A 41525-nucleotide genomic window follows, 5' to 3' on the forward strand; every position below is an offset into this window, starting at 1 on the left:
GTCCGAATCGTACAATCCGGATCGGGCATCGCTCGGTAAAGGGAACGGCCCAAAAACTTGGTTTGGATCAGCCATGCCAGCACCTTGGTCAGTGAAATTGATGAGCGTCTTCTAAAATTCGCCTTTTTTGTCAGCTTGCTCAAGCCCACGAGTGACGAAAAACGAAGAATGATGTTCTTAAGTCCCAATTCAGTCCGTGTATGTTCTATAATATTCATGGCGCGGCTCTCCTCTGTATCAGATTTTTGGTCGAATCAAGTATACAACGCAGGAGAGTCTGCGCTTATTTTTTTGCCAAAAAAGCCAGGAACCACGCATGTTTAACGTGATTTCCAGCTTTCAAGTTTCAGTGATCAGATTGTTGCAACCGCTGCTGATACAAGTCAGACAATAATCGACAATCTAGATAAGGCCGAAAAAATTGTCGCAACAACACAAGATCAGTTGGCTGGTTTTGACGCGGCAGGTGCCGATGCGGCAAGTGGTGCACCAGAGAAAACCGATACTGAACTGGCAGACAAGACGCAAGCATACAGAGATGTGTACCATGATGCCTTTAAGCTTGCAGCTAAGCTTATTGAAGCAGATAAGACTAAGAACAGTGCCGATGCCGGGGCGGCGGCAGGTGCGCAAGATGCGCAAGATGGCAAGGCAATGACTGATCTGACAGATAATGGCCCAGATTATCAGACCGCATACAAGCAAGCATATTATGCGTATCAAAAGACCAATGGCACCTATGAGCAGGGCTATGCCGCCGGCCAAGCGGACGCTGCAAAAGGTAGCCAGGAACAAACCGGTGATACTTTTGGTTCCAAGAGTAATGCGTATCGGACTGGATATCATGCTGGTTTTGCTGATACTCGCGGCAATATTCTAGATACCAATGATGCGCGGATACGTTTGCAAACTGCCATTCGCAATGGTCAGGCATTAATCGCCAATCACGCCAGCGAGTATACACCCGCGAATATTCGTATTTTCCAACAGGCCCTTGATGCGGCAACCGGATTATTGAATAAAGATAACGCAACAATCGAACAGTTAGCCCAGGCGGTGACTGATTTGAGTACAGTGGCAGCAACACTGACCAAGCCAACGCAACCAGTAACGCCAACCTATCCCAGCACTACACCGGCGCAAACAGTCGAAATGTTGACTGAATCGCCGGCTTCCGGCATTGCTTACGTCACAGCTCAAGCTGGTATTCCACTATATTCCGACAAGGAAACCATAAACCAAATCGGCCGAACACTGGCCGCCAATTCGTCCTGGAAAATTTTTGGTCAGGTCACCAATAGTGCTGGCACAATCGTGGCATACAATCTCGGTGGCAAGCAGTACGTCAAGGCTAGTGATGTCACACTGACCAATCCGGTGACAAAAGGGACCTTCACCGTGCACTATAGTGACCATCCGACGTGGGGTATCGCGGTTTACAATGGCGCATTGAAGGTGCAAAAAATTATTCCCGCTGGTTCTCGGTGGGTGACTTACGGAAAGAAGACGATCAACGGTCAGGATTATTATAATCTTGGCGGTGATCAATTTGCCCGAGCAGACTATGGTAGCTGGATCGCGGACTAGGGGACTAGGATACGGAACAACAAAACGGCAGTTATTTATTGGCCGCCCATTGACACCGTTTTCATCAGGATGATATACTTTTTTCGAGATGAAGCGTGTCACTGAACTGAGATTCAGGCATTAGCCCACATAGCGTATTTTTGGCGTACCGCGTTGGTATGCCAAAATCCGCCATGTGGGTTTTGTTTTCGGAAGGATGTGACGGCCGTGCTGTTTATCAAGAGCCTCAGCAACAATGTGGCTTTGGTCAAAGATGCCCGCGATCGGGAGTTTGTGGTGATCGGTCGCGGGGTGGGGTTTGGGAAGAAACGGGGCGACGATATTCCGCCGGACATGGTTCAGCGCCGCTTTATCTCGGATGCGCAAAACAATGCGGAATGGCATGAGCTGCAGCATTTTGATCCCCGGGCGGTGACGCTCACGGAAATGATCGTCCGGGCGGCGGAACGGGAGTTGACGGTCCAGTTCAGCCGACACCAGTATTTGGCCTTGGCGGATCACTTGGATCTGGTACTCAAACGGATGCAGCAGTGTCTGGTTTTGACGGATAACGCTATGTCTTGGCAGCTGCGGCGGCTCTATCCCCGGGAGTATGCTCTGGCGAAGCGGCTGGTCCGGCACATTACCAGTTTGGAGAAATATGGGTCATTCACCATAGCCGAGGTACCAGCCTTGGTGCTGCATTTGGTCAATGCGGCCAACAAGCAGGAGCAGGTGCAGGATACGATGGCGATGACCCGGTTGATCGGCGCCGTCATCCAGATTGTGGAACGGGATCAGGGGATGACTCTGGACACGGAGTCGTTCAGTTACAGCCGCTTCTTGGTTCACTTGGAGGCTTTTTTCCGCCATGCGGCTAATCCGGCGGCTGGCGAGGAGGGCGAACCGGTGCGGTTGGATGATGACCTGCTGCAGCTGCTCCAAGAAAAGTATCCCCGCGTCTACCAGACGGTGGGCCGCATCAAACAGTTTTTATACCAGCAGCATCACTGGGTCCTCTCGGAAAACGAGCAGGTCTATCTGACGATTCATATTTGGCGGGTGACCCATGTCCGTCAGGCTTAACAACTGATTATTGGCGTGTTATTGGGCAATGGCCCAAGCATCAGCCAAGACCCGCATCCCGGCGCTGCTGCCAGCAGTTGGTTCGGGCGGTGCAGTCTTGGCTATTTTTATTCTCTTTTTCAAGTAAAGGAGCATTCGATTATGGATTATACCAATCTTTCCCAAGCAATCATTCGCGGCGTCGGCGGCAAGGATAACGTCCGCTCGGTCGTGCACTGCGCCACCCGCCTGCGTTTCAAGTTACGGGACACGAAGCAGGCCCAGACGAAAGTATTAGAACACACCGACGGGGTGATCACCGTGGTCCAGTCCGGCGGTCAGTACCAAGTGGTCATTGGCAATAACGTCGCCGATGTCTACGACAATCTGATCAGTGTCGGCGGCTTTGCCAACGACGGCGCTGTGCCGGACGACGAGGAAGAGGAACATATGCGGTTCATGGACCGGGCCATCGACCTGGTTTCCAGCATTTTCTCCCCCTTGCTCGGTGTGCTGAGTGCGACGGGGATGATCAAGGGATTTGTCGCTATGGCAGTGGCTTTCAAATGGCTGTCCCCGGAGAGCGGAACGTATCAGATCCTCAACGCCATCGGAGATGAATTTTTCTACTTTCTGCCCATCATTCTCGGCTATACTGCGGCGAAGAAATTCAAGCTGGACCATTTTGTCGGCCTGGCCATTGGCGCGACGCTGTGCTATCCGGCTATCGTGGCGATGAATTCCAGCAAGGACACGCTGTTCACCCTATTTTCCGGGACGATTTTCGAATCCTCGATCCACACTACGTTCTTCGGGATTCCCGTGGTGATGATGAACTACACGTCCTCCGTCATTCCGGTGCTGCTGGCCGTTTGGTTTGCGTCGAAGATTCAGAAAGCAGCCCGCAAGATCATCCCGGATGCGGTAAAGACGTTCCTGGTGCCGTTCACGGTATTGCTGATCACGCTGCCGCTGACCCTATTGGTGATCGGTCCGGTGGCGACCTGGACCAGTGTCATCATTTCCCATGTGTGTTTGACCGTGTATAACTTCAGCCCGGTCGTGGCTGGGCTGCTTATGGGCGGTCTATGGCAGATTTTCGTCATGTTCGGGATGCATTGGGGCTTCATTCCAGTGGCGATGACCAATATTGCCACCCAGGGCTTCGATCCGATTTTGGCCCTGACTTTCGCGGCGTCCTTCGCCCAAACCGGGGTGGTGCTGGCGATCACGATGCAGACGAAGAACAAAAAGACTCGCAGTATCGGTATTCCTGCGGTGATTTCTGGTATTTTTGGGATCACCGAACCGGCGATTTACGGGCTGTCTCTGCCGCGCAAACGGCCGTTTACCTTGAGCTGTATCGCAGCGGCAATTGGCGGCGGCGTGCTCGGTTTAGTCGGCAGTGCCAGTTACATGATGGGCGGTCTAGGCATCTTCGGGATTCCCAATAAGCTGAACCCGAAGACCGGCCTGGGCTGGGATTTCTACGGGATGCTCCTGGCCATCGTGGGCGCGTTGATCCTGGGCTTTGTCCTGCAATATCTCTTTGGTCGGAAGTATGTGGATAATGATTTAGAAGAAGGTACCGCAGAGGCGGCGGTCACCCCGGCCGCGCCGGAAGCGGTCGGCAACGTGGCCCTGGCTGTTGCAGGGACAGACGCAGCCCCAGTAGGCGCGGCCTCGGAACAGCCGGCTCATGTCCGGTACAACCAGGCGACTTCCTTAAACAGTCCCTTGAATGGTCAAGTATTGCCCCTGAGTGCAGTGCCGGATACGGTTTTTGCTTCAGAAGCCATGGGGCGGGGTGCCGCTATTGAGCCCACGGCCGGTATCCTGCGCGCCCCTGCCGATGGCACCGTGGCCCTGGTCTTTCCCGGCGGTCACGCCGTGGGCTTGAATACGACGGATGGGGTGGAACTGCTGATGCATATCGGTATGGACACCGTCAATCTGCAGGGCAAGGGCTTCCGCGTGCTGGTCAAAAAGGACGAGGCCGTCACGGTGGGCCAGCCGCTGGTTGAATTTGATATTGAGGCGATCCATGCGGCCGGCTTTTCTGTCACGACGCCGGTGATCGTGACGAACAGTGCGCACTACCACCAAGTGACGGTCACCGATGCGGCGACTGTCACCACGGCTGATACACTGCTCACGCTGGTTTAGGAGAGGACGATACGATGTATAAAACCGATATACCAACAACATTTCCCAAGGATTTTCTGTGGGGCGGCGCGACGGCGGCGAACCAAGTCGAAGGCGGCTGGAATCTGGACGGCAAGGGTTTGACCACGGCTGAAGTGGTGCAAAAGGCGACGGACCGGCTGCATTTTCGCCGCACCCCGGTGACTGCTGACAGTATTGCGGTGGCGGTGGCCGACAAAACGGATACGCTGTATCCCAAACGGCGGGGAATCGATTTCTATCACCACTATCAAGAGGATATTGCGCTGTTCGCCGAAATGGGCTTCAAAGCTTTTCGCCTATCGATCTCCTGGGCGCGGATCTTTCCCAAGGGGGACGACGCTGAACCCAACGAAGCCGGGTTGCGTTTCTATGATGCGGTGTTTGCCGAATGCCGCCGACACGGCATCGAACCAGTGGTCACAATCTCCCATTTTGAGACGCCTTTGGGGCTGACCCTGAAACAGAACGGCTGGGCCAGCCGGGCGACGATCGAGGCCTTTCTGCGGTACACGGCCGTCCTGTTTAACCGGTATAAGGGGATCGTGAAATACTGGCTGACGTTTAACGAGATTAATGCGATTCAAAATGGTACGACCGGGACCGGGGCGGTGGATGCGGACTTGCCCTTGGCAGAGAAAGCGCAGTTGCGCTTCCAAGCGCTGCATCATCAATTTGTGGCCAGCGCTCGGGCCGTCCAACAGGCCCACGCCATCGATCCGGCGGCCAAGGTCGGCTGCATGCTGGCTCGGATGCAGACGTATCCTAAAACCGCCGATCCAGAGGATGTCCGGGCGGCTCAGTTCGCGGACCAGCTGAATTTGTTTTATACCGATGTGCAGGCCCGGGGTGAGTATCCAGAATACATGAATCGCTTTTTCAGCGAAAACAGGGTACAGCTGGTGCTGGCGCCCGATGATGAAGAAATCTTGCGGCAGGGCACCGTGGATTTTATTTCGTTCAGTTACTACATGTCGATGGTTGCCTCACCGGCCCTCAACGTGACCCAATTCCAGGAGGGCTTTGCCCTGGGCGAGAAGAATCCGTATCTGCCAGCCAGCGCGTGGGGGTGGCAGATCGATCCGGTGGGATTGCGGATCTCGCTGAACGAAATGTGGGACCGCTACCGGCTGCCGCTGTTCGTGGTGGAAAACGGACTTGGTGCGGAAGACGAAGTGACCACTGACGGTAAGATCCATGATGACTATCGCATCGACTATCTGCGCGGGCATATTGCTCAGATGAAGGAAGCCATCCGGGACGGAGTCCAGCTGATGGGTTACACGACGTGGGGTCCGATCGACCTGATCAGTGCATCCACGTCGGAAATGTCCAAACGGTACGGCTTTATCTATGTGGATCAAGACGATGATGGCAATGGCACCTTGGCCCGGCTGCGTAAGGATTCGTTTTATTGGTATCAGCAAGTCATTCAGAGCAATGGCGAAAATTTAGCCTAGCAGCACAAAAAAATCGCCGACAAGCATCAGCTTGTCAGCGATTTTTTGATTGACCTAACTGCCAGCGAGGAGGTTCTGGCAGTTACCGGTCGTGATTATTGTTCGTCGTTCGCTGTGGCGCTGGAGTAAATAGCGTCAGTGGTTTCCTTATCGAAGAAGTGGGCCTTGTTGAGGTCGAAGGCCATTTCAACGGTATCGCCAGGCTTGTGGTAATCCCGGGCGTCAACCCGCGCAACGAATTCAGTTTGGTCAACCCGAGCATACAGCATGGATTCGGCACCAAGCAGCTCAGATACGACAACGGTCGTCTTGGCGGTGGCATTCGGGAAGGTCTCGATGAAGGCTTCTTCAGCATGAATATCTTCAGGCCGAACACCCAATACCAGGTCTTTATCGTTATACCCTTGGTCTTCCAAAATCTTCAAACGGCCTTCGGGTACTTCGAGGTCCAGGCCCTTGCCGTCAGCAATATGACCATCCTTCAGATGAACGTTGAAGAAGTTCATGGCAGGGGAACCAATGAATCCGGCAACGAATTCGTTCTTCGGCCGATCATAAACTTCAGCCGGTGTACCAATTTGCTGAACTTTACCCATGGACATAACAACGATCCGGTCCGCCATGGTCATGGCTTCAGTCTGGTCGTGGGTTACATAGATGGTGGTGGTCTTTAACCGTTGATGCAATTTGGCAATTTCTGCCCGCATCGTTACCCGCAGTTTGGCATCCAAGTTAGACAACGGTTCGTCCATCAGGAAGATCGGTGCGTCCCGGACGATGGCCCGGCCCAACGCAACACGCTGCCGTTGACCACCAGACAGAGCCGCTGGCTTACGATCCAAGTAATCCGTCAAGCCCAAGATTTGCGCGGCATCGTCAACCCGCTTCTTGATGTCGGCCTTTTCATATTTCCGCAGCTTCAAGCCGAAGGCCATGTTATCAAACACGGTCATATGCGGATACAAGGCGTAGTTCTGGAAGACCATGGCGATGTCCCGGTCCTTAGGGGCCACATCGTTCATGATTTGGCCACCAATTTTCAGGTCGCCCTTAGAAATATCTTCCAACCCGGCAATCATCCGCAGGGTGGTTGACTTACCACACCCGGACGGGCCTACGAAAACGATGAATTCTCGGTCTTCAATGTGCAGATCAAAGTCAGCAACGGCGTAGACGCCTTCCTCGGCATCTGGGTATTCCTTATAAATGTGGTCCAAATCAACTTTTACCATAATTTGTGTCTCCTTTACTTGTTTACGTTTACATCATAATTGAAACCGATTGCAGTGACAATGACCAACCCGCTCAAAGATACCCTAGGGTTTTGTGCAATGTGACCAAGAGAGAGGGCGAAGGCGACCGCTCAGAAGCGTAGGGATAAGGACGGCAAGGCACAAACCCTGGTTTTGGGTTTTTGCCTTGCCGTCCTTATCCCCCAGCTTCTGGTCGCCTGAGCCCGTTTAGGCGAAGGCTGTTGCTAAGCTGCTGTCGGCCGGAGCCCGTTTAGGGGAGGCAGCCAGCCTTTCCTTTTCCCTCAATTTGTCTTCTAATAGATATAGCAGACAGAAAGGGTGGTATCTCATGGCAAAATATCGTTACACACTCGCACTGATTACCGACGGTCGGCAGGTCCTCATGTTGAATCGCTTCAAATCCCCGTATCCCGGTCTATGGAACGGCATCGGCGGTAAAGTTGAAGCCGGTGAAACACCGGTGGCTGCGGCAACTCGGGAGATTCTGGAAGAAACAACGATTGCAACGGCCGACTACGACATCAGCCAATTGGGCCTGATGGATTGGTACGTTGATGGGACGTTCCGCGACGGCATCTACCTATTCAAGGCACAATTGCAGGAACCCATCGTGAAATCCCGTTATCCCCAGTGGATGCGTGAGGGTATTTTACAACCCTTCAGTCCCGAATGGCTGACTCGGGCGGATAACACCGGCGTCGTGGCCGATGTCCAGCGGCTGATTCCCCAGATGATGGATGCTGACGCAATTTATGTCCACACGGATTTTGTGGATGAACGTTTGACGGATTTCACCCTATTGGATCCAGCCAGTGTGGCCCGAGATAATGAAGGGAATTTGGTGTAAATGGCAATTACAATTGGTTTGACCACGTGGACGGAACATCCCAGTCTGCTTGGCGGCACGAAAAAACTCACCTTGAGCGAATATGCCGGATTCTTTCCCGTCGTGGAAGTCGACACGGCATTCTATGCGATTCCTAAGCCTCTCGTCGTCCATAACTGGCGCTTGCAAGTGCCAGCGTCTTTTCAATTCATTGTGAAAGCCAACGGAATCATTACCAAGCACGAACGGGTGACGGAATTTGACTTGCCGGCGACGGTCAACGCCTTTCGCGCGGCCTTCCAGGAATTGCATGACCATGGGCAATTGCAGGCCGTCTTGCTGCAATTCCCGCCTTTCTTCACGGTCAGTCGAGAAAATATTTTGTATCTTCGCCAGCTGCGCGATTTATTCGGCGATTGGCCGCTGACGGTGGAGTGGCGGAACAATACGTGGTATAAACCCGCGCTCGTCAAAGAAAGTATGTTGCTGTTGCAAGAACTGCATATGAGCCTGACCATCGCCGATGAACCGGCGACCCAGGGCAACAGCGTGCCGTTTTATCCCGCGGTGACAGACCAGCAGCAGGCCTTTTTCCGTCTCCACGGCCGTAATTTAGCCGGTTGGCAAAATCCCGGCGCCGGCTGGCGGCGTAAGCGGACGCTGTACCGCTACAACGACCAAGAACTCCACGAAATCGCTGCCGCAGTCCAAAAGGTCGCTGCCCAAGCCCAGACCACGACAATTATCTTCAACAACAATGCCGGCGGCGACGCGGCGGATAACGCGCTGATGCTGCAAAAGATTCTCGGGTTATCATTCACTGACCTGAATCCGCGCCAATTGGGATTCGATATATAACCAACGTTCTATAGTAGCGGCTTTCTATCTAAGCAGTTAGCTGCCGCCTAGGACGTGCTATACTATTCCCATGTGTCAAACCAAGTATCACTTATAAAGGCAGACCGGGCGGGGCTCATTTCCCCGTTGGCGGCAACCGTCTATGGAGGCTCTATTTTAATGTCTGAAGCAAAACCCACTTTCTATATCACGACGCCCATCTACTACCCGTCTGGGCAATTACACATTGGCAATTCCTACACCACCATCGCTGCCGATACGCTGGCGCGCTATAAACGGATGCGCGGTTACGACGTTTTCTTCCTCACCGGCACCGACGAACATGGCCTGAAGATCGAACAGAAGGCCGAAGCACTGCATATGTCGCCCCAGGAATATGTGGACGGCATGGCGGCCGATATCAAGAAGCTGTGGCGGATGCTGGACATCTCCAACGACAAGTTCATTCGGACCACAGATGATTACCACGTCAAAGCGGTCCAAAAAATCGTTGAGCAGCTGATCAAGCAAGGCGACGTCTATCTGGGCGAGTATGTCGGCTGGTATTCCGTGGACGACGAGGAATACTTCACCGAGACCCAATTGGCCGAAGTTTACCGGGACAAGGATGGCAAGGTCATCGGCGGCAAGGCCCCCTCTGGTCACGACGTCCAGCTGGTCAAGGAAGAATCTTATTTCTTCAAGATGAGCAAATATGCCGATTGGCTGCTGCAATACTACAAGGATCATCCCCACTTCATTCAACCCGAGTCCCGCAAGAATGAGATGATCAATAACTTCATCAAGCCCGGCTTGGAAGACCTAGCCATGTCCCGGACCAGCTTCAATTGGGGGGTGCCGATTCCCAGCAACCCGAAGCACGTGGTGTACGTCTGGGTTGACGCGCTGCTCAACTATATTACCGCGCTGGGTTACGGCAGCGATGATGATTCCTTATTTAAGAAATACTGGCCGGCAGATGTTCAATTCGTGGGGAAAGAAATTGTCCGCTTCCACACGATTTATTGGCCGATCATTCTCCATGCGCTGGGGTTGCCATTGCCCAAGCAGGTATACGGCCATGGCTGGCTGTTGATGAAAGACGGCAAGATGTCCAAGTCTAAGGGCAACGTCGTTTATCCGGAAATGCTGGTCAAGCGTTACGGTTTGGATGCCCTGCGCTATTACTTAATGCGCGCTTTCCCGTTCGGCAGCGACGGTGTCTTCACCCCGGAGGACTTCATCGACCGGATCAATTATGACCTGGCTAACGATTTGGGCAACCTGCTCAATCGGACGATCGCGATGATCAACAAATATCGTGATGGCCATGTGCCGACGGATCTGTCCAGTCAAACCGAGGTCGATGATGATCTGGTTGCCACAGCCAGCGATGTCTTGGTGGCTTACGACGACGACATGAACCACTTCCGCTTCCCCAATGCGTTGGATGAAGTCTGGCGCCTGATCAACCGGGCCAACAAGTACATTGACGAAACTGAACCGTGGAAGCTCGCCAAGAGCGATAAGACCGCCAAGGCCCTGGACAGTGTCCTGGCCCATTTGGCGGAATCCCTGCGGCTCGTCGCCGTGCTGGTGGCGCCAGTGATGACCCATACGCCGAAAGAAATGTTTGCCCAGCTGGGTCTGGCCGACGCCGATCCGGCCGTCGCGGACAAGCCGGAGTGGGGCGCATTTCCGGCCGGCATCACGGTGACCGATCACGCCGAACCGATTTTCCCGCGGCTGGATGCCGATGTCGAGGTCAACTACATCAAGCAGCAGATGCGCGCTGAACAGAAGGATTCTAGTGCTGTGGTTGAGGATTTGAATGAACAGAAATCCGGCAAGTTCGACGTTTTGGCCACAGATTTGCATAATATGAAGGACCAGATCGATTTCGATACGTTCGACAAGACCGAGATTCGGGTGGCCCAAATCATCAACGTGGCCAAAGTGGCCCACGCTGATAAGCTGCTGAAGTTCGAATTGGACGCTGGCGATCCTACCCATCGGCAAATCATTTCCGGCATCGCCGCGTATTATCCGGACTTCCAATCCTTAGTCGGGAAGAAAGTTCTGGCAGTCGTTAACTTGGCCCCCCGCAAGCTGCGGGGCGAGCTTAGCCAGGGCATGCTGCTGTCTGCGGAGCATGACGGTAAGATCCAGTTGTTGACGGTTCCGGACAGCTTGACTAACGGCTCGTTAGTCGGGTAATGCAGAAAGTAGGAAATCACGATCGTTTCTTTATTTGATTCCCATACCCATTTGAATGATTCCGCGTTTGCGGGGCACGAGGCCGACTATGTCGCCCGGGCTGCTGAGCGCGGAGTGACCCATATGGCGATCGTGGGCAGTGACGCCGAGCTAAACCAGGGAGCCCTGGATTTGGCTCGGCGTTTTGCCCATCTTTACGCCGTTGTGGGCTGGCATCCGGAGAGTGCCCGGCTGTATACGCCGGCCGCTGAAAAGGTGCTGCGCAGCCAGCTGGCCCAACCGAAGACCGTGGCCATCGGCGAAATCGGGCTGGACTATCACTGGGACTCCAGCCCGCACCCGGTCCAGCGCCAAGTCTTTGCCCGCCAGCTGGCGTTGGCTGCCGAATTGCACCAACCCGTGGTGATCCATACCCGGGAGGCGATGCAGGACACGTACGATATTTTACGCCGCAGTGCCGTGACAGAATTTGGCGGCATCATGCACAGCTTCAACGGCGGTCCAGAGTGGGCGGAGAAGTTTCTGGCGCTGGGCATGTACGTTTCTTTCAGCGGTGTGGTGACGTATAAAAATGCCCAGGACGTTCAAGCCAGTGCTCAGTTGGTGCCGGCGGACCGGTTGCTGGTGGAGACTGACGCACCGTATTTAGCCCCGCTGCCCCATCGCGGCGAACGCAACGAACCAGCGTTTACCGCGGATACAGCCGCCTTTTTGGCCCAGCTGCGGGATGTCCCCGCGGATACGCTGGCGGCCCAGACCTTTGCCAATACCGAACGGATTTTTCGGATCACGGAGGTACCAGCATGATCAAAGAAGTGATCATCGTGGAAGGGCGTGACGACACCAAACGGCTCCAGGAAGCCCTGGGGCCGGTGGATACCATTGAGACCCACGGCTTTGCCCTGCCGCCGGATACACTGGCGGCGATCAAAGAAGCCCAGGCCAAGCGGGGGATCATTATCTTCACGGATCCTGATCATCCCGGGGAGAAGATCCGCCGCCAGATCCTGGCTGCCGTCCCCGATGCCAAACAAGCTTTTTTGCCCCGCCAGGCCGGGATCCCGGTGAAGCAGGGGACCATCGGCGTTGAGCACGCCAGCAATGCGACAATTCGCGCTGCTTTGGCTCAGGTGTACACGCCGGTGAGCCAGCCGAATACCGCCGATCCAGTCACCGAGGAGGACCTGCTCCACCTTGGGCTGACTGGCACGCCCAATGCTGCGGCGTTGCGCAATTACGTGGCTGACACCCTGCACCTGGGCCACGTGAACGGCAAACAACTATTGAAACGGCTCCACGCTTTCGCCATTACCCCGGCCCAGTTGGGGGCGACAGTGCGCGCGTGGCCTGGAACAGACAGAAAGGATACTATCCATGACTGACGATTTGCGGATTTCTGATCCGGCCCGGACGCGGGAGATTATGGCCCAGTATCACCTGCGGCCGAAGAAGAGCCTCGGCCAGAACTTCTTGACGAACGGGCGGGTGCTGCAAGATATTGTTGATGCTGCCGAGCTGACCAAGCAGGATGCAGTGATTGAGATCGGCCCAGGGATCGGCGCGTTGACCGAATACCTCGCCCAGGCAGCGGGGCACGTCACAGCCTTCGAGCTGGACCAGCGTTTGCTGCCGGTGTTGGCAGACACCCTGCATGACTATACGAATATTGACATCGTCCACCAGGATATCCTGGCTGCTACCCCGGCTCAGTTATCGGCCCTGGCCCCCGAATTGAACATTGTCGCTAATCTGCCGTACTATGTGACGACGCCGATCTTGATGCATTTCCTAGAAAGCGGCCTGCCGATTCGGCGGATGGTGATGATGATGCAAAAGGAAGTGGCCGATCGAATCACCGCGGCACCAGGGGGCAAAGAATACGGCTCACTGAGTATTGCTGTGCAGATTCGGACTAAGGCCCGGATCGCCATGACCGTTTCCCACACGGCATTCAATCCGCCGCCCAAAGTGGATTCCGCCGTCGTAGTCTTTGACTTCCTGACCGAACCGCTCGTCCCGGCAGCGGATCAGGCGTACTTCAATCAAGTTGTGACCGCCAGCTTTGCTCAGCGGCGAAAAACGATCATGAACAATCTGCTGAATTGGTACGGCAAGACGCCGGCACATCGCGCCATATTGACTGCTGCATTTTCTCAGGCAGGCGTTGCGCCAACCGCTCGGGCTGAAACTGTTTCCATTGCGGAATTTATAGTGTTGAGTAAAAAGTTATCCGAACAAAAATGAGATACTGCTTAAAATAAATCGCGATTTCGCCTCATTATTTTTTGAATTTATTGACTTTATTTCATTGAACAGGTATAATGAAGGTCATTGAGGGGTGAGTCGATGCCAATTACAATCGCGAATATCAAACATCGTTTGGATGAGCGTTTGGGCGACAATTTAACCGTTGTGGCTCAGGCAGGACGGAAAAAGATCACGCGACGCCACGGGATTTTGAAGGAAACCTATCCAGCGGTGTTCGTCGTAGATCTAGACCCGGCGACCAATGCGTTCAAACGCGTATCTTATACCTACACGGATCTGTTGACCAAGTCCATCGAAATAAACTTCGATGATGGCACAGCCAATACGAATAAAACGACATGTTAACCAAATGATGTTTCTTGGGTGCGGCTTCAAGGCGCGCCTTTTTTTGTATCTGGGTTTGGGCTAAGAGTGGGAACAATCGATTGTCATGCAGTTTCTGCGTATCTGGTGCTGCAGCTTGCGGAGCACTTGGTACGGCAGTAGAAGGCCCATTTTCAACCTTGTTCGGTGGCATCGCCTCTTATAATTCGATATAATAGCTACAATAAAGACTGCGGTGGAGACTATGAGCGAAATAATGGAACGGGCAGCCGCCAAGATCAATCTGTCGCTGGACGCCCTCTATGTCCACGCAGACGGATTGCATGAATGGGAAATGGTGATGACCTGTGTTGACCTGCACGATACGATCCACCTCACGCCTCGGGCGGACGGTCGGATACGCGTGCGCACAGACAGCCTGTTTTTACCCGAAGACAGCCGCAACTTGGCGTATCGGGCGGCGGTGCTCTTGCAACAACGATATGCCCCGGATGCCGGGGTGACCATCGACATTGAAAAACATATTCCGGTTTCAGCTGGAATGGGCGGCGGGTCCGCGGATGCCGCCGCGGTTTTGCGTGCCTTGAATCGCCTCTGGCAGTTGGGCCTCGACCGAGCGGCGTTAGCCCGATTGGGTCTCACACTGGATTCCGATGTGCCGTTTTGCGTTTATAGCGAAACAGCCCTGGTCACTGGCCGGGGCGAGATCATCCACCCCTTGGGCCAAACCCCGGATTGCTGGGTGGTGATTGCCAAACCGCCGGTGCCAGTGTCGACGCCGCAAATATTGAATGAGGCCGCTCGGCCGGAGCGCTTGCCCCATCCGGATACCCAGCGGGTGATTGCCGGCATCCAGGCCCAGAATCTGCCGCTGATGGCCGGCGGCATGGGCAATGCACTGGAAACTATCACGGAGGATAAAATTCCGGAGATTCGCCGGATCCGCCAAAAGATGCGTCAATTCGGTGCGCTGACGGCACAAATGACCGGCACCGGTCCGACCGTTTTTGGCATCGCCGCCACCCATAGCCGGGCTCAGCGTATTTATAACGGCTTGCGGGGCTTTGTCCCGGAAGTCTATGTTGTCCGTCCTCTCAAACGCCAAACAAAGGAAGTTACAGCAGAATAATGGCAAAGAAAAAGAGTAAAGCAGAACAAGTCAAGAAAATTCAAGAACGTACCGCCGCTGAGTTCCGCTCGGATATCGGCCATCTGAATGCCTTGGCCAGTCCCGCCCGGCAGAAGCTGCTGCTCCTGCTGGGGGATAAGTCAGATCATGGGCTGACAGTGAATGAATTGGCCGACGAGATCAAAATGTCGCAGCCCGCAACCTCACACCACTTGAAGATCCTCAAGGATATCGGCATGATCGATGCGTACAAAGAGAAGAACAAGGTGTATTATTATTTGACCTTGGACGACACGATCAAACGCCTGCAAGCCATTCACGATGTGCTCCAGGACCGGGTCCAATTTATCGAGCGGCCGGGCGATAAAAACACGCAGTAACCAAAAAAAGCAGATTTCCCAGCAATCGAGAAATCTGCTTTTCTGTTGGGCAGCTGTTACATGTGCATGCCCATCTTTTTATACGAGTTCATGGCGCCGATCCACATCTCATCCATGCTGACGCCGCGTTCTTTGGCGAAGGCCGTCATCAACGTGTGGTGATCCATTAGTTTGTACTTGGGCCGCGGCTCGCTGGGGTCGATGACTTCGATCTGAGCCATCATCCCGCCGTCTTCATGTTCCAAAATATGGCAGTGATACATGTAGACACCGGCAAAGTCAAACTTCATCGCGAAGCGGACGTGCTCGCCGGGATTCACCCCGACGGTATCTTTCCATCCATATTCGTTGGGATACGGATCATGACCGTCCCGGGAAATAATCTGGAATTGCCCGCCGTGGATATGGAACGGGTGAATCATGCCGCCGTGCATATCGTTGGTGTTGGTGACGTCCCAGATTTCCGTGACACCCAGGTCTTGAGTGCTGTCGATGCGCTGCATATCGAATTTCTTGCCATCGATTTCCACCGCTTCATCCATGCCGGACATGACAACTTTGTGAATCGGCAGCCCTGGGGTTGCTTGCAGCCGGGGAATGTCCGCCAATTTCTCGGGCAGTTCACCATGACCGTTATCATTTTTGGCCTTGATGCGGAAAGTCAGCAACGGCACATCGTCGGAATAAAGGGCAACCGTATCGCCCACGGCATAGTCGCTGAAGTCTACGACGATCTCGGCCCGCTCAGCACAGGTCAGCATCAAATGGGTGAAATAGACCGGGCTGGGTAAAATACCGCCATCGGAAGCCACTTGCGCAAACTCATGGTTGTCGCCGAAGTGCAGCCGCCATTCCCGGCGGTTGGCGCCATCCAGCAGGCGCAGGCGCACCCGGGTGGTGGTCACGTCAAAGTACGGGTTGACCGTTCCGTTGATTACGGCCGTGGGCCCCTGGACGCCATCGGGATCGTAATCCGCTTGGTAATCCCATTGATTATCCTGATTGAAATGCCGATCCTGTAAGACGACGGGGATGTCATCCACGCCATAGTTGCGGGGCAAGGGCAGCTTTGCTTCTTCAGCATCTTGCACCAAGACCATCGCGGCCAAACCGTGATAGACTTGGACCGCCGTTTCGGGACACGGGTGGGCATGGAGCCACAGTGTGGCCGCCGGCTGTTTCACCGTGAACTGAATGTCCTTGGTTTCGCCCGGATAGACCGGGGCGTGGCAGCCGCCGTCAACATAGGGCCCTGGCACATTCAAGCCGTGCCAGTGGAACGTGGTCAATTCCGGCAGGTCATTCTTCAGGTGGATGGTCACATCCTGGCCTTCTTTGAAGACAATCGTCTGGCCCAGCACGTTAGCGTCATAGCCCCACGTTTTGGTCGGCTTGCCTGGCAGCATCTGCACTTCGCCAGTGCGAGCGGTTACGGTATATTCCACGTGGTTGGCGTCCTCGCTATCGGCGGGATGCAGCGCCGGAATGGCCAGCGGCTTAGCCGGTGCGTCATGATTGACGGTCAGCGGAACATAGCCCCCATCCAACGTGTTGAAAGCACTCTTGTCGAAAAAGTAATCCGTGTACGTCTTATGTGCCATTGAACTCTTCCTTTCTTAGGAACCTCAGTACATACTCTAGTATATTATAATGGTTATCGATTGTTAACGGATACGAATTCTTTCTTGACTTTCCGAACAATAACAGAGAAAATAGAGAAAATACACGGAAATTGCCCACTGAAAGGATTGCACAATGAAAGTAAAACGTAGTGAACGCTTGATCGATATTACCCAATACTTAATGGCCCGCCCCAAGACCCTGATCCCTTTGACCTTCTTCTCCGCCCGGTATGAATCGGCCAAATCTTCGATCAGTGAAGACTTGGCAATCGTAAAACGGACCTTTGCGACCCGGGGCACGGGTATTTTACAAACTGTTCCCGGCGCCGCTGGCGGTGTCCGCTACATTCCCGCAGTGAGCCGCAATTTTGCGGAAACATTCTTGCAAACGATGGCCGCTCGGCTGGCTGAGAAAGAGCGCCTGCTGCCCGGCGGGTATGTCTATCTGTCTGATCTCCTGGGCCAACCCACGGTACTCAACGATATCGGTCGGCTGATCGCCACCCAATATGTTCGGACGCCGGTGGATGTCGTGATGACCGTGGCTACCAAGGGCATTCCCATTGCCCAGGCGACCGCCAGTTATTTGAACGTGCCATTCGTCATTGTGCGGCGGGACTCCAAGGTCACCGAAGGCTCCACCGTCAGTGTGAACTACGTGTCCGGTTCCAGCAATCGAATCGAAAAGATGGAGCTGTCCAAGCGCTCCTTGCGTGAAGGCGCCAAGGTCCTGGTCGTTGACGACTTCATGAAGGGCGGCGGCACGGTCAACGGCATGCGCACCCTGATCAATGAATTCGATGCGGAACTCGTTGGCATCGCCGTTTTCGCCGAGGCCATCTTCTCCGGCAAACCCATGGTGTCTGATTATTCTTCCTTGTTACGGGTGGACGATGTGGACACCGACGCCCAAACCATCGTCGCCAATCCAGGCAATTATTTAGAAAAAACCACGTTCTTGGAAGATTTGACCCAAGCCGTGACCGAACGTTAGGAAATCGTTGCAGTTAATACAGTCCAGGTACGAAAACAAGGTTAGGATTCTGAAGAATGTAGTGCCAATGCGGAGCAAGCGGAGGCGGATGGGGCTCAGCCATGGAAACAACACGGCGGCTTTGCCGCCGATGTTGTTAGGCGATTTTGAGACCGCGTAGCGGGCTCAAAACGCCGTCATGGTTAGCTACGCCTTCGGCTTCGCACTTGCTGCGCGTCGCCAGCCCCATCCGCCGTAGCTTGCGCAGCTTTGGCACGGCGTACGAAGAACCATCTTTGTTTCTCCGTGCCAGGGCTGTTTTTGCGTCTCGTCATCCCGTTTGCATATGGCGTTAGGGCGCATTTTCCTGTATGATATGCATTGAATACGGACAATTTGTGAGAAAGCAGGGGGTTTCTGAATGGAACCAAGGTATGTCGTGATCTTAGCCGCTGGTATGGGCACCCGGATGAAGTCGGATGTGCATAAAGTACTGCATAAGATTTGCGGCCGGACGATGGTTGAACATGTATTGACCCAGGTCAGTCAAGTGCAACCGGAAAAAATCATTACCGTCGTTGGCCATGATGCCCAGGATGTTAAGAAAACACTGGGCGACCGGACTGAATATGCGGATCAGCCGGAGCAGCTGGGTACCGGCCACGCAGTGCTGCAAACGGCCCCGCTCCTGGCGGATAAAGAGGGCGTCACGCTGGTCGTCAGCGGGGACACACCGCTGTTGACCGCCGCGACACTGAACAAGTTGCTGCAATACCACACGGAGAAGGGCGCCAAGGCAACGATTCTGACTGCCGAAGCGCCGGATCCCACGGGTTACGGCCGCATTGTCCGCAACGACTTAGGAATCGTGGAACGCATTGTGGAACAAAAGGATGCCAGCCACGAAGAAGCAGCCATTCAAGAAATCAATACCGGTGTGTACTGCTTCGACAACCAGGCCCTGTTTGCGGCGTTGAAGCAAGTCACCAACGATAACGCCCAGGGTGAATATTACCTCACCGACGTGATCGCCATCATGCGGAAGGCCGGCGGCATCATTGCGGCTTACCGGATGAAGAATTTTGAAGAATCCATGGGCGTTAACGACCGGGTGGCCTTGGCCGCCGCGACTAAAGTGATGCAGCAGCGGATCAACCACGACTTCATGATGAATGGGGTGTCCATGATCGATCCGGCGACGACTTATATTGATGTCGGGGTGCAGATCGGTCAGGATACGATCATTGAACCCGGTGTGCAGATTCAAGGCCAGACCACCATTGGCCGGCATTGTGTCGTTGGCGCACACTCCCTGTTAGTGGACGCAACGATTGAAGATAACGTGCACATTACCAGTTCGACCATTGAACAGGCCACGATGCACCGGGGCAGCGACATCGGCCCTAATTCCCACTTACGGCCCAAGGCCGACATCGGCGAAGACGTCCACATCGGCAACTTCTGCGAAGTGAAGAACGCCACGCTGGGGGCGCGCACCAAGTTGGGCCATCTGTCCTACGTCGGCGATGCCACCCTGGGCAGCGATATCAACGTCGGCTGCGGGGTCGTCTTCGTTAATTACGATGGCGTGAAGAAATGGCACACCACGGTTGGCGACAAAGCCTTCATCGGCTCCAATTCGAACATTGTCGCGCCGGTGGAAATTGCGGATCATTCCTTTATCGCCGCCGGTTCCACCATTACCAAGGATATTGCCTACCACGCCATGGGGATCGCCCGGGCCCGGCAAGTCAACAAGTCCGATTTCTGGGACAAGTTACCGTTAAGCAAGAGCTCAGAGTGGAAATAAGGAAAAGCGGAGGCAAACATGGTTGAAAATCGTTTCGGCGAGAAATTAAAGATTTTTGCACTGAATTCGAACAAACCCTTAGCTGAAGGCATTGCGAAGACAGTGGGCGTTGAACTCGGCAAGTCGTCCGTCAGCCGATTCTCTGATGGTGAAATTCAAATCAACATTGATGAAAGTATTCGGGGCGCAGACGTCTTCTTGATTCAGTCCACGTCGGCACCGGTGAACGATAATTTGATGGAACTGCTGATTATGATTGACGCCCTGCGCCGGGCCAGCGCTCGGACCATCAATGCGGTCATTCCCTATTACGGCTATGCGCGGCAAGACCGCAAGTCCCGGGCTCGCGAACCGATCACGGCGAAGCTGGTGGCCAACATGCTGCAGCGTGCTGGGGCCGACCGAATCGTCGCCTTGGACCTGCATGCAGCTCAGATCCAGGGATTCTTCGATATTCCGGTCGACCACATGATGGGCGCGCCATTGCTGGCCAGTTACTTCTTACAGCACCACTTGAATGAGGGAGCCGTCACTGTTTCTCCGGATCACGGCGGCGTGACCCGGGCGCGTAAAGTGGCTGAGTTCCTGAAGACGCCGCTGGCCATTATCGATAAGCGCCGGCCGCGGGCAAATGTGGCCGAAGTGATGAATATCATTGGCCATGTCGAGGGCAAACGGGCGATCATTATCGATGATATGATCGATACTGCCGGTACGATCACCTTGGCGGCGCAAGCTTTGAAGGATGCTGGTGCTACTGAAGTCTATGCCAGCTGTACTCACCCGGTATTATCCGGCCCGGCTATTGATCGAATTCAAAACTCCAGCATCAAACAGCTGGTGGTGACGGACTCGATCCAGATGCCGCCAGAAATGAAGATCGACAAGATGGTCCAAGTGTCAGTAGCTAAGCTGCTGGGCGAAGCCATTGTTCGAATCTACGAAAACGAGCCGGTCAGTCCGTTATTCAGTATTCAGCATCAGTTACAGAATCAAGCCTAGGCAGTAAATCTAAAGCACCCGTTCCGCCAATGAAGGCGGCAACGGGTGCTTTTTTTCCAAGAAGGGATTTCAAATTTGTGCGCAGCATTGGCCCGGCAGTCGACAGAACGCTTACTCCTGCTTTTCCTTCTCTGCCAACAAATCCCGGATCTCCCGCAGATAATCCGCCTCAGTCGGGCCGGCTGGAGCCGCTTTTTTCGGCTTGCGCAGCTTGTTCAAGGCCTTCACGATCAAGAAAATGACGAATGCCGTAATCAAGAACGTGATCACCGATTGCAAGAATGCCCCGAAGCGGAGATGGGTTTTGCCAATCGTCAGGATCAAGTTCTTCTCTAGACTCAGCCCGCCAGTGAATAACCCGACTAACGGGGAAAGTAGGGTATCGTTCAGTGAAGTGACGATGGCGTTAAAGGCACCCCCAATCAGCACGCCGACGGCTAGGTCGATGACACTCCCTCGGGAAATAAACTCTTTGAATTCTTTGATCATCGCAGATGCTCCTTTCAATAAATGGTGCTAATTCCATTATACGGAGCGCGCGCCTTCTTTAGCCACTTTTCTTGCCAAATCCGGTACAATGAAGATAACGACTTAATTATAGAAAGCGGAGTGCGGATCGTGATCATATCAGATAGTGTGAGTGCTAAAGAATGTATTGACGCCATTGCCGCGAATGTGGAGCAAACGGTTATTGGCAAGCCTGAACAAGTTATGCTCACGATTGCCGCCATGCTGGCGGGTGGGCATGTGTTGTTTGAAGACATCCCCGGGGTCGGGAAGACCACGCTAGTGCGCAGCTTGGCCAACGCACTGCAATTGCCCTTTCGGCGAATCCAGTTTACTCCAGACCTGCTTCCCAGCGACATCATCGGGGTGACCATCTATGATGAGATTCAGCATGATTTTTCATTCCGTCGGGGCCCCGTTTTCACGACGGTACTCTTAGCGGATGAAATCAACCGGGCAACGCCCCGAGCTCAGGCGGCTCTGCTGGAGGCCATGGCAGAACGAAAAGTTACGGTGGATGGCACAACTTATGGATTGAGTCCAGACTTTTTCGTCTTGGCGACGCAGAATCCGACAGATTATGAAGGAACCTATCCATTGCCGGAGGCTCAGATCGACCGCTTCTTGTTCCGATTATCTTTAGGTTATCCGAATGAGCAGGCGGAGCGGCAGCTGCTGGCTGGGGCGGATCCGGCAGCCCATATCGAAGATGTCGCACCGGTAATTGATGCTGCCGATCTGCATCATTTGAAAGAATTGGCAGCGGCAGTTCACGTCAGTGATGGGTTGATTGACTATGCCTGGCACCTAATTGATGCCACTCGTCAAGATCCCCGCATCCGTTTGGGCATTTCGCCCCGGGGCGGCATGGCCTTGATCAATGCGGCGAAGGCCTATGCGCTGTGCATGGGTCGGGAGTATTGCATCCCGGATGATATCCAGACAGTGATCGGACCGACATTTCATCATCGTTTGATTCTGAACCAGGGCAGTGTGGGGGATGACCCGATTCCGGGCATCATTGCAGATATTCTGCAAGCGACGCCTGTACCGACGGTGTGATTGCTATGGGGAGGATCAAACGGTTTGCTGGGATGCTTCTGTTTTTGCTGATTCTGGCCGGCAGTTTTGGTTTAGCGGCCATCTTTAATACGACGATGATCTGGGCGGTGTGGTACGCCTTTGTTTTCGTCTTTTTGCTGTGTCTCGGTCAGCTCATTTGGCCGCTGACCAGTGTGGTTTGGCGATTGCGGCCGGTTGAACGGCCGGCCGATACGCCTTTTTCGCTGACTGGGACGGTGGCGAATCGCCGCTGGTGGCAATGGCAGCCGCAATGGCAGGCGCAGGACCACACGGGCTGGCTGGCACCAGTCACGCTGCTGGGCAAACGGCCAGCGGCGATCAGTGTTCAGGCCTAATTTTCCCGCGGAATATATACGAGTCTGCGGGTCCCAGTACGCAGTCAGGATTTGTTCGGTTTGCTGAGCAAAGGCCGACGGGTCGTGGTCCCGGCTGACGTGACGGTATATCCGTCGGTGCCGGCAGCACTGGTCCGCCAGCTGCTGCCGATGTTGAGCGCGCTGCGTGCCCGCCAGCGGGCCGGGCTGGTGGACCCATATTCGCTGCAGGGTTACCGCCAGTATATTCCCGGTGATCCCTTGGGGGTAGTGGATTGGCGCGTGTCTGCCCGGGTCGGGCATACGATGATTCGAGAATTGACGCCGGAGCCCACCCCCTTTGTTCACGTGGTATTCAACGCCAATGCGCAGACATTCAATGAACAGGAATGGGCGTTATTCTTTGGCCTGCAGCAGGCGACACGCAATTGGACCAATGTTTGGTATTGGTGGCCGACCCAGGCCGGTACGTGGGCCCATGCCCACGAGGTATCGACCCAAATTGCCGCGGCGTATCAAGCGCCAGCGGCGGCTGCGGTCTGGACACCGGGAGAAACCCCGTTGCGGGATGCCACTATTGTGGCCATTGGCGCCCCGCTGGCTACCAGCGGGCAGGGCACGCAGATCGTACAGGCGGCGGTTGGACCCGATGGCCGTTTGACCGGCAGTATGATTCAACGAAAGGAGCAGCAGTCATCATGAGCCGTTGGACAACGCGCGCCTTAGGGGCAGTGGGTATCCTGCTTCATGCGCTCTTGCTGATACTCGCCGTGCCCACCTTTGTGAAGGTCAATCACTTGGCGGCTGAATGGCCCCTATACCTCTATATTGGCCTCGCTATTCTCTGCGTGCTGCCCTGGCGCTGGCAGCACCGCTGGTGGCCGTTATCCCTTGGCGGACTGGTTTTAACCGCCTTTATTCCGATTTACCTGCTATTTCCCGGCCGCAGTCAGTTGTCGGCGGATTGGTTTGCCATGCTGGCGACTCGGTTTCAGGACAGTCTGCAAAGCTACTTCATTCAATCCTCTGCGACCGTGCCGCCGCTGCTAAGCTTGGTGCTGATCCTGGCAGTGGTGGCGGCGTTGATGATTCTGTTTGTTCGCTATCGGCTGTGGCCGGTCACCCTGATCGTGCTGGTTCTGTACCTCACCGCGGTGAATATTTTCAATGGCGATGACTTGACGGTGACTGTGCTCCAGCAGTTTCTGGTGGCCATTGTTTTGGCTTTGGTGCAGCAATTGCAAAAGCAGCGGCTGCGCTGGCCGCTGGTGGCGGTCGCTGGATTGGTGGCCGCGGCGGCCGGCGGGCTGCTCCAGGTGGCAGCGGCACCGCATACGACGTTGAATGCTCTTACTGCTCCGCTGGTGGATAATACAGCCGTTTTGCGCAATCAGCTGAATACAGCTGGTTTCTTCCAGTCTTTGGAACGGTTCGGTGCCGGGGATGCCCGCACTGGTTTTTCTGAAGATGATACGGATCTGGGCGGGCCGCTGTTCGATGACAACTCAGTGGTTTTTACCGCTGAGGATTACGAGGATCACTATTGGCGTGTCGAAACCAAGGATGATTACACCGGTCGCGGCTGGATCAGCAGTATCGGTGATAGCGGCAGCCGATTGCAGGGCCTGCCGACCACTTTGCCGGCTGGCGGGATGACGGCCCCAGTCAGTACGACCCGCCACGTGCTGACCATGGCATTTACGGCAGCCAGTGATTATGTACCGCTGCCTTACGGGCAGCTCACTTTGGACTCTGTGGATCAGCAGCAGCGCAATGTCTTTATGGGCTGGGCGACCACCCGGAATCGATTGATCACGGGCGGGCGGCTGCGTCCCTTGGCTGGGGTGAGCCGATTGACGGGCAGCTATCAAAAATATCGTTACACGATTCAACAATTGGAGAATGCGCCGAGTCCGATGATGACTGCCGAGCCCAACCAATTTCGAACGGATCTGGAATTGCCCAAATTGGTGACTAAACGGACACGCCAATTGGCCCAGCAAATCACGCGCAACGCGGCGACATATTATGATCAGGTTACTGCGATTCGCGATTATCTGCGGGATGGGGTCCAGTTTATTTATTCGAAAGTAGACACGCCGCGGACGCCCAAAGGCCGTGATTATGTTGATTATTTTCTATTTTCCAGTAAAACGGGATATTGCGATAACTTCTCCTCGGCAATGATTGTGCTGCTGCGCAGTGTCGGAATTCCCGCCCGCTGGGCCAAAGGTTTCAACGGCGGCAACCAGGTGGGGCAAGCCAGCGGTGGCCGGTATACCTACCAGATCCTCAACTCGGCGGCGCACTCTTGGCCAGAAGTCTATTTCAGCGGTATTGGCTGGGTTCCGTTTGAACCCACCCCGGGGTTCACCAATCCTGATGAGCGTCAGCAGACGGCGCAAAACACCGACGACACCAGCAGCAGTACGAGCAGCAGCAGTGTCAGCAGTACGAGCAGCAGCAGTACCGCCGCGCGGCGCAGCAGTCAGCAAGCCGCTGCCAGCATCAGTACCGCCCAGAATCTGACCAGCACCCCGGGCGCGCTGCCCTGGCCGCTGATTGCTCTGGGTATCGGTGCGGGCAGTTTGGCTTTAGCTGGGGCTCTGGCCTTTTGGCAGCGCCGCCGGTTAAGGCTGCATTGGACCCAATGGCGGCTGCGGCATGCCGCTGAGCAGCCATTTCCCACTGTCTTTCGCCGGTTTGACCGCCAGGCTCGGCATTTCCTGTCCCGACCGGCGGGAGAGACCTTGGCCGATTATTATCAGCGCTTGGGCCAGACCCTGCACCTGCCCGCGGATCATTTCGCGCCGGTGGTTGAAAACGCCGAGTACTTGCTTTACAGTGGGACCAACGAACCGGCACCCGTGATTACGGCGGCAGAACTGACTGCTCTGCAGACGGCCGTCGCCGCGATGCTGGCCGGTTTGAAGAAAGGCAGATGAGTGTTCATGCCAGACATTCCGACATTTGGCACGTTACCGAAAGACATGCCCTATGCCACGCGGATCGGGGCCTATGTGGTGATTCCCGATACCGCCCGCCAGCGGATCTTAACGCTGGCGGCCCCCAATGGGGCGCTGATTTTACCCGGGGGCGAAATGGAGGCTGGGGAGGATCAGCAAACGACCCTTACCCGGGAATTGAAGGAAGAATTCGGGGTGACCATTGATCCGCCGCATTATTTGGGTGAAGCCGCCGATTATTACTATTCTCGGCATCGCCGAACGGCGTATTATAATCCCGGCTATTTCTTTGCGACTACCGGGTATAAAAAAATAGCCCCCCCATTGGAGGACTTCAATATTATGACCTGGCAGCCGATTGTCATTGCCCAATTTGCCCTGAAACGGGCGTCCCATCGCTGGGCGCTGGACCGCTGGCTGCACCAGCAGGGCATCGACTGATTCCGGTTAATCCGCCAGTACGTATTTTTCTAGAGCCTGGGCCACGCCGTCGTCCACATTGGAGGCGGTGATGATCTGGGCTTTTGCTTTGACTTCGTCCGTGGCATTGGCCATGGCAACGCCGGTGCCGGCGGCTTCGATCATGCTCAGGTCGTTGCCTTGATCGCCAAAGGCCATGACCTGCGCCATGGGCACGCCCAGCCGTTTGGCTAAGCCTTTCAGGGCATTGCCCTTGCTGGCGTTAGGATTGAGCACTTCCAAGAAGAAGGGTTCCGATCGGACGAAGTGGTAGCGGTCCTGATATTCCGGCGGGATACTGTGGGCGACTTTATCCACGATCTCCGGGTCATCAATAAACATCACTTTGGAGAATCGCTTACTGGGGGCGAAGTCGTCAATCGTCCGATAATGGATCGGCATTTGCACCAGATAGCTTTCCCCCACAGAATACGGGCTGATATTCTTGTTGGTGGTGTACATGAAATGATCGTCTTCAGCATGCATGTGGCTGCCCAGCTTGCGGGCCAAGTATTCGAGGTCTACGTAATCGTTGTAAGCCAGCGTATGCCGGACCAGCACGCTTTCGTCAGCCGTTTTTTGTACCAGCGAGCCGTTGAAAGTGATCACATAATCGTCATCGCCCAGCAGATCCAAGTCTTCCAGGAAATGGCGCACTCCAGTCATCGGCCGGCCGGTGCAGATCACGACGTGCACGCCGCGGGTTTTGGCTGCCTTGACCGCGGCAATGGTGCGGGGATTCAATTGGCTGTGTTCATTGAGCAGCGTGCCATCCAGGTCCACAGCTGCTATTTTATAGGTCGTCATCGGTTGATTCCTTTCTTTGGGGAAACGCCAGAGCGCCGTTATGGATATAGCTCTGGAATTCTTGATAGATTGGGGTAAACAGGCCGCCATCGCTCTTGGCCAGCATTTCTTTCGGGAAATAGAACCGCTCATCGCCGGTGGAACGGCCGGCAATAGCCGCCACCAGCATACTCAGGGTGGATAATTCCCGCAGGCTGCCGTCTTCAGCCATGATTTCGATCTGCGTCTTTGGTTCCTTAGATGACGGATCGTAGGCATCGTAGGGCAGATCATAGCTGTCATTCAAGGCGGCGTAGTAATCCTTGTCGAAACCGGCGGCACTGATCAAGTCCCGCATCTTGGGGATCAGTGCCCGGGTTTCTTGAGAGTAGGTGACCGACTTGAACGGTTTGCGGTCCAAAAAGCGGTGGGCCAAGTCGCGCAAGGTGTCGTCCGGGTCTTCCCGCCAATAGATGAAGTAGGTGTTTAAGACTCCGTCGTCCAGATTGAGATAATCATGGAGGGTAAAGTCATTTTCAAAGAACGGCACTAGCAGAGTGGGAGTCAATTCCCCCAGCTGGTGGTGTTCGTATAAGTATTTCGCCCGTTGTAGCAAATGCTGCAAGACGACTTCCATGCCCCGGGAAACGGGGTGGAAATAGACTTGCTGATACATTTGGAAGCGGCAGATAATATAGTCTTCCACCGCGTGCATCCCATCGCTTTCGAAGGCGATGCCCTCGGAATAGGGGCGCATCACCCGCAGAATGCGGGTCACGTCAAAAAGGCCATACTTGGTCCCGGTGTTGTAAGCATCCCGCAGGAGGTAATCCATCCGGTCAGCATCGATCTGACTGGAAATCATCTGCACAACCTGGGGATTGGGATAGGTATGGTCAATGACACTGGCGACTTTCTCCGGGAAATCTGGGGCAATCGCCCGCAGCACCTGGTTCACTTCGGTTTCCGGCGAGGTTAGGATCTCTGTGGTGATGTGTTCGTGGTTGGTGCCGAAGATATGCTCGAAGGTATGGGAATAAGCGCCGTGGCCAATGTCGTGGAGCAGCGCCGCGCATAGCGCGACTAATCGATTGGCATCATCATCCCACAGACCGTCACCAGGTGCCTTGGTGGGATAATTATGACGGAAGTTATTGCAAATCTGGCGGGTTAGTTCGTACACCCCCAGGGAATGGGTGAAGCGGGTATGCTCCGCCCCGTGGAACGTGAACGAGCTCGTGCCCAGCTGCTTGATTCGGCGGAGCCGTTGGAATTCAGTGGTATTGATCAGGTCTAAAATGACCTTGTGCTCGACGTGAATATAGTTATGCACGGGGTCGCGGAAAACTTTTTCCCGCGGCAGTAAAGGTGAAGAATACATAAGCGTCCTTCCTTATAATGTTCCAAGTGTTGAATACGCTCATCATTATACCACGCGGGTCGGGCCAAATAGGCGGGACGGTTTGTTCCAGCGGCCAAGTGCTGTAAAATAGAAATAGGTATGTGTATGGAAAGGAAGTGCCGTCGTGGTTCTAGATTCAGCAATCCCGATCAATATCCATTTAGAGACGAATATTACCCAGAAGGGCGAAGAAGAGCATCACGTGTACGACGAGGAGGGCACGCTGGCCCAGGTGGGCAGCAATATCTACATCCGCTATGCAGAAAGCGGCCCGAATGACGATAACCAGCCGGTTACGTTGAAATTGATGAGCAATGGCGATGTGCAGGTGACCCGGGGCAAATCCAGTGGGGACACGTTTTCCAAGTTGTTTTTCAGCGACGGCAAACGGGTCATTGCCAGTTATCGGACCCCCTATGGGATGCTGTCCATTGAAACCCTGACCCAGACGCTGCAAGTGCGGCTGCGGGAAGATCCGTTGGCTGGGCAGATCGATATTGCCTATCAGCTATTGGCCGGCGGGGAGTATATTGGGGATTACCAGTTGCAATTGATTTTCCATGCCTAGGAGCGTATGATGTACTCTAAGACTGTGAAAGGACGTGTATCCGCTTGAATCTTGACGTTTTTAAGGGCGAAAATAAAGACGAACTGTCGATGATCGAAGTTGCCCATGCCATTCTCAAACAGCGTGGTGAAACCATACCGTTTGCTGATTTGGTCAACGAGATCCAGAACTATCTCGGGAAGAGTGACGAGGAAATCCGGGATCGTTTATCACAATTTTATACGGATCTGAATGTCGATGGCAGCTTTATCTCCCTCGGGGACAATGTCTGGGGCTTGCGCTCTTGGTATCCCTTTGATTCGGTGGATGAAGCGGTCAACCATGGCGACGAAGACGATGAAGATCGTCCGCGCCGCAAGAAGCGCAAGAAGGTCAATGCCTTCCTGGCAGATGTTGACAGCGATGATGATGTCATCGACTATAACGATGATGATCCAGAAGACGACGATTTCGACGATGACGATGATGAAGACGACGCAGACGATGATACCGATGCGGCGCCGGATAAGTTCGTTAAGGATGTGCCGGCCGATGATGATGCCGACGACGATGACGATACTGACGATAGCTTGACAGACGGTATCGAAGGCCAACTGCAGGAGTTTTCGGACGACGATGACGACACGGATGATAGTGCCGACAACGGCCCGGATTTCTCCGCCGATGACGATTCGGCCAGTGATGACAGCGATGACGATGACGACGATGATGACTCATCGAAGGCCAAGTAGTTGACGGACCACTGATTTTTTAGTAGGATACTTTTTGGGCACTCTATATCTAGAGTAACGGTTGCAGGCTCCCTGTTCGTTTTTGAATAGGGAGCTTGCTTTGTTTTTTAATTGTTCCCGGCAAATTAATAATGAAGGAGTTAACACATGACCAAGTATGTATTCATTACTGGTGGGGTTGTATCCTCACTGGGCAAGGGTATCGTTGCTGCGTCACTGGGTCGTTTATTGAAGAATCGCGAGTTGAAGGTGACCTTACAGAAGTTTGATCCCTATATCAACGTGGATCCTGGGACCATGAATCCTTACCAGCATGGTGAGGTATTCGTGACCGAGGACGGCGCGGAAACCGATCTGGATCTTGGTCACTACGAGCGCTTCATTGATAGCAATCTGAACCAGTATTCAAACGTCACAACCGGGAAAATTTATTCTGAAGTATTGGCCAAAGAACGCCAAGGCGAGTATTTAGGCGCCACGGTGCAGGTCATTCCGCACATCACCGACATGATCAAGGACAAGATCATGCGGGCCGCCACCACGACGGATTCTGATGTCGTGATTACGGAAATCGGCGGTACGGTGGGGGATATTGAATCCCTGCCGTTCCTTGAAGCATTGCGCCAGATGAAGTCGGAAGTCGGCGCCGAAAACGTCACCTATATCCACGTGACCCTGGTACCGTACTTGCGGGCCGCTGGTGAAATGAAGACTAAGCCTACCCAGCACAGCGTTAAGGAACTGCGCGGTCTTGGCATTCAACCCAACGTTTTGGTACTGCGGACTGAAAAGCCGATCACCCAGGAAATGCGGGATAAGATTGCGACGCTTTGTGATGTTGATCCGGACGCGATCATCGAGTCCCGGGACGTCAGCGTACTTTACAGCTTGCCGCTGATGCTCCAAGCCCAGGGCATGGACCAGATCGTCTGCGACCAATTGCATATTGATGCGCCGAAGGCCGATATGACGAAGTGGAAGGCTTTGGAACAACGGGTCAAGCATCTGCACCACAAGACCAAGATCACCTTGGTCGGCAAGTACGTGGAGCTCCAAGATGCGTATATTTCGGTTACCGAAGCCTTGAAGCACGCTGGCTTTGCCTATGATTCAGAAATTGAATTGACGAAGGTCCAATCGGAGAATGTCACTGAAGACAACGTGGCCGAATTGATGGCTGGCGCCCAGGGAATTATCGTTCCCGGCGGCTTCGGCAATCGCGGGGTTGAAGGCAAGATTTTGGCGATTCAATATGCTCGGGAACACAATGTACCGTTCCTTGGGGTCTGCCTGGGCATGCAAATGGCCACTGTAGAATTTGCCCGTCACGTCGCCGGTCTGCCGGAAGCCAACTCCACCGAAGTAGATCCAGAAACGCCGGATAACGTCATTGACTTGATGCCGGACCAAAAAGACGTCACCAAGTTGGGTGGGACGCTGCGCTTGGGTTCCTACCCAGCCAAGCTGAAGCCCGGGACGCTGGTATCTGAGGCCTATGGCAATCAATCCGTGATCATGGAACGTCATCGCCATCGCTACGAATTCAACAACAAGTATCGGGATCTCTTCGCTAAGAAGGGCATGATCTATGCCGGCGTGTCCCCGGACAATCGCCTGGTTGAGATCATTGAATTGCCGAAACTCAAGTTCTTCGTTGGGGTCCAATACCATCCCGAATTTCTCTCCCGGCCCAATCGTCCGGAACCGATCTACAAGGCCTTCATTGGCGCGGCTTCGGACCTGCCGGAAGTTGATAACCAAGACGTCCGGGAAGAAAGCAGCGAAACAAAATAAGGCAGTATTGCTGAAAACAAATCAAGTCAGCCCTTTCAAGGGCTGGCTTTTTTGCTCCCGATTCTTTATCATAGTGAAGTATGCCTGTTTTGTACGACGCAGGCCCTTCTAGTGAACGCACTTTTAACGATAAAGGATTTTAAACGCGATGAAAAAAATGATTATCCATGGTGGTAAGGCTCTCGCCGGATCGGTAACGATCGGCGGCGCCAAGAACAGCACGGTAGCCTTGATTCCAGCAGCTATCCTGTCCGAAACACCGGTGGTACTGGATGGTGTACCCCATATTCAGGATGTGACCAACCTCATGGCCATTCTGGGTGAAATGAACGTTGATTGCAGTATGACCGAAGATACACTCACGATTGATCCGACAAAAATTGAATTTAAACCCCTGCCCAACGGCAAGATCAAGAGCCTCCGCGCTAGTTATTACTTCATGGGGGCGTTATTAGGGCGCTTTGGCAAGGCCGTGGTCGGCCTGCCTGGCGGGGATGATATCGGTCCCCGGCCCATTGACCAGCACGTCAAGGGATTTGAAGCCCTTGGCGCAGTAGTCACCAATGATAACGGCGTGGTGGTGATCGAATCGCCCACTGAGGGACTCCATGGCGCTCGCATCCATTTCGATATGGTATCTGTAGGCGCGACTATCAATGTTATTCTGGCCTCCGTGCGGGCTCATGGCCGCACAGTCATTGAGAATGCCGCCAAGGAACCTGAGATCATCGACTTGGCAACGTATTTGAATAACATGGGCGCTGTGATTCGGGGGGCCGGGACTGACGTCATTCGAATCGAGGGCGTGCCCCATTTACGCGCTAAGAATGCGCATACAATCATTCCTGACCGGATCGAGGCCGGGACGTATCTGGCCATCGCCGCCACAGTGGGCGAGGGCGTGATCATCAAAAATATTATCAGTGAACACTTGGATGCTTATTTGGCGAAACTGGAAGAAATGGGCGTCAAGATGAAAATTGACGAGGACAGTATCTTTGTCTATCCGTCAGGCGACTTAAACACCGTCCAGATCCGTACCGGGACATACCCAGGGTTCGCCACGGATCTGCAGCAGCCAATCACGCCGCTGCTCATGAAGGCTCACGGCGAAAGCCTGATTACCGACACGATTTATCCCAAACGCGTTCGCCATATTCCGGAATTGCGCCGGATGGGGGCGGACATCAAGACTGAGAACGACGTGATCATTATTCACCACGTCGACCATTTGCATGGGGCCGTTGTTTCCGCGGATGAGATCCGCGCCGGTGCTTGTTTGATGCTGGCCGGACTGATGGCCGATGGCACGACGACGATTATTAATGTGGAAAATATTTTGCGCGGTTATGACCGCGTGGTGGACAAGTTGCGGGCGATTGGCGCTGATGTGACCATGGCCGATTACGAAACCGCCGATGAACACTGATTGACGCTGGCCCGGCCCGCGTGGTACCATACACTATTGTGTATAAGTAAAGCAATCTCTATTTCAGCAAATGATTTAGGGCAAAGGAGTGTACAACTAATGAAGCAAGGAATTCATCCCGATTACCACGAAGTTGTGTTCATGGACTCATCCACGGGCTTCAAGTTCGTTTCTGGTTCGACGGCTACTTCCAAGGAAACGATTGATTATGAGGGTAAGACATATCCGTTGATCCGGGTCGAAGTTACTTCTGATTCCCACCCGTTCTATACTGGGAAGCAAAAGTTCACCCAAGCCGACGGCCAAATCGATCGGTTCAACAAGAAGTATGGTTTCACCGACACCAACAAGAAGCCGGAAGAAGAAACCGAAGACGCCAAGTAATTTTTATTTGGCTGGTAAGGCTCTCTATCAGGGGGCCTTTTTTTGATGCAGACGGTTAGGTAGGGCGTTGTACGCCGTGCCAATGCTGCGCAATCTACGGCTGAGGGGGCTGGCGACGCGCAGCAAGTGCGAAGCTGAAGGCGTAGCTAGCCATGACGGCGCTTTGAGCCCGCTGAGGGACGCGGTCTCAAAGTCGCCTAACAGCTGCAATCTTGCGCAAAACCGGCGCAAGATTGCAGCTGTTTCCATGGCTGAGCCCCCTCAGCCTCCGCTTGCTCCGCATTGGCACGGCAATCAAGGCCCAGACTCGCCCCCCTAACCGCCTAGCCTTTGTTCGCTTGCACTCCTCGCACCATTAAAGTAGAGTATTCTACGGGTCTAGACACATTTGCGGACAATTGAGGTAAAGGAGTATTGATCGGTTCATGGTGAATACAGTGCTGTACGTCCATCTTGAGACAGTCTCAAACCTAACCGTCTCGTATGGTATGAACGCCGACGATTTTCTCGCAGGCATGCCCGACATTCCCCACCATTTACTGCTGCTGACGCCCGTCAACAGCCAAGAAATGGTGGATCCCCATACTGGGTTCAATGTCATCTCCGGCGAAGAAGACGTCGCCGCTTATTTGAAGGACAGCAAAATCAGTCCCAAAAAGTGGATCGATTACCAGCACACCCTTTATCTTGATCAGATCACCCCGCAAGAGGTGGCCGAAATGCTCTATTTAGGGCATGCGTACAACCACATCACACCACCTTTCTACTACAAGTTGGGCAACCAATACGTCTATTTGGATCGCCCGGACGGGACCCAAAAGATCTACTATCGGAACTTGGATCAATTCTTTGTCAGTCTGGATCATGCCATCGCTCGGCACGTGCGGGAGCGCGAAGTCGAGCAGCGATTTTGGCGCAAGCTGCGCAACGACACGATTGCCCCGCTGCCGGATCATCTGTGGGTCACGTTGCGGCCGTTATTGATCGACGGCGTGCTCTTCAGTTTCGATGATATTCGTGTGCATCAGAAGGATTACGAAATTCCGCTCTATCAATTGAAACGCAAACTCCTGTTAACGGATCAAACGTGGCTGCGGGGCGAGGATGATCTCGTCGGATCCTTGAAATATGCCCGAAAACAGCAGAAATGGCGCTTTGTGGCGCCCAGCACAGAAAGGAACGGGGAAGATGTCAATGCATAACACAGTTTTCTTGCTTTACGGCGGAGTCAGTTCAGAGCATGACGTATCGGTCCTGAGCGCCCGGTCGGTCGTTGAAAATATTTATTACGAATACCATGACCTGGTGCCTGTCTATATCACGAAGCAAGGCCGCTTTTTAAGCGGTGCGTCGCTGACGGCACCGCTGCCGGACAGCACCTCCCTATACTTAGAAGAAGGCAGTACGCCCCAATGGCGGCAGGCCAAGACTTCTGTGGGTGTCCCTTTGGATTGGCGCCGGCTGCAGGCCGACAACGTGATCGTTTTCCCCATGCTGCACGGGACTAATGGTGAAGATGGAACGATTCAAGGCTGGCTGGAAACAGTCGGCGTCCCTTACGTGGGCAATGGCGTACGCGCCAGTGCCAGTGCGATGGACAAAATTATTTCTAAACAGATCTTTGCGGATGCTGATTTGCCCCAAGTACCTTACGAATGGATCGACGACACGGCTTGGAAAATGCAGGCGGCGCGGACGGACTTTCTTAACCGCGTTAAGGGCGGGCTGCTGTATCCCCTCTACGTGAAGCCGGCGAACGCCGGGTCCAGTATTGGGATTACCCGAGTGACGGAGGACGCCAAGCTGGCTGATGCCATTGACTTTGCGTTTCACTATGATGACCGGATCCTTGTTGAACAAGGTGTACCTAACGCCCGGGAGATCGAATTAGCTTTGCTCGGCAACCGGGATGACCTGAATATGTCTGTACCGGGTGAGATCGGTAAGACGCGGTCTTTCTACGATTTCAATGCCAAGTTCGTTGAAGGCCAGACCAAATTGATCATCCCCGCCAAGCTGCCGGAGGAGACCACGTCCCAGTTGGAGAAAATCGCCCAGACGGCCTTTATGGAACTTTCTGCCGCCGGTCTGTGCCGAATCGATTTCTTTGTCAGCGACGGCGGTGATGTCTTTATCAATGAAGTCCAGACGATGCCGGGCTTTACCCAATATTCCATGTATCCCTATTTATGGCAGTATACCGGCATCAACTACGGCGATTTGCTGGAAGAATTGATGACGTTAGGCCAGAAACAGTTTGACCACCGGCGGAATATTGAGAAAAACTATTAGAGAGCAGAAGACAACCCATGCATTTTAAAGTATCCGAAATTGTGAATGCCCTGCACGCCCCAGCAGTGGCCAAGAAGTTTGCTGATCGCGAGGTCACCGGGGTCACCTTTGATTCCCGCCAGATCGATCCGGGCATGCTGTTTGTGCCGCTGATGGGCGAACGGGACGGCCACGAATTTGTGCCCGCTGCGATTGCCGCCGGCGCTGCCGCCACCTTTTGGCAGGCGGACCATACCGAGAACGTGCCGGCTGATTTTCCCGTGATTCAAGTGGCCGATCCGCTGACTGCCATGTGGGAATTAGCCGCCCATTATCTGCATAAGATCAATCCCAAGGTCGTGGCCGTGACCGGATCCAACGGCAAGACGACGACTAAGGACATGATCGCGACGATTCTGGCTACCCAGTATAACGTGGCTAAGACGTATGCCAACTACAATAATAAAATTGGTTTGCCCTACACGATTCTCAATGCCCCGACCAACACGGAAGTTTTGGTACTGGAAATGGGCATGGACCGGCCTGGGCAAATTGCCCATATGACCAAGCTGGCTCAACCAGACGTCGCTGTCATCACGATGATTGGCGAAGCCCATATTGAGTTCTTTGGGACGCGGGATAAAATTGCCGATGCTAAGATGGAAATTGTCCAGGGGCTGTCCGCCGATGGGACGTTCATTTTCAACGGTGATGAACCGCTGCTGCAAGAGCGGGCTAAAGCAGTGCCGCAGAACAAAAAGACGTTCGGCGACACAACCGCTAACGATATTTATCCAATCAGCGTGCAAGCCGATGCCCAACAGACACAATTTGTGACCAATAAATGGGCTGACGTGACGTTCACCATTCCGATGATGGGCGAGTACAACATCTTCAACGCCTTGGCGGCGATTCAAGTTGCCCGTCAGTTCCATGTTTTGCCGGAGAAGATTGCTCAGGCCTTGCGCAAGTTTGTGCCAACTGCCAACCGGGCGCAATGGATCAGGGGCGACGATGGCGAACAAATTTTGTCGGATGTCTATAATTCTAACCCGACGGCGGTGAAAGATGTTCTGCGCAGTTTTGTCCAGGTGCCCACGGATGGCCAGCGGATCATCGTGCTGGGGGATATGCTCGAATTAGGCGACCATTCTGCCGCGCTGCATGCCGGTTTGGCTACCGCAATCGATCCGGCGGAGATCCAGCAGGTCTTTCTGTATGGCGAAGACATCAAGGCTTTGGCCGAAGCCCTGCAGCCAAAGTATTCGGCCGGCACGCTGCATTATTATCCCGTGGGGGAGCAGGATGCGCTGCTGCACGACCTGCAGGCGGTGATCCACAATCCGGACTTGGTCCTGATCAAGGGCAGTCATGGGATGCATCTGGAAAATGTGCTGGCGAAATTGTGAGCCTTTCTGAAACGGACAGCACAACACTAACTGCTTTTCAGAAAGCTTGCACTCCATTACCGAACGTGCTAACATATTAAGAATGCAACTTCGTTGATGTCCCGAACTTTGGGACTTTCTGGGGGAACCAGTTCCGCGCACGCATTCGTGTGGCCCATATTTCGGAACGGGGTCCCTGTTTTTCACACAAGGAGGAACTATTTTTTGAATTTTAATGAACTAGGCTTAGACCCCACACTGCTCAAGGCTATCTCGCGCGCCGGCTTCGAAGAAGCCACCCCCATCCAGGCAGGGACGATCCCTCTGGTGTTGGCGGGTAAGGACGTCATTGGACAAGCCCAGACCGGTACGGGGAAGACAGCCGCTTTTGGTTTGCCGTTATTACAAAAGATCGATATGAACAACCGGGGCGTCCAGGCCATCGTTATTTCTCCCACGCGGGAACTGGCCGTGCAGACGCAAGAAGAATTGTACCGCTTAGGTAAAGACAAGCACGCCAAGGTGCAGGTCGTTTACGGCGGTGCCGATATTCGCCGGCAGATCCGCAACTTGAAGGAAGGTCCCCAAATCGTTGTCGGGACGCCCGGCCGGCTCCTGGACCACTTGAACCGCCACACCTTGAAGCTGGAAGGCGTGCACACCGTCGTTCTGGATGAAGCGGATGAAATGCTCGACATGGGCTTCATTGAAGACATCGAGAAGATTCTGACGTACGTCCCGAATGCCCACCAGACGCTGCTCTTCTCGGCCACCATGCCGGGACCGATCATGCGCATCGCTGACAAGTTCATGCACGATCCGGAAGTCGTTAAGATCAAGTCCCAGGAATTAACCGCCGATCTGATCGATCAATATTATGTGCGGGCCCGGGAATATGAGAAATTCGATGTCATGACCAGCCTGATCGACGTGCAAGATCCTTCATTGGCCCTGATCTTTGGCCGGACCAAGCGGCGAGTCGATGAACTGACCCGTGGCCTGCAAGCCCGCGGTTACAACGCCGAAGGCATCCATGGCGACTTGTCCCAGCAGAAGCGAATGGACGTCTTGAAGCAATTCAAGCATGGCCAATTGGACATTCTGGTGGCTACTGACGTCGCCGCCCGGGGCTTGGATATCTCCGGTGTGTCCCACGTCTTCAACTACGATATTCCCCAAGATCCAGACAGCTATGTCCACCGGATCGGCCGGACGGGCCGCGCTGGGAAGCACGGGGTATCGATTACCTTTGTGACGCCCAACGAAATGGGCTATCTGCGGACGATCGAGGAATTGACCAAGAAGCGGATGGAACCCCTCAAGCCGCCGACGGAAGCTGAAGCCTTAGCTGGTCAGCTGGCCAGTGCTAAGGAAGACATCGTGCAAACGATTGCTGATGACGACTTGGAGAAGTACGACGATGTGGCGGAAGAATTGCTGGAGCAATATACCCCGCTGCAACTCGTATCGGCTTACTTGAAGAGTGTCAGCAAGGATGCATCGGATGTCAAAGTCACGATTACACCGGAACGGCCGCTGCCGTTCCGCAAGGCATCGCATCACCGCTCTGACAAGCAGGGCAGCCAGCGCCATTACGGTAAGAACCGGAATAACAACCGGCGTAATGACCGGGACAACAAGCGCGGCTATTCCCGCGGCGGCAGCCGGTCCAGCGATACGAAGCATAATTTTAAAGCCCGTTCAAAGACGAACGCTTAATTATTAAATGACACGGTCGGCCAGAAATGGTTGGCCGTTTTTTGCGAGAGGGCGCTAGCTTCTGGTCGCCGGAGCCCGTTTTAAAGGATGTGCCCATTCCCGGTTCGTGATAAAATTGACCCAGTTCAAAGTTGGAGGTGCACGACATGATTGCAGGTATCGGTGTGGATATCACCGACATTGATCGGGTGCAAAAAGCAGCCGGTCGGCGGGATGGCTTCGCGGAACGGATCTTGACCGCTGCTGAATATGCGGTCTACCAGACCCTGTCCGAGAAACGTCAGGGTGAATATCTGACCGGCCGCTTTTCCGCCAAAGAATCCTACAGTAAAGCCTATGGCACTGGTTTCGGCCCCATTGGCTTCCAAGACATTGAGATCTTGGATAACGATAAGGGCCGCCCGGTAGTCACCAAGCACCCCTTCGCCGGTATCGCCCACGTATCCATTTCCCATACGGATACGATGGCGATGACGGAAGTGATCTTAGAAAGAAGTGACACTTAATGGTAGTGGGTAAGTTGCGGCCGGCCACAGTAACAGTGGACCTGGCAGCGATTCGGCATAATGTTAAGGAAGAAATCAAGCGGTTGGACGGGCGCAGTGAATTGTTTGCGGTGGTCAAGGCCGATGGCTATGGTCACGGCGCTGTGCCGGTGGCTCGGGCCTGTCGGGCGGCTGGCGCCACGGGCTTCTGTGTGGCCTTGCTGGACGAAGCCCTTGAATTGCGGGCGGCCCATTTTACTGAACCAATTCTGGTGCTGGGCATCACTCCGGCCAATGAGGCGGCCATCGCGGCGGCCAACGACGTATCATTAACGTTCGGCACCCTTGAGTGGCTCCAGGCGGCGGCTGAGAACTTAGCCGCCCACGCCAATACACCATTGAAGGTGCATATTGCCTTGGATACCGGCATGGGTCGGATCGGTTTTCGAGAAGAAGCTGATCTGAGGGCGGCTTGCGATTATTTGACGGCCCACCAAGACACCTTCATCACCGAAGGAATTTTCACCCATTTCGCCACGGCGGATGAAAAGGATACGACGTATTTCAAACAGCAGGCCAAGCGGTTTAACGAACTGGTCGCTGTTTTGCCCAGTCGGCCCAAGTATGTCCATGTGTCAAATTCCGCCACCAGTTTGTGGCATGCGGCCTGTAATGGCAACATGGTCCGCTTCGGCGTCGCCATCTATGGCCTGAACCCCTCTGGCCGAGGTATTCCGGAGCTGCCGTATCCGCTGCAGCCGGCCTTGAGCTTGACCAGCGAATTGACCTTTGTCAAAATGCTGCACAAGGGTGACGCGGTCAGTTACGGAGCGACGTATCATGCGGCCGGTGACGAATGGATCGGCACTGTGCCGCTGGGTTACGCCGATGGCTGGCTGCGCCGGCTGCAAGGGTTCCACGTGCTGGTCAATGGCCAGCCCTGTGAGATTGTCGGCCGAATATGTATGGACCAGTTCATGATTCGCCTGCCGGAACAGCTGTCAGTGGGGACGACCGTTACGCTGGTGGGGGAAGATCATGGCGCCACAGTGAGCATGCAGGACGTGGCCGATTACTCGCATACGATCCACTATGAATTATGCTGCATCTTGACACAACGCTTACCGCGCCGGTATATTAACGAGTAAGCCTGTTTTTTAGGTATTGGTTTGGGAACGTACAGGCCGACTAGCGGGTCATTGCTGGTTGGTTTTAGTGGGGGTATACACACAATGGGAAACAAAAAAATCCAGATCCATTTGGATGCATTGCTCAATGAACAGTTGCGTACCTACAGTCATACGAATATGGTGGATGAAGAGACCGTCATTAACGCTGCACTCCGCCAGTACTTAGAAGCCGCCCAGCCCCGATCCAGCGAGCTGGCCGCCGGGTACAAAGAGATGGGTCCGATCAATCGGGCAATTTCCGCCGACTATGCAGCGACGGAAGAAAAGGATGAGCGGCGCATTATTTAGTCCGTAGTGTGCTGCCGGATTAAGGGGGGCCATAAGTTGGCGCAGGAAGTGAATCGCGGGGACGTTTATTACGCGGATCTTTCCCCAGTCGTGGGATCCGAGCAGGGCGGTTCGCGACCAGTATTAATCGTACAGAATGACGTGGGCAATCATTTCAGTCCCACTGTTATTGTCGCGGCCATTACCGCCAAAATTCAAAAGCCGAAGATGCCGACCCATGTGGCACTCACACCAGCGGAGGACGGCATCGACCGGCCCTCCGTGGTGCTGCTGGAGCAGATTCGGACGATCGACAAACAGCGTTTGAAGTACAAGGTGACCCATTTGCGGCGGACCAAGATGGTCGCTGTGAACCGGGCTTTAGCCGTGAGTGTGGGCATTCAGCCCATTCGGCACGATCGGTAGTATTTTGGCACAACGGAATTACCAGCACAATTCAGTATACCGGCAGCCCCTTTTATGAGGGGCTGCCTTTTTTGCAAAAGGCACCGGGACCTAGTTCGTTGTAAGAGGTCGTTAAACGGTAAGCGGTCGTTGACATAGGTATCGTGACCCGGTGCAGGCCTCCTTGTAAACTTGGTTTATCAAGTAAACAAGGAGGCCTTTCATGGTTCAAATCAAAGATATCGTGCCGATCCAGGTGACCGACCGGTCGCCGAAGCCGCTGGTCAAACCGCAGGTTGCGGCACGAGTGAAGCTCAAGGACGCCGAGGTCGTGTTTTACACCGGTGTTGACCGGGCAATTCTGCACGTGGTGCTCCAGGAGTTGACAGGCAATGTTCCCCAATATCCAAGAGCTTAACATCTATATCATTTGCGGAAAAACGGACCTGCGCAAAGGAATC

General features: G+C 54.2%; 40 protein-coding genes and 1 pseudogene. 35 read left to right on the forward strand and 6 right to left on the reverse strand.

The window, feature by feature from the left end; all coding sequences use genetic code 11:
• A pseudogene (locus tag H627_RS20490) lies at positions 1-218 on the reverse strand (IS4 family transposase); the annotation flags it as partial.
• Positions 219-444: 226 nt separating this feature from the next.
• On the opposite strand from H627_RS20490, the gene H627_RS0108435 reads away from it, so the two are divergent.
• From H627_RS0108435 to H627_RS0108455, 4 genes are all read left to right on the forward strand, one after another.
• Positions 445-1587 (forward strand): SLAP domain-containing protein, encoded by a 1143-nt coding sequence (locus H627_RS0108435; RefSeq protein WP_027828603.1) that lies wholly within the window; start codon positions 445-447, stop codon positions 1585-1587.
• A gap of 207 nt (positions 1588-1794) precedes the next feature.
• Entirely contained in the window at positions 1795-2652 is an 858-nt protein-coding gene (locus H627_RS0108440; protein ID WP_027828604.1) for a PRD domain-containing protein, read from the forward strand.
• A gap of 141 nt (positions 2653-2793) precedes the next feature.
• Positions 2794-4797 carry a beta-glucoside-specific PTS transporter subunit IIABC gene (locus H627_RS0108450; protein WP_027828605.1) on the forward strand — a complete coding sequence of 668 codons (2004 nt, stop codon included), beginning with the start codon at positions 2794-2796 and terminating at the stop codon, positions 4795-4797.
• Positions 4798-4811: 14 nt separating this feature from the next.
• Positions 4812-6275: a glycoside hydrolase family 1 protein gene (locus tag H627_RS0108455; protein WP_027828606.1), complete on the forward strand. Its 1464-nt coding sequence runs from the start codon at positions 4812-4814 to the stop codon at positions 6273-6275.
• 95 nt (positions 6276-6370) lie between these two features.
• On the opposite strand, the gene H627_RS0108460 is transcribed toward H627_RS0108455, so the two are convergent.
• The gene (locus H627_RS0108460; RefSeq protein WP_027828607.1) at positions 6371-7507 is read right to left on the reverse strand and encodes an ABC transporter ATP-binding protein; all 1137 of its coding nucleotides are present in this window, start codon (positions 7505-7507) and stop codon (positions 6371-6373) included.
• A 349-nt stretch (positions 7508-7856) separates the two neighbouring features.
• Between H627_RS0108460 and H627_RS0108465 the strand changes: the two genes are divergently transcribed.
• From H627_RS0108465 to H627_RS0108505, 9 genes are all read left to right on the forward strand, one after another.
• On the forward strand, positions 7857-8375 hold the full coding sequence (locus H627_RS0108465) for an NUDIX hydrolase (protein ID WP_027828608.1): 519 nt from the start codon (positions 7857-7859) through the stop codon (positions 8373-8375).
• Complete coding sequence (locus tag H627_RS0108470; RefSeq protein ID WP_027828609.1) at positions 8376-9212, forward strand: DUF72 domain-containing protein; 837 nt, start codon at positions 8376-8378, stop codon at positions 9210-9212. It begins immediately after the preceding gene.
• 159 nt (positions 9213-9371) lie between these two features.
• The gene (gene metG / locus H627_RS0108475) at positions 9372-11408 is read left to right on the forward strand and encodes a methionine--tRNA ligase (protein WP_027828610.1); all 2037 of its coding nucleotides are present in this window, start codon (positions 9372-9374) and stop codon (positions 11406-11408) included.
• A 21-nt stretch (positions 11409-11429) separates the two neighbouring features.
• Positions 11430-12215, forward strand: coding sequence for a TatD family hydrolase (locus H627_RS0108480; RefSeq protein ID WP_035440421.1), 786 nt, complete (start codon positions 11430-11432; stop codon positions 12213-12215).
• Complete coding sequence (gene rnmV, locus H627_RS17610) at positions 12212-12790, forward strand: ribonuclease M5 (RefSeq protein WP_051225299.1); 579 nt, start codon at positions 12212-12214, stop codon at positions 12788-12790. The genes H627_RS0108480 and rnmV overlap by 4 nt, the downstream gene beginning before the upstream one ends.
• Positions 12783-13652, forward strand: a complete 870-nt coding sequence (rsmA, locus tag H627_RS0108490) for a 16S rRNA (adenine(1518)-N(6)/adenine(1519)-N(6))-dimethyltransferase RsmA (RefSeq protein ID WP_027828612.1) — start codon at positions 12783-12785, stop codon at positions 13650-13652. The genes rnmV and rsmA overlap by 8 nt, the downstream gene beginning before the upstream one ends.
• 102 nt (positions 13653-13754) lie before the next feature.
• Complete coding sequence (locus H627_RS0108495) at positions 13755-14021, forward strand: Veg family protein (protein WP_027828613.1); 267 nt, start codon at positions 13755-13757, stop codon at positions 14019-14021.
• A gap of 223 nt (positions 14022-14244) precedes the next feature.
• On the forward strand, positions 14245-15129 hold the full coding sequence (gene ispE, locus H627_RS0108500) for a 4-(cytidine 5'-diphospho)-2-C-methyl-D-erythritol kinase (protein WP_035440424.1): 885 nt from the start codon (positions 14245-14247) through the stop codon (positions 15127-15129).
• The gene (locus tag H627_RS0108505) at positions 15129-15509 is read left to right on the forward strand and encodes an ArsR/SmtB family transcription factor (RefSeq protein ID WP_051225300.1); all 381 of its coding nucleotides are present in this window, start codon (positions 15129-15131) and stop codon (positions 15507-15509) included. The genes ispE and H627_RS0108505 overlap by 1 nt, the downstream gene beginning before the upstream one ends.
• 56 nt (positions 15510-15565) lie before the next feature.
• Here H627_RS0108505 and H627_RS0108510 read toward each other — a convergent pair whose 3' ends face one another.
• Positions 15566-17110 carry a multicopper oxidase family protein gene (locus tag H627_RS0108510; RefSeq protein ID WP_027828616.1) on the reverse strand — a complete coding sequence of 515 codons (1545 nt, stop codon included), beginning with the start codon at positions 17108-17110 and terminating at the stop codon, positions 15566-15568.
• A gap of 154 nt (positions 17111-17264) precedes the next feature.
• On the opposite strand from H627_RS0108510, the gene purR reads away from it, so the two are divergent.
• The 3 genes from purR to H627_RS0108525 all read left to right on the forward strand — a co-directional run bounded on the left by purR (position 17265) and on the right by H627_RS0108525 (position 20916).
• Complete coding sequence (gene purR / locus H627_RS0108515) at positions 17265-18125, forward strand: pur operon repressor (RefSeq protein WP_027828617.1); 861 nt, start codon at positions 17265-17267, stop codon at positions 18123-18125.
• Positions 18126-18525: 400 nt separating this feature from the next.
• On the forward strand, positions 18526-19914 hold the full coding sequence (glmU, locus tag H627_RS0108520) for a bifunctional UDP-N-acetylglucosamine diphosphorylase/glucosamine-1-phosphate N-acetyltransferase GlmU (protein WP_027828618.1): 1389 nt from the start codon (positions 18526-18528) through the stop codon (positions 19912-19914).
• Positions 19915-19932: 18 nt separating this feature from the next.
• On the forward strand, positions 19933-20916 hold the full coding sequence (locus tag H627_RS0108525) for a ribose-phosphate diphosphokinase (RefSeq protein ID WP_027828619.1): 984 nt from the start codon (positions 19933-19935) through the stop codon (positions 20914-20916).
• A gap of 111 nt (positions 20917-21027) precedes the next feature.
• On the opposite strand, the gene mscL is transcribed toward H627_RS0108525, so the two are convergent.
• The gene (gene mscL, locus H627_RS0108530) at positions 21028-21405 is read right to left on the reverse strand and encodes a large conductance mechanosensitive channel protein MscL (protein WP_027828620.1); all 378 of its coding nucleotides are present in this window, start codon (positions 21403-21405) and stop codon (positions 21028-21030) included.
• A 135-nt stretch (positions 21406-21540) separates the two neighbouring features.
• Here mscL and H627_RS0108535 point away from each other — a divergent pair, with 135 nt between their 5' ends.
• The 5 genes from H627_RS0108535 to H627_RS0108555 are packed head-to-tail and all read left to right on the forward strand — an operon-like array spanning position 21541 to position 26227.
• Positions 21541-22485, forward strand: coding sequence for an AAA family ATPase (locus tag H627_RS0108535; protein ID WP_373880564.1), 945 nt, complete (start codon positions 21541-21543; stop codon positions 22483-22485).
• Between the two features lie 5 nt (positions 22486-22490).
• A complete protein-coding gene (locus H627_RS0108540) occupies positions 22491-22841 on the forward strand; it encodes a hypothetical protein (RefSeq protein WP_146994195.1) in 351 nt (116 codons plus the stop codon).
• Between the two features lie 60 nt (positions 22842-22901).
• Positions 22902-23522 carry a DUF58 domain-containing protein gene (locus H627_RS0108545; protein ID WP_027828623.1) on the forward strand — a complete coding sequence of 207 codons (621 nt, stop codon included), beginning with the start codon at positions 22902-22904 and terminating at the stop codon, positions 23520-23522.
• Entirely contained in the window at positions 23519-25765 is a 2247-nt protein-coding gene (locus tag H627_RS19245; protein ID WP_051225301.1) for a transglutaminase TgpA family protein, read from the forward strand. Before H627_RS0108545 ends, H627_RS19245 begins: the two co-directional genes overlap by 4 nt.
• A 6-nt stretch (positions 25766-25771) precedes the next feature.
• Positions 25772-26227: an NUDIX domain-containing protein gene (locus H627_RS0108555; protein ID WP_027828624.1), complete on the forward strand. Its 456-nt coding sequence runs from the start codon at positions 25772-25774 to the stop codon at positions 26225-26227.
• Positions 26228-26233: 6 nt separating this feature from the next.
• Here H627_RS0108555 and yidA read toward each other — a convergent pair whose 3' ends face one another.
• Positions 26234-27052, reverse strand: a complete 819-nt coding sequence (gene yidA / locus H627_RS0108560; RefSeq protein WP_027828625.1) for a sugar-phosphatase — start codon at positions 27050-27052, stop codon at positions 26234-26236.
• Positions 27039-28412, reverse strand: coding sequence for an HD domain-containing protein (locus H627_RS0108565; protein WP_027828626.1), 1374 nt, complete (start codon positions 28410-28412; stop codon positions 27039-27041). The genes yidA and H627_RS0108565 overlap by 14 nt, the downstream gene beginning before the upstream one ends.
• Before the next feature lie 145 nt (positions 28413-28557).
• Between H627_RS0108565 and H627_RS0108570 the strand changes: the two genes are divergently transcribed.
• The 14 genes from H627_RS0108570 (at position 28558) to H627_RS0108640 (ending at position 41482) form a co-directional block, all read left to right on the forward strand.
• Positions 28558-29001, forward strand: coding sequence for a YwiB family protein (locus H627_RS0108570; RefSeq protein WP_027828627.1), 444 nt, complete (start codon positions 28558-28560; stop codon positions 28999-29001).
• 44 nt (positions 29002-29045) lie between these two features.
• Positions 29046-29732 (forward strand): DNA-directed RNA polymerase subunit delta, encoded by a 687-nt coding sequence (gene rpoE / locus H627_RS0108575; RefSeq protein WP_027828628.1) that lies wholly within the window; start codon positions 29046-29048, stop codon positions 29730-29732.
• 147 nt (positions 29733-29879) lie between these two features.
• Positions 29880-31526, forward strand: coding sequence for a CTP synthase (pyrG, locus tag H627_RS0108580; RefSeq protein ID WP_027828629.1), 1647 nt, complete (start codon positions 29880-29882; stop codon positions 31524-31526).
• 148 nt (positions 31527-31674) lie between these two features.
• Positions 31675-32955 (forward strand): UDP-N-acetylglucosamine 1-carboxyvinyltransferase, encoded by a 1281-nt coding sequence (gene murA / locus H627_RS0108585; protein ID WP_027828630.1) that lies wholly within the window; start codon positions 31675-31677, stop codon positions 32953-32955.
• Between the two features lie 99 nt (positions 32956-33054).
• The gene (locus H627_RS0108590; RefSeq protein ID WP_027828631.1) at positions 33055-33339 is read left to right on the forward strand and encodes a type B 50S ribosomal protein L31; all 285 of its coding nucleotides are present in this window, start codon (positions 33055-33057) and stop codon (positions 33337-33339) included.
• Between the two features lie 425 nt (positions 33340-33764).
• Positions 33765-34541: a hypothetical protein gene (locus tag H627_RS0108600; RefSeq protein ID WP_027828633.1), complete on the forward strand. Its 777-nt coding sequence runs from the start codon at positions 33765-33767 to the stop codon at positions 34539-34541.
• Positions 34534-35631 carry a D-alanine--D-alanine ligase family protein gene (locus H627_RS0108605; protein WP_035440433.1) on the forward strand — a complete coding sequence of 366 codons (1098 nt, stop codon included), beginning with the start codon at positions 34534-34536 and terminating at the stop codon, positions 35629-35631. Before H627_RS0108600 ends, H627_RS0108605 begins: the two co-directional genes overlap by 8 nt.
• 17 nt (positions 35632-35648) lie before the next feature.
• Positions 35649-37019, forward strand: a complete 1371-nt coding sequence (locus tag H627_RS0108610; RefSeq protein WP_027828635.1) for a UDP-N-acetylmuramoyl-tripeptide--D-alanyl-D-alanine ligase — start codon at positions 35649-35651, stop codon at positions 37017-37019.
• 204 nt (positions 37020-37223) lie between these two features.
• Complete coding sequence (gene cshA, locus H627_RS0108615; protein ID WP_027828636.1) at positions 37224-38717, forward strand: degradosome RNA helicase CshA; 1494 nt, start codon at positions 37224-37226, stop codon at positions 38715-38717.
• Between the two features lie 146 nt (positions 38718-38863).
• Positions 38864-39223 carry a holo-ACP synthase gene (acpS, locus tag H627_RS0108620; RefSeq protein WP_027828637.1) on the forward strand — a complete coding sequence of 120 codons (360 nt, stop codon included), beginning with the start codon at positions 38864-38866 and terminating at the stop codon, positions 39221-39223.
• A complete protein-coding gene (alr, locus tag H627_RS0108625) occupies positions 39223-40350 on the forward strand; it encodes an alanine racemase (protein WP_027828638.1) in 1128 nt (375 codons plus the stop codon). The genes acpS and alr overlap by 1 nt, the downstream gene beginning before the upstream one ends.
• A gap of 84 nt (positions 40351-40434) precedes the next feature.
• Positions 40435-40680, forward strand: coding sequence for a hypothetical protein (locus H627_RS0108630; protein WP_027828639.1), 246 nt, complete (start codon positions 40435-40437; stop codon positions 40678-40680).
• 36 nt (positions 40681-40716) lie between these two features.
• Positions 40717-41085 carry a type II toxin-antitoxin system PemK/MazF family toxin gene (locus H627_RS0108635; protein WP_027828640.1) on the forward strand — a complete coding sequence of 123 codons (369 nt, stop codon included), beginning with the start codon at positions 40717-40719 and terminating at the stop codon, positions 41083-41085.
• 202 nt (positions 41086-41287) lie between these two features.
• Positions 41288-41482 carry a hypothetical protein gene (locus H627_RS0108640; protein WP_027827606.1) on the forward strand — a complete coding sequence of 65 codons (195 nt, stop codon included), beginning with the start codon at positions 41288-41290 and terminating at the stop codon, positions 41480-41482.
• Positions 41483-41525 lie beyond the last annotated feature (43 nt).

Source organism: Schleiferilactobacillus harbinensis DSM 16991, assembly GCF_000425885.1.
In the GTDB taxonomy this organism is placed as follows: domain Bacteria; phylum Bacillota; class Bacilli; order Lactobacillales; family Lactobacillaceae; genus Schleiferilactobacillus; species Schleiferilactobacillus harbinensis.

Excerpts from the sequence above, each read along its gene's own strand:
- H627_RS0108450 (WP_027828605.1), top strand. The coding sequence starts at position 2,794 with ATGGATTATACCAATCTTTCCCAAGCAATCATTCGCGGCGTCGGCGGC.
- H627_RS0108455 (WP_027828606.1), top strand. The coding sequence starts at position 4,812 with ATGTATAAAACCGATATACCAACAACATTTCCCAAGGATTTTCTGTGG.
- H627_RS0108460 (WP_027828607.1), bottom strand. The coding sequence starts at position 7,507 with ATGGTAAAAGTTGATTTGGACCACATTTATAAGGAATACCCAGATGCC.
- H627_RS0108465 (WP_027828608.1), top strand. The coding sequence starts at position 7,857 with ATGGCAAAATATCGTTACACACTCGCACTGATTACCGACGGTCGGCAG.
- H627_RS0108470 (WP_027828609.1), top strand. The coding sequence starts at position 8,376 with ATGGCAATTACAATTGGTTTGACCACGTGGACGGAACATCCCAGTCTG.
- metG (WP_027828610.1), top strand. The coding sequence starts at position 9,372 with ATGTCTGAAGCAAAACCCACTTTCTATATCACGACGCCCATCTACTAC.
- rnmV (WP_051225299.1), top strand. The coding sequence starts at position 12,212 with ATGATCAAAGAAGTGATCATCGTGGAAGGGCGTGACGACACCAAACGG.
- rsmA (WP_027828612.1), top strand. The coding sequence starts at position 12,783 with ATGACTGACGATTTGCGGATTTCTGATCCGGCCCGGACGCGGGAGATT.
- H627_RS0108495 (WP_027828613.1), top strand. The coding sequence starts at position 13,755 with ATGCCAATTACAATCGCGAATATCAAACATCGTTTGGATGAGCGTTTG.
- ispE (WP_035440424.1), top strand. The coding sequence starts at position 14,245 with ATGAGCGAAATAATGGAACGGGCAGCCGCCAAGATCAATCTGTCGCTG.
- H627_RS0108505 (WP_051225300.1), top strand. The coding sequence starts at position 15,129 with ATGGCAAAGAAAAAGAGTAAAGCAGAACAAGTCAAGAAAATTCAAGAA.
- H627_RS0108510 (WP_027828616.1), bottom strand. The coding sequence starts at position 17,110 with ATGGCACATAAGACGTACACGGATTACTTTTTCGACAAGAGTGCTTTC.
- purR (WP_027828617.1), top strand. The coding sequence starts at position 17,265 with ATGAAAGTAAAACGTAGTGAACGCTTGATCGATATTACCCAATACTTA.
- glmU (WP_027828618.1), top strand. The coding sequence starts at position 18,526 with ATGGAACCAAGGTATGTCGTGATCTTAGCCGCTGGTATGGGCACCCGG.
- H627_RS0108525 (WP_027828619.1), top strand. The coding sequence starts at position 19,933 with ATGGTTGAAAATCGTTTCGGCGAGAAATTAAAGATTTTTGCACTGAAT.
- mscL (WP_027828620.1), bottom strand. The coding sequence starts at position 21,405 with ATGATCAAAGAATTCAAAGAGTTTATTTCCCGAGGGAGTGTCATCGAC.
- H627_RS0108540 (WP_146994195.1), top strand. The coding sequence starts at position 22,491 with ATGGGGAGGATCAAACGGTTTGCTGGGATGCTTCTGTTTTTGCTGATT.
- H627_RS19245 (WP_051225301.1), top strand. The coding sequence starts at position 23,519 with ATGAGCCGTTGGACAACGCGCGCCTTAGGGGCAGTGGGTATCCTGCTT.
- H627_RS0108555 (WP_027828624.1), top strand. The coding sequence starts at position 25,772 with ATGCCAGACATTCCGACATTTGGCACGTTACCGAAAGACATGCCCTAT.
- yidA (WP_027828625.1), bottom strand. The coding sequence starts at position 27,052 with ATGACGACCTATAAAATAGCAGCTGTGGACCTGGATGGCACGCTGCTC.
- H627_RS0108565 (WP_027828626.1), bottom strand. The coding sequence starts at position 28,412 with ATGTATTCTTCACCTTTACTGCCGCGGGAAAAAGTTTTCCGCGACCCC.
- pyrG (WP_027828629.1), top strand. The coding sequence starts at position 29,880 with ATGACCAAGTATGTATTCATTACTGGTGGGGTTGTATCCTCACTGGGC.
- murA (WP_027828630.1), top strand. The coding sequence starts at position 31,675 with ATGAAAAAAATGATTATCCATGGTGGTAAGGCTCTCGCCGGATCGGTA.
- H627_RS0108590 (WP_027828631.1), top strand. The coding sequence starts at position 33,055 with ATGAAGCAAGGAATTCATCCCGATTACCACGAAGTTGTGTTCATGGAC.
- H627_RS0108600 (WP_027828633.1), top strand. The coding sequence starts at position 33,765 with ATGGTGAATACAGTGCTGTACGTCCATCTTGAGACAGTCTCAAACCTA.
- H627_RS0108605 (WP_035440433.1), top strand. The coding sequence starts at position 34,534 with ATGCATAACACAGTTTTCTTGCTTTACGGCGGAGTCAGTTCAGAGCAT.
- H627_RS0108610 (WP_027828635.1), top strand. The coding sequence starts at position 35,649 with ATGCATTTTAAAGTATCCGAAATTGTGAATGCCCTGCACGCCCCAGCA.
- acpS (WP_027828637.1), top strand. The coding sequence starts at position 38,864 with ATGATTGCAGGTATCGGTGTGGATATCACCGACATTGATCGGGTGCAA.
- alr (WP_027828638.1), top strand. The coding sequence starts at position 39,223 with ATGGTAGTGGGTAAGTTGCGGCCGGCCACAGTAACAGTGGACCTGGCA.
- H627_RS0108630 (WP_027828639.1), top strand. The coding sequence starts at position 40,435 with ATGGGAAACAAAAAAATCCAGATCCATTTGGATGCATTGCTCAATGAA.
- H627_RS0108640 (WP_027827606.1), top strand. The coding sequence starts at position 41,288 with ATGGTTCAAATCAAAGATATCGTGCCGATCCAGGTGACCGACCGGTCG.